Annotated in this window: 54 protein-coding genes (1 of these 54 running past the window's edge); 31 read left to right on the top strand and 23 right to left on the bottom strand. The window is 41.8% G+C overall.

From position 1 onward, the window contains the following. Window positions 1-26 precede the first annotated feature (26 nt). The 4 genes from GNIT_RS15675 to GNIT_RS15660 all read right to left on the bottom strand — a co-directional run bounded on the left by GNIT_RS15675 (window position 27) and on the right by GNIT_RS15660 (window position 3,461). Window positions 27-869 carry a substrate-binding periplasmic protein gene (locus tag GNIT_RS15675; RefSeq protein ID WP_014110271.1) on the bottom strand — a complete coding sequence of 281 codons (843 nt, stop codon included), beginning with the start codon at window positions 867-869 and terminating at the stop codon, window positions 27-29. Window positions 870-1,023: 154 nt separating this feature from the next. Then, on the bottom strand, window positions 1,024-1,446 hold the full coding sequence (locus GNIT_RS15670) for a tetratricopeptide repeat protein (RefSeq protein WP_014110270.1): 423 nt from the start codon (window positions 1,444-1,446) through the stop codon (window positions 1,024-1,026). A gap of 14 nt (window positions 1,447-1,460) precedes the next feature. Further along, window positions 1,461-2,993 carry a dynamin family protein gene (locus tag GNIT_RS15665; protein WP_014110269.1) on the bottom strand — a complete coding sequence of 511 codons (1,533 nt, stop codon included), beginning with the start codon at window positions 2,991-2,993 and terminating at the stop codon, window positions 1,461-1,463. Window positions 2,994-3,128: 135 nt separating this feature from the next. Continuing rightward, entirely contained in the window at window positions 3,129-3,461 is a 333-nt protein-coding gene (locus GNIT_RS15660) for a thioredoxin family protein (RefSeq protein ID WP_014110268.1), read from the bottom strand. A 541-nt stretch (window positions 3,462-4,002) separates the two neighbouring features. Here GNIT_RS15660 and nhaC point away from each other — a divergent pair. Continuing rightward, window positions 4,003-5,550, top strand: coding sequence for a Na+/H+ antiporter NhaC (gene nhaC, locus GNIT_RS15655; protein ID WP_014110267.1), 1,548 nt, complete (start codon window positions 4,003-4,005; stop codon window positions 5,548-5,550). Window positions 5,551-5,757: 207 nt separating this feature from the next. On the opposite strand, the gene GNIT_RS15650 is transcribed toward nhaC, so the two are convergent. Then, entirely contained in the window at window positions 5,758-6,162 is a 405-nt protein-coding gene (locus tag GNIT_RS15650) for a response regulator (protein WP_014110264.1), read from the bottom strand. Next, a complete protein-coding gene (locus tag GNIT_RS15645) occupies window positions 6,159-6,953 on the bottom strand; it encodes a response regulator (protein WP_014110263.1) in 795 nt (264 codons plus the stop codon). Before GNIT_RS15645 ends, GNIT_RS15650 begins: the two co-directional genes overlap by 4 nt. 382 nt (window positions 6,954-7,335) lie before the next feature. Between GNIT_RS15645 and upp the strand changes: the two genes are divergently transcribed. The 7 genes from upp to GNIT_RS15610 all read left to right on the top strand — a co-directional run bounded on the left by upp (window position 7,336) and on the right by GNIT_RS15610 (window position 15,962). Continuing rightward, the gene (gene upp / locus GNIT_RS15640) at window positions 7,336-7,965 is read left to right on the top strand and encodes a uracil phosphoribosyltransferase (RefSeq protein ID WP_014110262.1); all 630 of its coding nucleotides are present in this window, start codon (window positions 7,336-7,338) and stop codon (window positions 7,963-7,965) included. A gap of 185 nt (window positions 7,966-8,150) precedes the next feature. Next, a complete protein-coding gene (locus GNIT_RS15635) occupies window positions 8,151-8,903 on the top strand; it encodes a type 2 periplasmic-binding domain-containing protein (protein ID WP_014110261.1) in 753 nt (250 codons plus the stop codon). A gap of 66 nt (window positions 8,904-8,969) precedes the next feature. Beyond that, window positions 8,970-10,982 (top strand): putative bifunctional diguanylate cyclase/phosphodiesterase, encoded by a 2,013-nt coding sequence (locus GNIT_RS15630; protein WP_014110260.1) that lies wholly within the window; start codon window positions 8,970-8,972, stop codon window positions 10,980-10,982. A gap of 208 nt (window positions 10,983-11,190) precedes the next feature. Beyond that, window positions 11,191-12,321, top strand: a complete 1,131-nt coding sequence (locus GNIT_RS18435; protein ID WP_238526910.1) for a GGDEF domain-containing protein — start codon at window positions 11,191-11,193, stop codon at window positions 12,319-12,321. A 270-nt stretch (window positions 12,322-12,591) separates the two neighbouring features. After that, window positions 12,592-14,205 (top strand): phosphoenolpyruvate carboxykinase (ATP), encoded by a 1,614-nt coding sequence (gene pckA / locus GNIT_RS15620; RefSeq protein WP_014110258.1) that lies wholly within the window; start codon window positions 12,592-12,594, stop codon window positions 14,203-14,205. Window positions 14,206-14,250: 45 nt separating this feature from the next. Continuing rightward, the gene (locus GNIT_RS15615) at window positions 14,251-15,060 is read left to right on the top strand and encodes an ABC transporter permease subunit (protein WP_014110257.1); all 810 of its coding nucleotides are present in this window, start codon (window positions 14,251-14,253) and stop codon (window positions 15,058-15,060) included. After that, entirely contained in the window at window positions 15,057-15,962 is a 906-nt protein-coding gene (locus tag GNIT_RS15610) for an ABC transporter ATP-binding protein (RefSeq protein WP_014110256.1), read from the top strand. Before GNIT_RS15615 ends, GNIT_RS15610 begins: the two co-directional genes overlap by 4 nt. A 1-nt stretch (window position 15,963) precedes the next feature. On the opposite strand, the gene GNIT_RS15605 is transcribed toward GNIT_RS15610, so the two are convergent. The 9 genes from GNIT_RS15605 to GNIT_RS15565 all read right to left on the bottom strand — a co-directional run bounded on the left by GNIT_RS15605 (window position 15,964) and on the right by GNIT_RS15565 (window position 25,479). Beyond that, window positions 15,964-16,416, bottom strand: coding sequence for a hypothetical protein (locus GNIT_RS15605; protein WP_014110255.1), 453 nt, complete (start codon window positions 16,414-16,416; stop codon window positions 15,964-15,966). A gap of 161 nt (window positions 16,417-16,577) precedes the next feature. Beyond that, window positions 16,578-17,186, bottom strand: a complete 609-nt coding sequence (locus GNIT_RS15600) for a class I SAM-dependent DNA methyltransferase (RefSeq protein ID WP_014110254.1) — start codon at window positions 17,184-17,186, stop codon at window positions 16,578-16,580. Window positions 17,187-17,211: 25 nt separating this feature from the next. Next, on the bottom strand, window positions 17,212-18,876 hold the full coding sequence (locus GNIT_RS15595; protein WP_014110252.1) for a vanadium-dependent haloperoxidase: 1,665 nt from the start codon (window positions 18,874-18,876) through the stop codon (window positions 17,212-17,214). A 138-nt stretch (window positions 18,877-19,014) separates the two neighbouring features. Continuing rightward, window positions 19,015-19,566, bottom strand: coding sequence for a DsrE family protein (locus GNIT_RS15590; RefSeq protein ID WP_014110251.1), 552 nt, complete (start codon window positions 19,564-19,566; stop codon window positions 19,015-19,017). A 156-nt stretch (window positions 19,567-19,722) separates the two neighbouring features. After that, the gene (locus GNIT_RS15585; protein ID WP_014110250.1) at window positions 19,723-20,673 is read right to left on the bottom strand and encodes an alpha/beta hydrolase; all 951 of its coding nucleotides are present in this window, start codon (window positions 20,671-20,673) and stop codon (window positions 19,723-19,725) included. Between the two features lie 50 nt (window positions 20,674-20,723). Then, a complete protein-coding gene (locus tag GNIT_RS15580) occupies window positions 20,724-22,565 on the bottom strand; it encodes a glycoside hydrolase family 3 protein (protein WP_014110249.1) in 1,842 nt (613 codons plus the stop codon). 25 nt (window positions 22,566-22,590) lie between these two features. Then, window positions 22,591-23,457: a glycoside hydrolase family 16 protein gene (locus GNIT_RS15575; protein WP_014110248.1), complete on the bottom strand. Its 867-nt coding sequence runs from the start codon at window positions 23,455-23,457 to the stop codon at window positions 22,591-22,593. A gap of 170 nt (window positions 23,458-23,627) precedes the next feature. Continuing rightward, the gene (locus GNIT_RS15570) at window positions 23,628-24,284 is read right to left on the bottom strand and encodes a response regulator transcription factor (RefSeq protein ID WP_014110247.1); all 657 of its coding nucleotides are present in this window, start codon (window positions 24,282-24,284) and stop codon (window positions 23,628-23,630) included. Continuing rightward, on the bottom strand, window positions 24,277-25,479 hold the full coding sequence (locus GNIT_RS15565) for a two-component system sensor histidine kinase NtrB (protein WP_014110246.1): 1,203 nt from the start codon (window positions 25,477-25,479) through the stop codon (window positions 24,277-24,279). Before GNIT_RS15565 ends, GNIT_RS15570 begins: the two co-directional genes overlap by 8 nt. 187 nt (window positions 25,480-25,666) lie before the next feature. Here GNIT_RS15565 and GNIT_RS15560 point away from each other — a divergent pair, with 187 nt between their 5' ends. From GNIT_RS15560 to GNIT_RS15550, 3 genes are all read left to right on the top strand, one after another. Next, complete coding sequence (locus GNIT_RS15560; RefSeq protein ID WP_014110245.1) at window positions 25,667-26,401, top strand: helix-turn-helix domain-containing protein; 735 nt, start codon at window positions 25,667-25,669, stop codon at window positions 26,399-26,401. Between the two features lie 172 nt (window positions 26,402-26,573). Then, window positions 26,574-27,053 carry a universal stress protein gene (locus GNIT_RS15555; RefSeq protein ID WP_014110244.1) on the top strand — a complete coding sequence of 160 codons (480 nt, stop codon included), beginning with the start codon at window positions 26,574-26,576 and terminating at the stop codon, window positions 27,051-27,053. Continuing rightward, a complete protein-coding gene (locus GNIT_RS15550; RefSeq protein ID WP_014110243.1) occupies window positions 27,050-28,405 on the top strand; it encodes a dicarboxylate/amino acid:cation symporter in 1,356 nt (451 codons plus the stop codon). The genes GNIT_RS15555 and GNIT_RS15550 overlap by 4 nt, the downstream gene beginning before the upstream one ends. 19 nt (window positions 28,406-28,424) lie before the next feature. Here GNIT_RS15550 and GNIT_RS15545 read toward each other — a convergent pair whose 3' ends face one another. From GNIT_RS15545 to GNIT_RS15535, 3 genes are all read right to left on the bottom strand, one after another. Continuing rightward, window positions 28,425-29,153 carry a Crp/Fnr family transcriptional regulator gene (locus GNIT_RS15545; protein ID WP_014110242.1) on the bottom strand — a complete coding sequence of 243 codons (729 nt, stop codon included), beginning with the start codon at window positions 29,151-29,153 and terminating at the stop codon, window positions 28,425-28,427. A 180-nt stretch (window positions 29,154-29,333) separates the two neighbouring features. Next, window positions 29,334-29,633 (bottom strand): chaperone modulator CbpM, encoded by a 300-nt coding sequence (locus tag GNIT_RS15540; protein ID WP_014110241.1) that lies wholly within the window; start codon window positions 29,631-29,633, stop codon window positions 29,334-29,336. 5 nt (window positions 29,634-29,638) lie between these two features. After that, on the bottom strand, window positions 29,639-30,583 hold the full coding sequence (locus tag GNIT_RS15535; protein WP_014110240.1) for a DnaJ C-terminal domain-containing protein: 945 nt from the start codon (window positions 30,581-30,583) through the stop codon (window positions 29,639-29,641). Window positions 30,584-30,972: 389 nt separating this feature from the next. Here GNIT_RS15535 and GNIT_RS15530 point away from each other — a divergent pair, with 389 nt between their 5' ends. After that, entirely contained in the window at window positions 30,973-32,376 is a 1,404-nt protein-coding gene (locus GNIT_RS15530; protein WP_014110238.1) for an MBL fold metallo-hydrolase RNA specificity domain-containing protein, read from the top strand. On the opposite strand, the gene GNIT_RS15525 is transcribed toward GNIT_RS15530, so the two are convergent. Continuing rightward, on the bottom strand, window positions 32,363-32,842 hold the full coding sequence (locus GNIT_RS15525) for a c-type cytochrome (protein WP_014110237.1): 480 nt from the start codon (window positions 32,840-32,842) through the stop codon (window positions 32,363-32,365). The two genes, GNIT_RS15530 and GNIT_RS15525, sit on opposite strands and share 14 nt — an antisense overlap. 202 nt (window positions 32,843-33,044) lie before the next feature. Here GNIT_RS15525 and GNIT_RS15520 point away from each other — a divergent pair, with 202 nt between their 5' ends. The 13 genes from GNIT_RS15520 to GNIT_RS15460 all read left to right on the top strand — a co-directional run bounded on the left by GNIT_RS15520 (window position 33,045) and on the right by GNIT_RS15460 (window position 46,888). Beyond that, window positions 33,045-33,485 carry a universal stress protein gene (locus GNIT_RS15520; RefSeq protein ID WP_014110236.1) on the top strand — a complete coding sequence of 147 codons (441 nt, stop codon included), beginning with the start codon at window positions 33,045-33,047 and terminating at the stop codon, window positions 33,483-33,485. Between the two features lie 24 nt (window positions 33,486-33,509). Continuing rightward, entirely contained in the window at window positions 33,510-33,767 is a 258-nt protein-coding gene (locus GNIT_RS15515; protein WP_014110235.1) for a DUF211 domain-containing protein, read from the top strand. Window positions 33,768-33,887: 120 nt separating this feature from the next. Next, window positions 33,888-34,373, top strand: coding sequence for a hypothetical protein (locus GNIT_RS15510; protein ID WP_014110234.1), 486 nt, complete (start codon window positions 33,888-33,890; stop codon window positions 34,371-34,373). After that, window positions 34,374-37,007: a cation-translocating P-type ATPase gene (locus tag GNIT_RS15505; protein WP_014110233.1), complete on the top strand. Its 2,634-nt coding sequence runs from the start codon at window positions 34,374-34,376 to the stop codon at window positions 37,005-37,007. A gap of 24 nt (window positions 37,008-37,031) precedes the next feature. After that, window positions 37,032-38,663 (top strand): Na/Pi cotransporter family protein, encoded by a 1,632-nt coding sequence (locus GNIT_RS15500; RefSeq protein ID WP_014110232.1) that lies wholly within the window; start codon window positions 37,032-37,034, stop codon window positions 38,661-38,663. Window positions 38,664-38,966: 303 nt separating this feature from the next. Next, window positions 38,967-39,728, top strand: a complete 762-nt coding sequence (locus GNIT_RS15495; RefSeq protein WP_014110231.1) for an ABC transporter ATP-binding protein — start codon at window positions 38,967-38,969, stop codon at window positions 39,726-39,728. Window positions 39,729-39,731: 3 nt separating this feature from the next. Further along, window positions 39,732-40,442, top strand: a complete 711-nt coding sequence (locus GNIT_RS15490) for an ABC transporter permease subunit (protein ID WP_014110230.1) — start codon at window positions 39,732-39,734, stop codon at window positions 40,440-40,442. Next, window positions 40,442-42,115, top strand: coding sequence for a GldG family protein (locus GNIT_RS15485; RefSeq protein ID WP_014110229.1), 1,674 nt, complete (start codon window positions 40,442-40,444; stop codon window positions 42,113-42,115). The genes GNIT_RS15490 and GNIT_RS15485 overlap by 1 nt, the downstream gene beginning before the upstream one ends. Before the next feature lie 152 nt (window positions 42,116-42,267). Beyond that, a complete protein-coding gene (locus tag GNIT_RS15480) occupies window positions 42,268-42,756 on the top strand; it encodes a YcxB family protein (RefSeq protein WP_014110228.1) in 489 nt (162 codons plus the stop codon). A gap of 34 nt (window positions 42,757-42,790) precedes the next feature. Continuing rightward, entirely contained in the window at window positions 42,791-43,387 is a 597-nt protein-coding gene (locus GNIT_RS15475; protein ID WP_014110227.1) for a glutathione S-transferase family protein, read from the top strand. Between the two features lie 179 nt (window positions 43,388-43,566). Next, window positions 43,567-44,487 carry a cation diffusion facilitator family transporter gene (locus GNIT_RS15470; protein ID WP_014110226.1) on the top strand — a complete coding sequence of 307 codons (921 nt, stop codon included), beginning with the start codon at window positions 43,567-43,569 and terminating at the stop codon, window positions 44,485-44,487. A gap of 167 nt (window positions 44,488-44,654) precedes the next feature. Then, window positions 44,655-46,214: a sensor histidine kinase gene (locus GNIT_RS15465; protein WP_014110225.1), complete on the top strand. Its 1,560-nt coding sequence runs from the start codon at window positions 44,655-44,657 to the stop codon at window positions 46,212-46,214. Next, window positions 46,211-46,888, top strand: coding sequence for a response regulator transcription factor (locus GNIT_RS15460; RefSeq protein ID WP_014110224.1), 678 nt, complete (start codon window positions 46,211-46,213; stop codon window positions 46,886-46,888). The genes GNIT_RS15465 and GNIT_RS15460 overlap by 4 nt, the downstream gene beginning before the upstream one ends. 33 nt (window positions 46,889-46,921) lie before the next feature. On the opposite strand, the gene GNIT_RS15455 is transcribed toward GNIT_RS15460, so the two are convergent. Together GNIT_RS15455 and GNIT_RS15450 are read right to left on the bottom strand one after the other, a co-directional pair. Beyond that, on the bottom strand, window positions 46,922-47,800 hold the full coding sequence (locus tag GNIT_RS15455) for a delta-class carbonic anhydrase (RefSeq protein ID WP_014110223.1): 879 nt from the start codon (window positions 47,798-47,800) through the stop codon (window positions 46,922-46,924). A gap of 159 nt (window positions 47,801-47,959) precedes the next feature. After that, window positions 47,960-48,631 carry an OmpW family outer membrane protein gene (locus GNIT_RS15450; protein WP_014110222.1) on the bottom strand — a complete coding sequence of 224 codons (672 nt, stop codon included), beginning with the start codon at window positions 48,629-48,631 and terminating at the stop codon, window positions 47,960-47,962. Between the two features lie 353 nt (window positions 48,632-48,984). On the opposite strand from GNIT_RS15450, the gene GNIT_RS15440 reads away from it, so the two are divergent. Next, a complete protein-coding gene (locus GNIT_RS15440; RefSeq protein WP_014110220.1) occupies window positions 48,985-51,108 on the top strand; it encodes a sensor domain-containing protein in 2,124 nt (707 codons plus the stop codon). Window positions 51,109-51,186: 78 nt separating this feature from the next. Here GNIT_RS15440 and GNIT_RS15435 read toward each other — a convergent pair whose 3' ends face one another. Further along, window positions 51,187-52,467, bottom strand: coding sequence for a Xaa-Pro dipeptidase (locus GNIT_RS15435; RefSeq protein ID WP_014110219.1), 1,281 nt, complete (start codon window positions 52,465-52,467; stop codon window positions 51,187-51,189). Window positions 52,468-52,731: 264 nt separating this feature from the next. Here GNIT_RS15435 and GNIT_RS15430 point away from each other — a divergent pair, with 264 nt between their 5' ends. Beyond that, the gene (locus GNIT_RS15430; RefSeq protein WP_014110218.1) at window positions 52,732-53,184 is read left to right on the top strand and encodes an aldolase/citrate lyase/malate synthase family protein; all 453 of its coding nucleotides are present in this window, start codon (window positions 52,732-52,734) and stop codon (window positions 53,182-53,184) included. 8 nt (window positions 53,185-53,192) lie between these two features. Here GNIT_RS15430 and GNIT_RS15425 read toward each other — a convergent pair whose 3' ends face one another. Beyond that, complete coding sequence (locus GNIT_RS15425) at window positions 53,193-54,125, bottom strand: LysR family transcriptional regulator (RefSeq protein WP_014110217.1); 933 nt, start codon at window positions 54,123-54,125, stop codon at window positions 53,193-53,195. Between the two features lie 119 nt (window positions 54,126-54,244). Between GNIT_RS15425 and GNIT_RS15420 the strand changes: the two genes are divergently transcribed. The 4 genes from GNIT_RS15420 to GNIT_RS15405 form a co-directional block, all read left to right on the top strand. Further along, window positions 54,245-54,943 carry a type 1 glutamine amidotransferase domain-containing protein gene (locus GNIT_RS15420; protein WP_041246468.1) on the top strand — a complete coding sequence of 233 codons (699 nt, stop codon included), beginning with the start codon at window positions 54,245-54,247 and terminating at the stop codon, window positions 54,941-54,943. Between the two features lie 48 nt (window positions 54,944-54,991). Further along, a complete protein-coding gene (locus GNIT_RS15415; protein ID WP_014110215.1) occupies window positions 54,992-56,149 on the top strand; it encodes an iron-containing alcohol dehydrogenase in 1,158 nt (385 codons plus the stop codon). 368 nt (window positions 56,150-56,517) lie between these two features. Beyond that, window positions 56,518-57,504, top strand: a complete 987-nt coding sequence (gene acuI, locus GNIT_RS15410) for an acrylyl-CoA reductase (NADPH) (protein ID WP_014110214.1) — start codon at window positions 56,518-56,520, stop codon at window positions 57,502-57,504. Between the two features lie 68 nt (window positions 57,505-57,572). Then, a protein-coding gene (locus tag GNIT_RS15405) for a DNA-J related domain-containing protein (RefSeq protein ID WP_014110213.1) crosses the window boundary here: on the top strand, window positions 57,573-57,671 show its start. Its footprint extends 537 nt past the window's final position; the window shows 99 of its 636 coding nt (coding positions 1-99); its start codon is at window positions 57,573-57,575; the stop codon falls past the right edge of the window.

Here is a 57,671-nt window from a genome sequence, read left to right as displayed (position 1 = left end):
ACCTGGCCCCTTGATTTTTTTGGGGTTCAATATGAATATTTTTTTAGTAGATCTTCATATATTTGGCTTTGTTTGACTTTTTGGAGTTGTGCATTAAATTTTGCTAGTTGGTCTTGCGTTATTCCTTGCTGACTAAACATCACGTATATGTTGCCAGTTTGAATAGTAATACCCTGCGCGACAATAAGGTCTGACAACGCTTTGCGTCTCAACATCGAGGCGCCGACAAAACTATCCTCAAGAAATCCATCAATGTCTTGATCAAGAAGACGAGCAATATTCAATTCTCCCATAATGGCATTTTTAAAAAACTGAGATTTTTCGGGATCATCCAACAAGGCTGCAACTTCTTCACCATACAAATAATCCGAAACTACGCCAATGCGACTGCCGCTTTCAATAAATTCAGATAGCGTTTTATAAGCCGCTCTTTTTTCCTCACCGCTACGAATATACAAAGAGAATTCTTCCATTCGATATGCATCACTGAAAAAGGCGAACTGCTCTCTGGCGTCAGTTTTTGAGGCTCCAAGCAACATATCGATATTACCTTGCTTCAACAAACTAAGCAGATCGACCCATGTGCCTTGTTGGTATGTGATGTTGCAGCCAATGGCTTCGGCGACACCTGTTATAAGCTCAATATCCAAGCCGGCGACTCTTCCGCCCACGTCAGCATATTGATAGGGTTCCCAAGCATCAAAACCCAATACCAAATTACACTCATCGTCGACGATAGCTGGCTGCTCTGCCACTTCGATAGGATCAGTCTGGAAAGTTTCAGTGCTAGCAGTATCGTCAGTTACTTTTTCTGGTTGAGGTGTACAAGCGGAAATAAAAAATATTACTAGCAGATAGCTAATTTTCATAATTTTTGCTCCTTAAACTTTGTTATAAGTATAAGAGACAATTTCAATTTTGCTAATTTATTGACTAGGCGCTAAAACGGAGAGTTTTCAAGCTTACACAAATAAATCTGCTGCCGTTATTTGCGCCTAACTGTTAATACTGATTTCCTCGGGCTTAGCTCCCTAAAAGAGATTCAAGAAGGTCATCTATTTCAACTTTGAGGTCTTTATCTTCAATTTTGTTAGCACTAATTTTTGCATCCTGAAGGTTTTTGATTGCTGCCTCTTTTTGACCCAGTTCTACTTGTAGTGTCGCCATAGAAAATGCGATGGACGACAGGTGGTCCTTAGAATTCACCGCAATGGCTTTTTGCAGGGCTTTTTCATAGGCAACTACAGCTTCCTCTAAATCTTCTGTGAAATCAGCGAGTGTTTCCCATTGTTCAGGATGATCTTTGTTTGTATTTTCGTTATCGATGCAAATAGCTTTTAGCACGGCAAAGTGTAAATCAAATATTTCTTTATTCTCGTCAGTAGCGGCCTGCATTAGTTTTTCAGACAGCTGATATACAGACTTATATATTTTGGTATTAACCATGATTAATCTTCTTTTTAGTTTATTTTTGTTTCTTGCGTAGCATTCTCTGTTGCACTGACATCTTCTGCGGTGTGCACGGGTGCTGCCTCTTTATCAGAAGGTGTTGACGCTTCATTTTGCTTACCAGAAGGGTCGGTGTAAGCGTTATTCAATTCTTGCACATAGCGATCGGCGTTAGTGAATACTTTGCGAAGTGTTTTTTTAGAACGCCAACTCCAACCAACAGGACTGGTGCGAAAGATGCTGTTCCAAAAACCAGTATTGTGTGCAAAAGCATTAATAATACCTTCGCGTCGCTCTGCGCCAAGATCACTGGCGTTGACCGGAATAGTCTTGCTAATTTTCGCGGCAGCGCTTTTTTTGATCAGCGCATAAATCCAAATTAATACGATAATAAATGGTACACCAGCAATCGCCGCCGTTTGCCACGAACCAATTAGCCAATTTAACCAAGGTGCGCTATTTAACTGGCCATATATACCTGCGACAGCGGCACCAACTATTAGTGGAAGTATAAATAAAGCGCTACGCCACGCTACGCCGCTACGCCACTTTTTCTTCAACGCTACTAAGCGCGGTACCAGTTCGTCTTCTATCTGATGCGCAGTGCGCTCTAAGTTAGCTACAATACGGTAAAAGCGCTCAACCTTTACCTGACCCATGCGTGCATAGATTTCAGTCAAATCCGCATTGCTTTTTGCTTCTAATCTTTCGCGAACTCGGTCGTCTTCAATTGGTCGTGCTTGCTCTGGGTTGAATATAGTGTAGAACTTACCCGCGGTGAGCCCCTTTTCAGCAATTGCGCGCTGCCATGCACCCACGACCTCTTCTGGATTGTCTTCAGTGGCAGTAGTATCAATTTGATTGAGGATATACAGGAATTTATTAGCGTCACTGCGGGTTACGGTTTCACCAACTAAATGCTGCAATGTATCTCGCATTGCGCCGGGCTCAGGGCGACGGGCATCGAATAATACCAACACTAAATCGGACATATTCATAATATGGTCCGTGATGCGCAAGGTGGACGTTCGCTGTGCGTCAGCATCAAAACCGGGCGAGTCTATTAGTATTTGGCCTCGTAGAATGTCGCTAGGGCAGGTTTTTAGCTGCAGGTAACTGTCAATGCGCGCGCCTTCGCTAGGAGACACTTTTTCTAACTCCTCACGCATTTGATAAAAAGGAAAACGGGGATCTGCGTCAAGTGCTATGCCGGGCAAACTACGAGACTCTTTATCCTTTGAATAGCACATAACGGTGAACTTATCATCTACCGCTTGGGTGCCACTCTCTTGAAGTTTCACGCCAATATAACGGTTTATAAAACTCGACTTGCCCGCAGAAAAAGTCCCGAGTACCGATATCATAGGCCACCAAGGTACATGAAACGCAAACGACTGGTCAGTTTTTAACAGCCCTAAGCGATAGGCAACGCGGTCAAGCTTACGAAAGCTTTTCACTACCTCAACCAAGAGTTGATTCTCAGTTTTTAAGTGCACCTCTAGTTCGTTTAAACGCTGTTTTACTTGTGAGTTAGGACTAGGCATTGAGCATTCTCTTATCTGTGGGGAAACCATAACGGGCCGACTACATTATGACCCTCTTTTCAAAACATACGTAATTAATTAAATCTGCTTTGTCGGTCGCGGCTCTGTATTAACTAACGTTATCACTTTTTTAATCTACTTATTTAACAATAGACTAATCTCGGTCGCCTGCACAGGCCTAACTAAACGCTCAATTTCTTGGCCATCACGCATCAGCACTAAGGTTGGCCAGAGCTTTACTTTAAAAGCGCGGCCCAAGGATTTCCCTTTACCGTCATAGATTTTAATATGCGGCAGCTCAGTATGAGCTTCCAACGCTTCCTTTATGGCGGGCATCGCTGCTTGGCAGTGTCCGCACCACGGCGTGCCGAATTCAATAAGCACCGTGCCTGTCATCTCTCTTACCTGCTCATATGTTGGCGCATCTTCTGAATACTCGGGGTTAAAGCCTTTGCTGCCAGCTTTCATAAGTTCTCCTAATGTTCACTATTGAAATACCATCTGCGCAGCGATTAGTTTGCTTTATGTTCGACAACTAATTGCTGATAGATTCTTGATTTAATTCAAAGCTAGACTATCTTTTTAATCAATACGGACCTTTTTTATATATCGCGACTTTCATCGTAACAATATTCAATGGAGAAATGTAATGTCATCTAAAGAAGCATATAGAAAGAAAGTGGAAGCTCAGATGGACGAATGGCAGGCTGAAATTAACAAGCTAAATCACTAACAACCCAAGTCGAATTTTTCAGTGCTTCCCAGTGTTTATTTCAATACGCAAAACGCCAAAAAATCCCCCTAGGTTGAATCAAGTCCGCATAGCGTTTATCATTGCATCTGTATATTTTCGTTAAATCACATGTCGGTGTGCTGTAATTCAGCTAATCCATTCTGAAATTCCCCTTCTTATTTTACAGAACGCCGATGGTTAATTAAGAGGCAACCGTATCTACTATCATCACCTTTCGTTGCCGTAATTTATGCATAGCAAACATGAGGTATTTAAATGAAACAGACAGACCATGCAACACCAGGCTTACTACTTGCATTGACGCCTGTCGTATTAACTCTGCTTATTCTCGGGACACAAATTTTCTACTTCGGTGTTTTCGAGCCGCACATTCCACTTGCCATAGGTTTAGCCATTACCAGTATTGTTGGTATCAAGCTTGGGCTGAAGTGGAAATTTATTGAGAAAGGTATTTTTCACGTTATTCATGTCGCATTGCCCTCCGTATCGGTATTAATAACTGTTGGGATGATCATTGGCGTATGGATCGCGAGTGGCACTGTGCCTAGCATTATTTATTTTGGTCTAAAGATACTTTCACCAGAAATCTTCCTAGCTGCTGGCATGGTTATTTGTGCGGTAGTGTCAGTTTCTTTAGGCACGAGCTGGGGGAGTGTGGGTACGGTTGGTTTGGCCTTGATGGGTATTGGCGAAGGGTTTGATATTCCTATGTATTGGACAGCTGGAGCCGTAGTTTCCGGTGCATTTTTCGGCGATAAGATCTCACCGCTTTCTGATACAACTAATTTAGCTCCTGCGGTTACGGGAACAGACGTTTTTTCTCATATCAAAAATATGATGGCAACGACTATCCCAGCGATGCTGATCGCCCTTATTATTTATCTCTTAGTTGGATTTTTTGTTATTGATACGCAAAGCGTTTCATTTGAACAGATTGAGGGGATTACAAGCACTCTGGATGAGAATTTTTATATTTCAGGCTGGGTACTGTTACCTGCATTGGTTGTGATGGGGTTAGCAATTAAGCAATATCCACCGATCCCATCGTTATTTGCTGGTGTTGTCGTTGGTGGTGCAACTGCAATGCTGGTGCAGGGTCAAAGCCTGCAGTCAATTTTTGACTATGCAAACAATGGCTATTCAATAAGCACTGGTATTGGTGAAATCGACAGCTTGTTAAATCGCGGTGGTATTCAATCAATGATGTGGACAATCTCTTTGATACTTATTGCATTGGGCTTTGGTGGCGCACTAGAAAAAACAGGCTGTCTGAAATCAATTATTAATGCCATTAAGAGTAAGGTCAGTAGCTTTGCTGGTACGCAAACTGCCGCTATTGGAACCGCTTTTGCGACCAACCTCGTTGCCGGTGACCCATACCTGTCGGTAGCCTTGCCCGGAAGAATGTATTCACCGGTTTACCGTGGCATGGGTTATTCAACGCTGAACCTGTCGCGTGGAATTGAAGAAGGTGGCACATTAATGTCTCCTCTAATTCCATGGAACGCAGGTGGTGCGTTTGTAATTTCTGCGCTGGGATTGGGCATTGCTGAAGGCAATATTGAGAATCTTTTATACATCCCCCTTGCTTTCGCTTGCTGGACCGCACCACTCATCGGTATCTTCTATGCTTACACCGGCTTATTTTCGCCTAAAGCAACGGACGAGGAGAGAGAGGGCTGGGAATCATCTGGTGAGTCTATTGCAGAATTTAATGACGACGGCACGCCCAAAGTGGAAGATGAAGCCGAAAAAGCTGAGCAAGCTGATTTGGAAGACGAACCAGCTAAAAATCAGACTTAATACCCACTATCTACTTTGACAACGCTAGTGTGTGAGATATTCCTTGCGGTGTAACTCCAGGCGTTTGGTTACTAATGGGATTAAGTTTGGCGGGTTTGCAAATGGCTCGAAAAGCAAAATAAACTCAATCTGAAATACTTATAAGAAGGTTTGTTGTCGAACGGTAACAAACCTTTTTTATTGACCACCAAGTTGCAAATATTTCCTTTACGCTTTTTTCTGTTTTTTTAAGTAATTATTAAGGGAATCGGTAACCCGCTGTGAAGTAAAGGGTTTTACAATAAATCCGTTTGCACCGCTAGCAATTGCGTTTTTAACATTTTCAGATGAGTTCTCACCTGACACCATTATTACCATTAAGTTTGGAAACACTACACGTATATTCTTAAGCACATCAATGCCGCTAATCTCAGGTAAGTTGATGTCCAAGTACACCAGATCGATTTTTTGTAACTCGATTTGTTGGATGATTGATTGACCAGTAGATGAGTGATAAAAAGCCGCTTTTATCGACCGACTTTGGGCATTAATACAGTTCGACAATGCAGCCCTGAGGATCTCTCTGCTGTATTCCACATCATCTATTAATAAAATATTAATGTTTATGCTCATTCTAGTTCTCTCATGTCATTCTCACTTATGAGAGAAGCAATTTCATTATTTAGTTGAATGCAATGTTGCACGCCCTGCTCAAGCTGATCCTGCCGTAATAGTGTTAAACAATGCTCCGCCATTTTAGTTAAATCAGCGTAACCTACGCTACCTGCAGTACCCTTTATCACATGTATAACTTCTATCAGATTATTATAGTTTAAGCTCTCTATACTATCGGCAATCGCAACGTGTTGTTTATATAATTCAGTAAAAAATAGTGTTTTTAATTTTGGCGTTGTCGCTATAAAACGAGACAGTGTTGATTCTTGAGGATCATTTTCCTTAATAGCTTCCCTCAGGTGTTGGGCTATTACCTGATAGAGTTGACTCAGATTAATGGGAGTAGATAAAGTACCGCTGAAGCCAAGAGCAACGTATTCTTCGATATCAGAGCCGGTGTTATTTGCAGTTAGGGCATAAGCTGGTATATCAATGCCCAGTTGTTGCAAGCATGCCATGGTCTCTTTGCCATCCATAACGGGCAATTGAATGTCCATTAGAATCAAATCAAATTGACCAGATATCGCTTTTTGCAGCGCCTTTTGGCCATTTTCTGCTAAATCGACAGTGGCCTTAGTTTTTTCAAGAGCGTTAGTAATCAAATCTTGATTTAGTGTTGAGTTTACAGCCAATAGGATATGCCCTGCTAAGCTTGATACTTGCAAAGACTTTTCCACTAAAAGTGGCTTATCTTCCTTTAGAGCTGAACTTTCCTTTTTGAAACCTTTTGTTAGTTTATCATCAGTCATATTGTTATATGAGGCTCTCAAAGCGCCGAATTATTTACACTGAAAAAATCGTCATCTAGTGATGAGTTGTCAGTAACTTATTCGATATCTATTCAAAGAGAATAAACGAAGTACCTAACCTATACAACATGCGACAGTTTTGCAGAGTAAGCGACGGGTCAAAATTGACGAAATTAGTTAACTTTTTTGATTGCTTGGTCTAAAACAGGGACCATCCTCATTAGTGTTTCATTGTTACTCGGTTTTATTAATGCGTATAGAGCATGCAAAAATGCGCACGCGTGCTTTTTCTACGTTTCGGTCTGTTCATTGTCAGTCAGAATTTTTAGCAGTATGCTATGAGGCCTTATCATCTGTATGTTTTTTGCGAATAGGAAATGTTATGTCAGTTTACGAAATTAAACACCCGCTCATACAACACAAACTTGGCTTAATGCGCGCCTATGGCATAAGTAGTAAAGATTTTCGTGAGTTGGCGAGTGAAGTGGCTAATTTATTAACTTATGAAGCAACTAGAGATCTTGCAGTAGAAGGTATTACGATTAAAGGATGGGCGGGAGATGTCATCCCTGTCAGTCAGATCAAGGGTAAAAAGATAACGGTGGTGCCTATATTACGGGCAGGTTTAGGCATGTTGGACGGCGTGCTGCGCTTAGTGCCTAATGCAAAAATTAGCGTGGTAGGGCTCTATCGAAATGAAGAAACGCTGCAGCCTGTAGCTTATTTCGACAAGGTGGTGAGCGACATTGACTCACGTATTGGTCTTATTGTTGACCCCATGCTCGCTACTGGTGGTACCCTGATCGCCACTATTGACTTACTCAAAGCGAAAGGCTGTGAGCATATTCTTGGTTTGTTTTTAGTTGCCGCACCCGAAGGCATCCAAGCAGTACAAGCGGCTCATCCCGACGTGGATATTTATGTTGCGGCTATAGATGAACGCTTAAATGAGCAGGGCTATATTCTTCCTGGCCTTGGTGATGCGGGTGATAAAATTTTTGGAACGCGTTAGTTTCTTTAATTAACCAGAGTAGCTATGTCATGGTGTTAACAAACGAAAGCCGAAATCATGACGCAACTACTGTTTATTTAGCTAAAAACTGAAGTGTTTACAAGCCAGAGTATTTGTCTCTGTGAGCAATTAACTATATAGTAAAATCCGAACAAAATTTCCACGAATAAAAGTGGTGAGAAAAAATGATGAGCAAATCAGCTTTACTCGTAGCTATATCACTAATGGCATTCAACCCTGCCTTTAGCCAGTCTAAAGAAATAGTCGCATCTTTTGGAAGTACGTTGCCCCCTTATGTTATGGAAGATGGCCCTAGCGGAATATTGATCGATTTATTAAAAGACTGCTTAGAACCTTCAGGCTATAAAGTGAAGCCTAAGTTGCATCCTTATGCGAGACGTCTTGTTGAATTTGAAACTGATTCAGTTGATGTGGTCACCGACGTTAATGAAAAGGTTATCAACGACAAGAAGCTTGAGGGCTACTACACCGGGTATGTGTACGCCTATGAAAACTTTCTTTTCTCACTTGCTGATAGGAAGTTTGAAGTAAAGACGATTGAAGAGCTATCTGAATATTCTTTGCTTTCATGGCAGGGAGCAATTGCGCACATTGGCGGCGAGTATGCCGACATGGCAAAGCAGAATAAAAATTACAGCGAAACATATAATCAAAAAAATCAGTTGAGAATGCTATTCAGCAGACGAGTAGATTTTGTTCAAATGGACGGTAATATTTACGAGTATTATCGACAACAGATGCTAAAAGAAAGTGGACTTGATGTAACGGTTCCGGTGAATATATTACCTCTATTTGGAAAAAGTCCTAACGGTTTTATGTTCAAAACCGAGGCAGTAAGAGATGCTTGTGTTGCCAATTTAGAGAGTGTGAAAAAGAATAAAAAGTATAAAAATGTGTTGTATTTCGATGCCGAATGATAGCGAAAGAAAAAGCACAAGTTATTAACATTTTGAGAGTTGCAGCATCTTAGGGCATTAAGTTTAATGAGAATCATTGATTACGTAGGCAAGTCGTTAGCGCTAACTCAAGCCATCGTGGCTTTAGTGCTTAGCATTGTAATTGGGCTCTCAGTAAGTGGGGTTTCACTCAGTATTCAAATTTCTGAACAGCGTGAGGAAGCACTCAGTTTGGCGCAAGAAATTCTTACCGCAGCGGAAGGTGGAGCTGCTAACGCAGCTTGGACTCTCGATCCTGTTTTAGCCCAACAAGTTGTCGGCAGCATGACTGCGTTAGGCATGGTTCAAGATGCTGTGCTCTATGGTGAAGCTGAAAATATTCTCGCTGAATCACATAAGTCTATTGCAGAAAGCACACCTACTATGGACTGGGTTATTGCTAATTTCATTGGTGAGGATATTGGAGGTGAAAGAGACTTATTTGTCGAAGTGAATAGCACGAAGCGCAAGATCGGCGTGCTTTCAATAAGGCTAAATTTGCTCCCTATTGCTCATGAGTTTTTGACGTTTGCGGCTAGTGTTATTATAGCTAGCTTATTGCAGGCACTGATGATTGCTTTAATACTGTTATGGCTATCTTCTAATTTGTTAACCTCACCTTTGCGTCGTATTACTGAATCGATATCGAAAATTGATCCAGAAGATCCCGACGAACTTGCTCTATCGAACTTAACGATTAATCGAAAAAATGAAATGGGCCAGTTGCTAACTCACATCAAACAAATGCTAAAGGGGCTCATTGCTGCACAACTCCAACTCCGCCACTTGGCTACTAGAGATCCTCTAACAGACAGGCTTAACAGAACGTTAATAGCAGATAGACTATCGCAAGCAATTGTTACTGCGAAACGCACGAACACAAAAGTTGCTGTGCTGTTTGTTGACATGGATCGCTTTAAGAATATTAATGATTCTTTAGGGCACGATGTTGGGGATATTCTGCTTATTGAAGTGGCCAACAGGCTAACTAATGTGCTCCGAGGTAATGATTCAATAGGGCGCTTAGGTGGTGACGAGTTTCTTGTTGTCATTGAAGGAATGACTGAAATTAATGAATTAGTGCATACCGTGCAACGAGTTGATAATGCATTAACGCAGCCCTATTTCTTACAGGGGCGTGAAATTCGTACTTCGGGAAGTATTGGTATTTCGATTTATCCTGATAATGGCCAAGATACAAGTAGATTAATGCGTTGTGCAGATTTGGCGATGTATGAAGCAAAAAGTAGTGGAACACATTGGCACTTTTATGCCAAAGAAATGGGCGAGAAAGTCGAAACGCGCTTAAAAATAGAGCAAGCTTTAAATTATGCTGTTGAGCGCAACGAATTTCACCTAAATTTTCAACCAAAACTGAGCTCTCAAAACGGGCAGTTGGTCGGTTGCGAAGCGCTAATACGCTGGAATAATAATCCAGAGCCTATTTCTGTAGAAGGCTTTATTAAAATCGCCGAAGAAAGCGGCTCAATTATTGCCATTGGTGATTGGGTTCTTGAGACAGCGTGCCGGCAAATCAAAAGCTGGGAACCTGAGTACGGCGGCATACCTATTGCTGTGAACGTTTCTGCTCGACAGCTGCAAGAAGAGACTTACGTGGATAGAGTGTTATCTATTATCAAAAAGTACGATGTTAACCCAAAATTACTTGAACTAGAGATTACCGAGACGGTATTGATGAAGGAGTTTGACGAAAGCTTTTTTGCCTTAAAACAACTGCGAAAGCATGGGATAACTGTCTCGATTGATGATTTTGGAACCGGCTATTGTTCGCTTTCCTATCTTTCTCGCCTGCCGGTTGATACGCTGAAAATTGATCGTTCTTTCATCTCTGGCGATCAGCCTTCTATCGCTGTTCTTGAAATGATCGTTGCTATGGCAAAAGCTCTCGGGCTTAAAACAGTTGCTGAAGGGGTTGAAACACAGGAGCAAAAAGATTGGTTGATTAGGGAAGGCTGTGATTTTTTGCAAGGTTATTTAATTAGCAAGCCGATTACTAGCGAAGAACTCGAGAGCCGATTTTTGTATGAATTTAAAAAATAGAGCAATATTACTTCAAAGCACATTTGTTTAATCGTTGTTTAGCGCCTGCTAACATTGGTTTAAAAAGGGGACCTTAAAAACACAGATTATCGAGAGTTGTAATTGTTTCTGGTACCTAAACGTTTAAAGTAGCTACGTGTTGAATAGTTACATAACAATTTATTAAAGCTGCTGAATATTGTATTACTTGCAGCAAGACAAGGCCAAAATGCTATCAAGAATAAAAACCGCTTTTGCTGCAGATGCAGAGATGAAACAAGATCCGTCTTTGCACAGACGCCTAATTATGACGGCTGCCATACTTATCGTTACTACCTTAACGTTTGCCTCATTTGCCTTCATTAACTTTGAACCTAATAGCTATCTTCTATCAATAGTAAATTTGATTATCTCAATTTCTACAGCGCTGGCTCTTTATTCACTTATTGTTAAGAAAAGTTTTTATTTTGCTTCTTATTTTGTCACTGCTCTATTATTCACTTTTTTAGTCATTTTTTCGTACTTTGCTGGAAATGAAAGTTTTGGACTTATTTGGACTGTTTGTTATCCATTATTTGTTATTCCTATACTAGGCTTACGTAAAGGGATGATAATGGTTGTCCTTTTTTATTCCGTCATTATACCGATGGCTTACCTAGGAATAGGTGAATGGGACTATGGCTTTTGGGATATAAAAGGATTTGTTAGATTTACTATCGCCACTTTAGCTGTCGTGTACACTACCTGCTTTTTTGAAGTATCAGCAAACTCTGCTTACAAAACTATTCAAGAAATAAGAGAAAAAGAAAAGGTTCATCTCATCGCATTAGAAAAACTCTCAGTTACTGATCAACTTACTGGTTTGAGTAATCGACGATATTTTGATGATCACTTAGCAATCGAACGAAAAAGGGCTAAACGACACAACAAGACATTGAGCTTAATCATGATTGATATCGATCATTTTAAAAACGTTAACGATGCGCATGGCCACCAAGTAGGTGATTCTGTCCTTAGAGAGTTTGCACGTTTATTACAAGACAATGTCAGGGACACAGACATTATTTCTCGCTGGGGAGGAGAAGAGTTTATTGTTTTACTACCCTCCACATCTTCAGAAAGCGCTATTTCGGTGGCCAAAAAAATACAGTCGGCTGTTAATTCACATTGTTTTTCTGGTGCAGGTAAGCTTACTGCCAGCTTTGGTGTGTCTAATGTCGATCCTAATTCAAACTCGAATAGGGAATCGGTAAATAAGGCTGATCAAGCACTTTACCAAGCAAAAAATCAAGGCCGAAATAGTGTTGTCGTGTATGAAAATATGCAGATGACTGATGCAGATTTGCAAAAAGCTGACTAGCCCAAGTGCCCCTAAATATAATGATGAAGGATGCTGCTGTTACACTTAGCAATAGTTGAGTGTGTTGTCGACTGTGGAATAGTTATTTTGATCTGGTGTGTGAAATAGTACGGAGTCGGTTTCACTTTTTAGCGTGCTAAATCTCCCAATATTCTATAAATTCAAGATATTCGCTATTTTTATACTGAGTATGCGGCGAAAAGGTGGAGCATAGGGTTCAAAACCAGTAAGATAAGCGACAAAATCCGACCTAAACAAAGAGACCTTGTAGTGAGCTTGATCGATTCATTGAAAGATTACAATATTAATACCGATTCTGAAATTCTTCACAATCCCGACTACGATACTTTATTCAAAGAAACGACAAAATCAGATTTGTCTGGTTTTGAAAAAGGGTATATCACGGAGTCAGGCGCGGTATGTGTTAAGACTGGGAAATTCACAGGGCGCTCTCCTAAAGATAAATATATCGTCAAAGACAGCGTAACCGAGGATACTTTATGGTGGTCGGATCAAGGCAAAAACGACAATAAGGCGATTGATCAAGGAACTTGGGAACAGCTTAAAGCGTTAGTTACAACCCAGCTTAGCGGCAAACGACTGTTTGTAGTTGATGCCTTTTGTGGTGCAAATGCTGATACAAGAATGTCGGTTCGCTTTATTACCGAGGTTGCTTGGCAAGCACATTTCGTGACCAACATGTTTATCACACCGAGCGCTGAAGAATTAGCCGCGTTCAAACCAGACTTCATCGTGATGAACGGTGCGAAAACTACCAACCCAAATTGGCAAGAGCAAGGGCTTAATTCTGAAAATTTCGTTGCGTTTAACTTGACCGAGCGTATCCAGCTAATTGGTGGAACTTGGTATGGTGGCGAAATGAAAAAAGGCATGTTTGCCATCATGAACTACTATTTGCCACTACAAGGCATTGCGTCAATGCACTGCAGTGCTAACGTAGGTAAAGACGGCGACGTAGCTATCTTCTTTGGTCTGTCTGGAACCGGTAAAACTACGCTTTCAACGGATCCTAAAAGACAGCTTATTGGCGACGACGAACACGGTTGGGATGATAATGGGGTGTTCAATTTAGAAGGCGGGTGTTATGCCAAGACCATTAGTCTTAGCCAAGAAAATGAACCTGATATCCATGCTGCCATTAGGCGCGATGCACTGCTTGAAAACGTAACACATGACGCTGATGGAATAATTGACTATCATGATAATTCGATCACTGAAAACACCCGTGTTTCGTATCCAATCAATCATATCGCAAATATTGTAAAGCCTATTTCTAAAGCAGGTCATGCATCAAAAGTGATATTTTTAACCGCAGATGCTTTTGGTGTGCTACCAGCGGTAGCAAAACTTACGCCTGAACAAGCACAGTATTACCTACTGTCGGGTTTCACTGCTAAGTTAGCGGGCACAGAACGAGGTATAACAGAGCCAACACCTACGTTTTCTAGCTGTTTTGGAGCTGCGTTTTTAACCTTGCATCCAACTCAATATGCGAACGTGTTAGAAAGACGTATGCAGGCTGCCAACGCTCAAGCCTACCTGGTCAATACAGGGTGGAATGGAAGCGGTAAACGAATCTCTATAAAAGCGACTCGTGCAATTATCGATGCTATTTTAGATGGAAGTTTAGATGACGAAGAATCGCATCTACTGCCTATTTTTAATCTGAGTATTCCAAAACAATTGGCGGATATTGATGCTAGTATCCTAGATCCAAGAGGTACTTATGCCGAAGCACAACATTGGTATGAGAAAGCGGAAGATCTAGCCGGTCTATTTGTTGATAATTTCGAGAAATTTACAGATACTGCGCACGGCAGAAGCTTAGTTGAAGCAGGTCCTAAATTGAGCGTGCCGCAATAAAAAGCAAATATAGTCATACAAACTAAGCAGCACGGAGAAAGCAGATTGCACCCTAAAAGACTAGTAGGCATCGCAGGATTTGAATTGGTGAGACTGTTTTTAACCAAGCGCGGCTTACTTTCAGTGGGTGCTTTTCTGATTTGCTGGCTGTTGATTTTGCGCTATCCAATAGCGGAATCGGGAACCCTGCTTAGTTCGACTGAATTTGCAGGGTTTTTTGATAGTGTGTTTGGCGCTATTGGTTTAAGCAAATTATTGACTTGGGCTGAATCGGAACTCGCCGTCTACTGGTTAATTGCGCTCTATAGCTTTCCCAGTTTTTGTTTGTTTCTAAGCAGCGATCAAACTGTGGGTGATAAGCAACGTGGCACACTTCGATTTTTAACTCTGCGCGCAACCAGAAGCGAAATTTTGTTTGGTCGCTTTCTAGGACAGGTATTGATAACAGCGACATTAATATCGGTCACGTTGGCTGCAACGTTGGCGGTATTGAGCTTTCGCGAACCAACCTTGTTTGTAGCTGCGTTTTCTCGCAGCGTTTTACTCTTCGCTTATCTGCTAATTTCTGTAATGCCTTTTATCGCTTTAATGAGCTTTTTTAACACATTCGCCAGCACTGCACGTTCAGCGATCGTTTTTGCAGTGCTATTTTTTACTGGTGGCGGCATTCTTGTGGGCTTACTCACTTGGCAACTACCTGCATTAGAGTTATTGAACCTTGTTTTCCCTGGCTATCAACTTGATCAAATGGCGGGGCAAAATGCAGACACTTTGCTGAGTATTGGCTTACCTCTAGGTCAGACTTTTGTACTGCTGCTATTGGCTCAGCGAGTATTTGCTAGGAGTTCTATATGAGCGCATTGATAAGTGCTTCTGGCTTAAGTAAAAAATTTGGCGATAAATTAGCGCTTAGTAACGTCAGCTTTGCAATAGATAAAGGTGCGCCAGTTGCTTTGGTGGGCCCAAATGGCGCAGGCAAAACAACGTTGTTTAGCCTAATGTGTGGCTATATTTTCCCAAGTGCGGGAGAACTGCAAATTTTAGGAAATAAGCCGGGAAGTCGTCAACTATTCGGTCAACTTTCGGCACTGCCGCAAGATGCGCAATTGGATCCTCGCTTTAACATCATCCATCAGTTGACTTTTTACGGCCAATTACAAGGTTTGAGTAAATCAAGAGCCACGAAAGAAAGTGAAAGGGTGCTAGAGCTAGTGGGTTTAAGTGATGTGTTGAGGCAAAAGCCAATGAACTTATCACACGGTATGCGTAAACGGGCTACTATCGCACAAGCTCTCTTAGGCGACCCCAAAATTGTGATGCTCGACGAGGCAACAGCTGGACTCGACCCAATACATGCTCGAGAAGTGAGGGAGCTGGTTAGCGCATTGAGTAGCGAAACTACGTTTATACTTAGTTCACACGATTTGAGTGAGCTAGAAAGGCTATGTGGTCAAGTGCTGCATTTAGATCAGGGGATACTAACTGAGCATAGTGCACAATCTCGTCTATCCGATAGTAGTCACTTTTTCACCCTGCAGCTTAGTCAAAGCTACCCCGGCGTTGAGCAAGTACTTCAACAGTTGCAACACGTCCATCGGGTATACAAGAGCCAATCGAAAGAATACGTGGTTGAATACCAAAAGTCAGACTCAGCCGTTGATATTGCTTTATTAGAGTGTTGTCACCAACAAGGTTGGCAATATAGAAAGCTTATTAATGGCCACACTCTAGAGAATCAAATATTCCATAAAAATTAGTTCAATAATAACGACCATACGGTGTGTATTCGTAAGGTTTTACTTTGTAAAGAGGTTGCAAGTAAGTCACTAAATCTACCAGCTCAGTAACGGTCATCACGTCGTTATAATTACGCATTTTGGATACACCATCTTCGCTAACTGAATCAAGCATGTAGCCTTTTGCAATCTTATGCGATGGGTTTATGATACTTGTTACCAGTGCGGCATAAGTCGTTACTTTAGTGGCTTCGCCGCCTAGTTGCACTCTCAGTTCCAGCTCCGGTTCTATTGATTCATCAATCACCCCCTCCACTGAATGGCATGCTAAGCACTGGTGTTTTAGTAAAACCAGTTGCCCTTTGTCTGCATTGCCCTCAGGTAAACTAAAACCCCGAGGTGAATCTGGCCCTGTATCACAAGCCGTGAGAGATAAAGCACCAACTGCCATCAGTAAAACAGAATATTTTTTCATTGTTCTTCCTTAGTCATCAAATTGTGCATCAACTAAAAAGATTGATAGTCGTCACTTTGCCTAAGATAGCGCTTCGGTGTTTTTGCTTATTGATACAGATCAATTAGGGGACGGACGAGTTTAACATGGCCGTAGCGCTTAGCTGTTTCACGTCGTTACATTTACTTAGCTCGAAATCCGGTTAAGAGGAATACTGAATAGTCACCTTGAGGTTTGCTCATTTCGCTAGCCGTTTCAATTTTTAAATTTTCGAAGCCTGCAATTTCTGCCTGCTGCATGATCCAATCTCGGTCGAATCCATGATGATGAACACCCGTATCTTCATCATGAAAGCTACCATCTTCGGTGTCTATATCGGCAATAGCGATAAAGCCTCTTGGTGACAATAGAGCAAAAAACTTTATGAACATGGCGGCTACGTCTTTAATATGGTGCATTGTCATAGAAGAGATAATACCGTTAAACTTCTGGTCGATATCATTGCTTTCAAGGTCTAATTTAAGTGTTTGAAGCTTACACGCTAGCGTATCTTGTTTAGCGATAAGCTGTTTCATCATGGATTCTGATATATCGATCGCCGTGATTTCCTTGACCATCGGTGCAATACGCTCTAATAAAAGGCCTGTCCCTGAGCCAAAATCCATCACTCGCATATCGGATGAAAAATCTATTGCATGCTTTATTGTATTGGCAATATTCGTGACATTTTGCACTCGCTTAGGGCTGTCGTCATATTGCTTTGCTTTGATGGAAAAGTGGTCTTTTGACATCGGATTTCCCTACAATCTTTAATTATTAATGAATGACCATTGACGTTCCGTCAAAGCGATTAAAGCTGAAGCCAGGAAAGTCTTCACTATAGGTTTTGACCAACTCGCGCAGCACGCTTATGGCATATTCTTCACCCAATGCTATACCTAAATCACCATCTGACCGATAGTGTACACCGGCGACATCTCGACCCAGTGCGATATTACTGGCTAGCTTATTCAGCTCTCCTTCAATTGTTAACGGTATGCCTTTATATGGCACCAAGGTTTTACCATCAGCGCTTGTTGTAACAGGATTTGGTATCTCGAAGTCGCCATTAAAAAATGCTTTTAACATAGTCACTGCTGCACCAGCCATAACAGCATGACCCGCTGGGTATGTTGGGTGTAACGGACTGCCAGCGGGCGCTGAGGTTGGCAGTAAATATGTGCCATTAGCGGCAAAAACTTTACCCAGTGCAGGCGACGACAATGCTTCCTTGTTTATCGGGTAGCTAACGCCGTTATCTAAAAGGTGATTGTGTACTCGACCATAAAATACTTCAGGTCTGGCGCGGCGGTGTACGAGCCATTTTTGATACCAAGCGACATTCTGCGAAGCCATAGAAACGCGTGATAACAAATCGACTACATGATTATTTCCAAAAAGCGGGGCGCGAGCCTGCACAGAAACAGTGCTATATGGATTATTTGTAGCATATGCCGTAGAACCGAAATTACGCATAATTTGTGCTGCATTGAGGTAAGCCATATTAACAAAGTCTTTAAGCACATACTGTGACAAAGCGCGACCATTATAAAGATAACGTGGCTCAACTTCGAACTTGACCGTTGTGGTGCCCTTGGGCTTGCCACCATTCTGAATATGCAGCCATTCATCATAGTTTGTTAGGTGATCATTACCTGCCATGGGAACATTGTAAAGTTGTTCAACTTTTGTTGCGCCGTAAGGCACTGGCATCAGCAAAAACTGCGAAATGTAGGGACCGACTGTTTCACCTGGTGCAATACCTCTAAATAGAGTCTCGCTGGTAACATGCTCCGCTGACTTTGGGCCGCGAAAATCTGACATACGGTCAAGATCAACAACAGCCTCTGCAATTAAGTTATTGTCAGCATAATCAGAAAAAGGAATGTCTCGTGTAATTGCTTGCCACAAGACTTCAGTTGCTTCCGATGCTTGCCATGCACTGCTGAACTCTGGGGCCGCAGATATAGTAAACGAATGCGGATCTTTTCCTTCCATTAGAAAACTATAAGCGGCAAGTGGATTTCTAAGGCCGTAGCCATCGGGAAGACCTTTGGGAATTTTTTCGAAATCAGCGCTTACGCCCGATTTAAGTGCAGCAAGTAACTTTTTATATGCATCAGCATCAACTATACCTAATGCATTGTGCGGTAAGCCCTTAGTATAACTATTAAGGTAATCTGGCAGCTCGCTTTCATCGTTATTATTTGGATGATTTGGAAGTGGTTCGAGTAAGTTTCTTAGTGCGGCATCTGTTCTTAACTTGAAAGCCTGAAAAGCACGCAGATCACCGTTGAATGTATTCTGGTTCTCATCCGAAAATGCCATAGTTGGCAATAATGCAAATATGAGCATTGCCGCGCTGATTGTGCCGCCTATCCCGAGCTTTTTTTGGAGGTTTTTGTTGGTTTGCGGATAATTAAAACTGCTTAATTGTTGCATGCTGTATTCTCGTTTATTGCCAAACACGCTCTCTCGCAATCAAGCGTTCTATATGAAGTGTAAAACAGGAAATAAGAGCCAACTGAGTTCAGTTGGCTCTTTTTGTAAGCGAGCTCTGTCTAACCTGTTTTTAGAAAATTAAAACGGATTAACTGTGTAACCACCTTGTTGCAGTAGCGCATGTGCAGTCATTGCTGAAAGCTCTACTTCAACGCCTTCAATTAGCTGACTAGCATCAATTTCATTAGCGGCCGCACTTTGACCACATAATATTACGCGCACATTATTTTCCATTAATGCATTCAGCAAGGGTTTGTTTGGATTATCTAGTGCATATTTTTTTTGATAGCTAGTGTTGTCGAGTAAATCGAAGGTGGCTTTGCCATGAACCACAAGTGCAAGTTGAATATTTTCCTTTTTGACGCCTGCTGCAACATGCATATTGATGAAGCGAGCTAAACTATCGAATTTTCTGTTGAGTTCACCTTTATCACTAGAGCTTGCAACATCAAATGCAACATTGAACTTCGCATCTCTAGGTATTGTATGAGTCGATACTGCAACACTCTTACCAAAACCTACTATTGCAGTGCCTTCTTTAAAGGAGGACATTTGCGCACTTGCTGTAGCGGACAATATCAATGTAGATAAAATGAGAAGTGTCGTTTTTAGGTGTGTAAACTTTTGCACGATGTAATCCTTAAATTAGATTTGGAGTATTTTCTAAATAGTTGTCTTATAATGTAATTTAGCGCTTTAGTAAGGGTAAATGTCAAGTTTATGCTTACACATTATTGATCTACCACACTATTTCTGCACTAATCCCACACTGTTTCCAAACTATAGCTACTTATTTTCGAAGCTTCTTTCGAGGATCCACTCTTGAATATCGCTCATAACCTGAAGCTTAAGGCTTGGCTCTTGTAAAAGGTTATGTAAACCATTGGCATAAACTTTGAGCTGTTTATCGTTGTGTCGACTTTTCTTGAGCATTAGTTCATGTCCCGACAATGTCACGACCCGATCAGCATCGCCGCACATCATGAGCATGGGCACGTCAATCTGTTGGACAATACCTTGAGTCAGGTTTTTTAAGCAATCAAAAAAAATCACGATGTAGCCGAGTCGAAGTTTGTCTTTGCTGCACAGAGGATCGTCTCTCCATATTTGCAGTGCATCTTCGTCTGCTACTATTATATGTTCATCGAATAAGGGTTTTAACGGTAGTTTCGGAGCAAGCGGCGCGAGCCCCTTGAGCAAGGCCATGACGATAGGCGAGGGAGTAAGTTTAGCGTCCACCTCGTAGGCACCGGACAAACCTATTATGCCAGTCCATAGCGTTGGATGTTTGGCGACGCAGAATGCCGTCACTGATCCACCCAAGGATTTACCCATTAAAAAACGCGATTTAATGTTCTTGTAACGAGACTGGGAATGGACGGTTTGGTAAAAACCTTGCACATCTGCAACGAAGGTATCCATGCTGTCAATATACATGCTTTCGCCGTCACTGAGGCCCCAACCGCGCATATCCATAGCAAAAACAGCAATGCCTTGTTGTGCCAATTTATGGCCTAATTCAGCGTAAGCCCCGCTGTGGTCTACCGTTCCATGCACAATCATGAGTGTAGCATGTACTTTTGCACCTGCAGGCGGTTCCCACGAGCGATGAAACATCCAGAGGCGCTGATCAAAAGATGCCGAAAACGCTCCTTCATCAATGTTTGCAATGGGCGCAGATGGAGATGACTTTGGATCGAATCCGTACTTATGGGGAGAGTGTGGTGGTAGCTTCATCTTTTGCTGCTCAAGTCATCTTCTTTTTATATCAATCACTTTTTAAGATATTAAAACTTACTCAAGCCAAAGCCAAATGGAAACAGCGCATTCTCTGCGTCTTGCGCCAGGGGTAAGTCAGCATATTCTTTAGGCCATGATGTAGGTAACTTACCAACAGGCTCAAATCCATTGGCTGCGAACAAAAAATCTGCTATTCCCATGCCTTCAGAACCAGGTAACCACGCAGCGATAAATGCATCACTTTGATTAATAGTATCGGTAACCGTCATGGCTCTACCAGAAATTAATACGACAATTACTTTTTTCCCCAGTGCTTTGCAGTGTTTTATCATTTCTTGTTGAGCAACGGTTAACGCTAGGTTTGTTGAATCACCTTTAAATTCTGCATACGGTAACTCGCCTACAACGGCGACTACTTTCTCAGCTTGCGTGTCTGACGTACATCCCATTGGTTGATACTGCACCTCAGGCGCAAAGGCCTGAATACCATCAAGTATTGTTGTTGAATTGGCATAACTGTGTGTTTGACCTTGCCAATGCATGGTCCATCCGCCGCTTTGCAGACCGCTATTATTAGCATGCTCGCCGACCACGGCTATGCTTTCATTTGCCTTTAGGGGTAATGCGTTTGCTTCAGACTTTAACAAAACGAGTGATTCTCTTACGGCCTGGCGCGCAACCTCTCGATGCTGAGTAGAGCCTACTAAGGCCGAAAGTTCTTTTTTTGCGAAAGGGTCGTTGAATAAACCAAGATCAAATTTTAATCCCAGTATACGGCGCACCGCATCGTCTATTCGTTCCATGCTAACGGTGCCATCTAACACGGTCTCTTTCAATTTAGCCATGAACTCATCATGATTAGCCGGTTGCATCGCAATATCGATACCTGCGTTAATGACGGTGTGAGGTTCCCCCCAGCGAGTTCCGCCTAACCAATCCGTTATCACAACACCATCAAAACCAAGCTGCCCTTTTAATACATCTTGAACCAAATATGTATTTTGATGCATGTTGGTGCCATTGACAGAGTTAAACCCAACCATGATTGCACTAATGCCGTGGTTAACAGCGGCTTGATAGGGGGGTAAAAATCGCTCTCTTAAGGCCTTCTCACTAATAATTGCATTTCCGCCTTCACGCCCACCCACAGTTGCGCCATCACCAAGGTAATGTTTGGCGGTTGCTGCGATGGTATAGGCTTGTGCTAAATCAGTGCCTTGGTGGCCCTGTATTGAGGCAATTAGCGCTTTAGTCGTGACATTAGCATCTTCTGAAAAGCCTTCATAAACTCGGCCCCAATGCTCGTGCTCAGGCATCGCAATTACCGGCGAAAACGTCCAGTTGAAACCTGTTCCTGCTGTTTCGATTGCCGTAATTTCAGCAGCACGACGAATTAAATCGTAATTGCGCGTGGCGCCCATGCCGATATTGTGAGGAAATATAACAGCACCTTCAAAGGTATTTTGACCATGAATTGCGTCAACGCCTATTAATAATGGAATACCTAGGCGTGTCTTTAACGCGTGTGCTTGAAACGTGTTAAATTTTGCTACCCAATCACTTACCTTAGGTCCTGGGGTTGGTCCCTCAGTATGTATAATTGAGCCTATTTTTCTGTCTTGAATAATTTCGGGTGAAACACTGTTGTGCCAAACTGACTGTGTCATTTGCCCAATTTTTTCATCGACGGTCATTTCTGCTATCAATGCATTTATGATGGCTTCTTTACTGTCGTATCTACAAATATCGAATTTATCGCTTCCCCAAATGCACTGTACCTTGGGTTTTTCTGTCAATGCAGGCGATGCTGTTTTTTGCAGCGTACAGGCTTGCATCAGCACCAAGCAGGCGCCGAATGCAATCGGGTATTTGAATGTAAATTTTGTCATAAGATTAGCTGCCTACAATATGTTTTTATTCCCAAACTTCGTGCTTTACCCAGTCCACTTCCATGGTCCAGTTTTGTGTCATCGGTGAGTCGTTAATTTTGGCAAAGTTGAGGATCGCGAATAAAGGCTCAGGAAACTGATCTTCATCATTACTTACCCGGTAAACTTCGACTTCGTCTAAACGAAAAATAAGGTCATTGCCAAGCCATTCTACAGAATAATCATGATATTCACCTAAGGTTGCTGATTGGACCAACATTTCGGCTTGCCAATCGCCACCGTCACAATAACCAAGGCTTTTAATTGTGCGTGCTGCATAATGATCCGGACCGCCATCGCTATGGTGTTCAAAAATATCAATTTCGCCTGAACCTGTCATCGGCCAGCAAACAGTTTCATCCGCCTCTTGCACGGGAGGTTCATTATTGAGAGCACCTAGTAACCACCAGGCCGGAAACATACCTGGTTGGCCGCTGTTCTCTACTTTCAATCGGGCTGTCCACTTACCCTTCACAAATTCTTTAAGATTCTTAGATGCAATGCGACCTGCGACATATTGGGTGTCGTGATGTTTTTTGCCGTCTTTGCTCATATTATCGCAAGGACGTTTCTCACCTAAATCAACCACTCGAAGCTTAAGAGTGCCGTTACTCACTTCGCGAGTATTGTGTTGATTGTTTGGTACATAACACTGGTCTTCGTTGTTGACCCATATCATCTGATCTTGCCAATTTTCATCGTTAAAAGTATCAAATTCGTCTAAGAAGTTGACTCGCCATCCGCCAACGGCCGCCTGATTGTCTTGTTTTACTTGCTCTTTTACATTGGAACGGTCGCAACCTGAGGCTAAAGCCAAAGCGCTTAATGCGATAATAAACGTAAAATATTTCATGTTGTCTCCGCAAATTGAGTAAATGAAAACGCCTTTAAATTAAAATTTTGAAGTGATATTTAACAGCAGCAATAATTAACATATATATCACATATCGTTTTTTTACCCTACGGATTAAGTTGGTTTGGTCTATATTTGCGACAGATAGGAAAAGCTTATAAATGAAAACCTTATGAATCAATTAATTCAATCGCATCCAGTGTTATTTTAATCAATTCAGCAAGCGATTTGACGTCCATTTTTTCCATTACATGTGCTCTATGTAATTCGATTGTTCTTTGACTGAGTCCAAGCTCTAGTGCTATTACTTTATTGGCTTTGCCATTTAGAATTTTTTGGAGTACTTGGGTTTCGCGAGCGCTTAACGTTGCTAATTTGCGCTTGGTATCAGATATTTTTTTAGCCTTTAACTGTCTATTTATACTCGTTAATAAGGCTTTTTGGATAGCATCTATGAGCACTTGCTCTCGGTAGGGTTTTTCAATAAAGTCCACGGCACCATTTTTCATTGTCTCTACCGCTGTGGGAACATCGCCATAAGCCGTTATAAATATCACAGGAAGTTCGCAATTTATTTCTTTTAGTTTGTCTTGGCATTCTATACCGCTCATAAGAGGCATTCGAACATCCATTAAAATACAGCCCTTGTAGTGATCGAACTCAGCTTTAGCGTAGGCATCAAGAAAGGCCTGCGCAGAGCTGTAAGTGTGATGATAGATGCCAATACTCGTTAGTAGTAAACTAATAGAATCCAACACCGCCTTATCATCGTCCACAACGTGAACAATAGCTTCGGACAGCAACTTTTCTGATTCACGTTTATCCATGAGTTTTCTCAATTTGCCGTTGGTTTTTGTTAAACAGGGGTAAGCTAAATGAAAAAATACAGCCCTTTGGAACGTTCTCAGCAAAATATATGCAGCCACCGTGAGCGTTAATAATTGTTTTGCAAACTGCTAGCCCAATGCCCATACCGCTCGTTTTGGTCGTAAAAAAGGGTGTGAAAATCCGCTCTGCCGTTTGCTTTTCGATGCCCGTACCACAATCAGCAACCGATATCTCAATATCACTGTTAGGTAATCGTGTGGTTCTAATGAGTAATGGGCTGCCTTTGACTTGTTCAATTGCGTCCAAGGCATTTCGAATTAAATTGAGAAGGACTTGCTGTATTTGGATGGGATCGGCGAAAACCTCAATGCCCTGACCTTCTTCTAAATCCAGGATAATTTCATGATTTAGCACACGCGCATCTAGCTGCGCTAGCTTCACGCTTTCTTGCATTAGCGGCAAAAGAGCCACTCTTTCTCGGTGCGACGCATGTTTGTTAGCCAGAGCCTTTAGTCCCGCAATAAACTCATTTGCACGTTGAGCTTGGCTTTCGATTCCATCAAGTGCTTGATGTATCATTTTTGTTTTGTCAGTGTCGTTTGAGCTTAGCAAACGCTTAGCGGCCTGAGCGTAGTTTGATATAGCGGTTAATGGTTGGTTTATTTCGTGAGCAATACTCGCGGCTAACTCTCCCATCGAACTTAACCTTGCTGCTTGCGTCAACTTCTGTTGATTGTCTATCAAAGTCGTTTGGTACTGCTCTTCTGAAGAAATATCTCGAATTATTCCAACAAATTGAGCATGACTTGCGTGTTTTATCTCACCGACGCTAAGGTAAATGGGGAATTCTTTACCATCTGATTTTTTCGCTCGAAGCTTTCGACCCGTGCCGATTATATTCGAATTACCAGATTCCTTATAAGATGATAGATAAGTGTTATGCGCATGTTTGACTGAATCGGGTATGAGCATATTCACATTATGGCCTAATAATTCTTCTTTACTATATAGAAACATGCTTTCAACCGTTGCATTCACCAGCTCAATTTTGCCATCTTGATCGATGATGATGAACGCGTCTGGGCTTGCGTCAAGAATGGCAAGTAAACGTGCGCTTGCATCCTTTATATTCTGCGCGCTGCTATCTTCACTTGAGAGAACCTGCGCTAAGGTAAGCTGATCGGCTTGGCTCATTTTCAACATCCTTATTTTTGATTTAACTAGGTATTTTCCGCAATCATTTAGGTAGTCATTCGGATAGCGACCCTTCCCATTTGCCGCTACTCTTTATTCCGTACCAATATTTTTGACTGCTCGAGCTTTAAACTCTTACCTGCCGTCAACTTAATACAATTAACCTGGAGGCCAAAAGCAGATGAAAATGACATCATTAGATTTTAACCCGGCAAGTAACGCCAGCCCTTGGTCTAAAGTATGCTTAGAAAGTGCTGCTAAATCAAACAATTTCATGCTTGGCAATTCGCACAGAGTGTTTCATACAAGACAAGCTTTATTGTCAGCGGGGGAGTCATTTCAAGGCATATATATTATGCGCTCGGGTTCAGCGAAGGCATTTATTACTTCTGCCTGTGGAGATGAATGTATTACGAGATTTTTCTTTCCGGGTGATCTGCTTGGCGTCGATGGATTTGACGAGCACGTACATAACCAAAATATCGTTTTTCTAGAAACCAGTAGCGTCTGCTTTATAAAAGAGTCTGAGGTTTATAACTTGGTTAAAAGTAGCGATGATTTTCGAACCTGTTTATTTAAATCAATGAGTCACACTTTATTATGTGACTCAATGATGATGATGTGTTTGAGTTCTTGCTCTAGCGAACAGAAGGTGGCTCATTTTATTTTGGAACTTGCAAACAATTTTACCAGTCAAGGCTTATCCGGGAAAGAATTTAGATTGAGTATGACTCGCACCGATATCGCTAATTACTTGGGAATGGCGTTAGAAACTGTTTGTCGGGTGCTTGCTAGCTTTCAGCTTAAGCGAGTAATTTCGGTGAGCAATCGTCATCTAATAATCCTAGACACTCGAGTTTTAAATCAAATTCTTTCAAAAGACTCATCTTATTCATCTTCGACAACTAGCTTAGATTCTTAATAATGAGTGGTGCTGTGCTCGCTTGCTTAAATTTAAATTAAGCGTTGGTCAATTTTCATTTTTCATGAATAGTTGAAAAAATTTGACGTTAGTCAAAATGCTCTTGGCATGGTTTCGTTATCATGGGCGTAGTTAACATAACAGGCTAAATTTGATAGCCCCGAGGCCAAGCATGAAAGCATATAAATGCATCATTGCCGCAGTCGATGTTTATGCTGAGTTCGATGAAGTACTGCAGAGTGCGCTATGTGTTGCCGATGAACCGAGTAAACTACATCTGATTTTTGTGACACTACCAACTTCTTATTTTCAACCCTATATAAGTTCGTTTGGCGTTGACTATATAAACGATATTGCCCTGCAAGCTAGACGTCGTTTGACCCAAATAGCAGACAAATTCCGCATACCACAAAACAACATTCATACACCTATTGGCGATATAGCAGGTGAAATATGCCAAACCGCAAACAATATTAAGGCTAATCTTATCGTGATCGGCACGCATGCAAGCAGTGAATATAAGGTGTTGCTATCTTCAGCAACAAACACCTTGCTGCATTGCGCAAAGCAAGATGTTTTAGCCGTGAGAAGTGACCACGCCTCAGGTTCAACGCTGTCAAAAGCGCTGTGTAAAAAGGATGATATAGAATGAGTAGATTGTTTCGAGATCATCTTAAAAGTCTTGCCGATCAGTTTGATCGCCTTATTAGCACTCGTCTTTGGTTAAAAGTATTAATTGCATTAATGCTTGGGGTGATTGCGGGTGTGCTGTTAGGTCCGGATTTAGGACTTATATCAGCAGACACGGTTAAGACAATAACCGCTTGGCTCGCGTTACCAGGGCAGGTTTTTTTGGCTATCATTCAAATGATTGTTGTTCCGCTTGTGGTTGCGTCGATTGTAAGAGGATTGGCGGCTAACAATAACCCAGATGCAATCAAAAAGAATGGCTTAATTGCACTTGCATTTATTGTTGTATCCACCGCTGTAGCAGCAACAATTGGTATTGGTTTGGCACTCAATATTCAACCGGGTCAATTTGTAGATGCCAGTGCCTTGATTGATGCAAACTCAATCACGGTTGCTGGCGCGGGCGCACAGGGTTTTCCAGCCATGTCAGAATTACCAAACAAGGTGTCAGAGCTCATCCCCAAAAACCCGTTGGCATCGATGGCATCAGGTGAAATGCTGCAGGTCATTTTGTTTGCTGCTGTTTTAGGCGTGGCAATGTTGGCTATTCCTGCACAGCAATCTAAACCCTTATTTGATTTGATGGGCGCTTTACAAGAAGTTAGCCTGCGCATTGTATCTTGGGCTATGTTGCTCGCTCCTATTGCTGTTTTTGGGCTGATTACTCGATTGGTTGCCAATCTTGGTATTGATGTTCTGGCAGGAATGGCGGTTTATGTTTCAACGGTTGTGCTTGGCTTACTGCTTGTCGGATTACTTTATTTTGTGGTTGCTAAAGTGACGCTAGCACAGCCCTTGGGGCAGTTTTTTAAGAATGTTAGAGAGCTTCTTTTGCTGTCTTTTTCTACGAGTAGTTCTGCTGCGGTTATGCCGATTACTTTGCAGGTGGTGGAAGACAAGTTGATGGTCAATCCTGAAATTGCGCGCTTTCTGGTTCCTTTAGGAGCAACTATCAATATGACAGGAACAGGCTTGTATCAAGGCGTTGCGACCGTGTTTTTAGCGCAAGTTTTTAATGTGGATTTAAGCCTTTCAAGCTATTTCTTTATCGTTACCATGTCGGTCGCCGCCTCAATTGGCTCTCCTGCAACACCTGGCGCTGGGATCATCATTCTGAGTATGGTGCTGGAAGGTGTGGGTATTCCGGCTGCAGGTATTGCATTGATTCTTGGCGTAGATCGCATTTTAGATATGTTGCGAACATCCGTGAACGTATTAGGGGATGTTGTCGCTTGCACCACCGTACACTACTTTACACATCTTCACAGCACGCCAGAAAAATCAACCACATTGTTGGAGAAAAAGCTCGAGTAATATGCTGTTGATAGTTTAGCTAGCAAACGCTAGCGCGCCGCTGCTGAGTTGACGTTTTATTGTCTATCCGAGCCGATTCGTTTTTCACCACTTGATAACACTCACAGGAAAGGAACTCTAATTTAGCTCTGTCCAAAACCTTAATGTGGCCGCGTGCGTAACTTATTGCTCCTTGCTTTTGTAATTTACCCGCGGCTTCAGTTACACCCTCACGCCTTACACCCAACATGCTGGCAATGAGTTCATGTGTCATAGTCAGATTATTGCTTGATATGCGGTCTAATGACAGCAGTAACCATCTACATAGTCGCTGCTGAATGCTGTGATGACGATTACAAACCGCAGTTTGTGATATTTGTACAATTAAAGATTGGGTATAATTAAGAAGTTGACCGCGAATGTCGGAGTGATTATTAAACCGTTTGCGCAATTCAGCTGCCGATAGTCGATAAGCAAATCCTTCACTTTGTACCACAGCTAAGTTCAGTGTACTTTCGCCCCCCATAAAGCAGGCAATATCTGAAATACCTTCATTACCCACTATAGATATTTCGACTGAAGCGCCGTCAGCTGTCACATAAAACGTAGAAATAATGCAATCAATAGGAAAGTAAACGTATTCACGTTTCTGATAGGGTTCATAAATGATAGTGCCTAAGGGCAGATTCACCAGTTTGAGGTAAGGAAACAATTGAACTCGATCGTCAATAGAAAAAGAATTTAATAAATTATTTCGTAAATGTATCATGATAGTTTACTTCCATATAATGTCTGCGCCTTCGCGCAGAAACAAAAAGACGAACACTCGTTATTCGTTTCTACATTACAATGTTTAGTCTATTTAACTTTGTCCCACGTCAAGTTTCATGATTATGTTTGAATTGCGTTTTTGAGAACGGCGTTCTTGAGAGCAGTGAAGAAAGCAGTGTTAGAGTAGCCTGTTTAACCTGCTTCTTAATTGGTCATTTTCTTGCAATAGCGTTTCTTTCTCCTTCATTAAATCGATAACCATACTGATAGCAACCCAATCGAGTAACAACTGCTGGTTCAATTTAACGGCTTTTTTAATCCAGTACGCATTCTCTAAATCAAAAATCCATTCTGAAAAAGTCTCACCGCGCAGGGGCGCTGCAATACCGTATTCAACAACTTCAACGATAACTTCTTGGTCAATGTTTTCATTTTCGCACAATTCTTCAATGTCGATATATAGGGTAACGTCTGCCATATCTATTAACTCCAGTCCGATCGAGGATTAAACTTTTCAGTCTCAGCCAATTCAGCCCACAAACGTTTTGTTTCGCTGGTGGTTGAGGGGGGAATATCAATTTTTATAACGACAAGTAAATCGCCCTGACCCGTTTTATTCTTCAGTCCTTTGCCTTTAACCCTCAACTTTTGCCCTGCTCGACTATTTGCTGGAATGTTCAGTTTAACTTTGCTGTTTAAAGTTGGGATCTCAAGTTTAGTGCCAAGTGCCGCCTCCCATGGTGTTAGTGGTAACGTAAGTATTAAGTTGATGCCCTCTACATCAAACAAAGGATGAGGAACTAGACGAATGATCAGATACAAATCACCATTTAACTTATTTTCACTGCCAGGAGCACCTTGGCCTTTGAGCCTGATACGCTCGCCATCTGTCACACCTAAAGGCACTTTAACGTTAAGAGATTTTTTGACTTGCTTCACCTGATTATTGACATAAACGGGAACGTGGTAATCAATCGATTTGCTTTTGCCTGCAACGGCTTCTTCTAAAAAAACAGGTAACTCCATTTCTAGATCTTGGCCTTTAAATAAATCTGGTCCATAGTCCGGGGAGCGTTCAGAGCTCCGTGCTCTGTCGCCAAAAACCGAATTAAAAAAATCTGAAAAATCACCGTGTCCCTGTTGCCGATATTGATTGCTTCCTGTTGAGGACTGCCAACCTGGCGGTGCATTAAATCCGTCGCCTGAGCTGGCGCCATAACGTCTTAAATCATCATATTCAGCTCGTTTTGTTGCATCTTTTAATACTTCGTATGCTTCAGCCACTTCCTTAAATTTTGCTTCTGCGTCTGAAGCGGTGCTCGTATCGGGATGAAATTTAAGTGCGAGTTTACGATACGCCTTTTTAACTTCCTTCAAATCTGCAGTTTCATCTACATCCAAAATTTTGTAGTAGTCTTTGAATTTCATCAATTAATCCTTAGGTTTAAAAGCTCAGCAATATATTTAAAGAGTTTGTTGCTTATTCGTAAGCGTAGACTATTACAGAAAGAGTGCGGCAACAAATAGCGCAAAGTCTGCGGCAAAAACAATACAAAGAATGTCATTCAATGTCCTCCCTGCAGCGGGATAAAACAACAAGGCTTTTTACCCATCAAACTTTGCTACATGCTAAACAGCCAAGTTTCAATTTACTTTAAATGTTAGCTAAGCGTATTGATGGGGATCAAAAACTATTATTTCCAATGCTATATTATTTGAGCGACTTACCAATGCTTTTAGCTACCGTTGGCAGACTGTTCCTTGAAGTTGAAAGCTTCATAGCGCCTTACGTTATGCACAATGAATAAGGGAAACTCATGGCTACAATTACGTTCTATGGCGCAGCGCAAGAGGTGACAGGGTCGTGCCACATGGTCGAGTCATCTAGTTTCGGACGTGTCTTACTTGATTGTGGGATGCATCAAGGTGGGCATAACGTTGAACGAATGCAAAAAGAGGAATTTGAATTCAATCCTAACAAAATTGAGGCTGTAATATTATCGCATGCTCATCTTGACCATTGTGGCATGTTACCAAAATTGGTGAATCAAGGGTTTTGTGGCCATATTTGTTGCTCAAGCGCTACGCAAGGGTTGTTGGGTGTGATGCTAAGAGACTCGGTAGGTATTTATCTCAGTGATTTGGAGAGAGAAAATGTGCGCAGAGCAAGAAAAGGCAAAAAACCGCTGTTGCCTGAATACGATGATGAAGATGTAGTTGATACACTAGCGCTTTGTAAAGGGGTTGAATACGGCAAACAAGTAGAAGTATTGAATGGTTTGCGCGTTGAATTTCAGGATGCTGGGCACATCCTTGGCTCCGCCATTGTCTCACTTTTCATTGATGAAAATAATACATCTAAAAAGTTGGTTTTCTCTGGTGACTTAGGTAATAAAAACGCAGTGTTAATGAAAGATCCCAGCATAATCGAAGAGGCAGATGTGGTGCTCATGGAAGGCACTTACGGGGATCGCAATCATAGAGACATTGAGGACACGGTAGAGCAGCTCAAAACAATTCTAATAGACACCGAAGCGCGCGGTGGGAATATCCTGATCCCTGCTTTTGCGGTTGGTCGTACTCAGGAAATTTTGTTTTATCTGGGTACTTTACACAATGAAGGCCTGCTCAAAAATTGGCATGTTGCTCTTGATAGCCCGATGGCGATTGAGGTAACGCGCGTTTACGACAAATGGTTCCGTTCTTTAGACCAAGACGAAATTCAATTAGCGACGCCATTGGCGACCTCGATTTTAGAAGACTTTATTCCTAATCTATATTTATCAGTTTCGGTTGAAGAATCCATTGCTATTAATCGTTTAAAAAAAGGAGTAATTATCATTGCTGGTAGTGGAATGTGCACCGGTGGCAGAATTCGGCATCATTTTAAACAACGCATTTGGGATAGTCGAAATACGATTATTTTTTGTGGTTACCAAGCTAATGGAACGTTAGGGCGCTTGATAGTAGACGGTAAAAAACACATTAAAATGTTTAACGACGATTTTGCAGTAAAAGCGCAAATTGAAACCTTAGGTGGATTTTCAGCTCATGCCGGACAAGATCAACTATTGGATTGGTTGAAAGGCTTTAAAAATAAACCATCAGTGGTATTAGTCCATGGAGAGCCAATGGCACTAGATGCACTTTCTACTCGCATATGGCAAGACTTAAATATACGAGTGAAAGTACCTGCGCGCGGAGAGTCTATGGTGTTTTAGGCGCTGGTGAGTGTATTTCATAGACCGGATAAACAGTATAAGGCCAAGGCGTGACTTGATAATGAGGTTGAATGTAAGCAACTAAATCTATCAATTCAGTTACCGTGAGCACATCATTGTAGTTCAGCATAACAGAATCTTTATTTTCATCAGAGGTTGCCCACTGCGCTCCTCTCGATATTCTGTGAGAAGGATTAATAATGCTTGTCACCAATTCTGCGTAGGTTTTTACTATCGCTGAATTCGAACTCAGTGAAATTGGAGGTGAATGTTCGCGCTCTACGGCGTTATCCTCTAGTCCGGGGATGCTATGACAGGCAACACATTGATGCTTTAAAAATACTAGTTTACCTGCGTCAGGCTTACCCTCAGGTAAGCTAAAGCCCCTTGGGGAATTTACACCTTGGTCACACGCAAACAAGCTAAAAATACACGATAGACCCGTCAATATAGCGCGCTTACTCATTATTGTTTCCTTTTTCATCGAGTGCATCGTCTGAACAATTGCTGTTTTTAACGCTGCATTAACCACCCTAGAATAAAATAAACGATAAAAAGGTTTTTGACTTGATGTGGGTCAACTTTCTCTAATTTTACTTTGTTAATATGAAGTGACTTTTAAAAACGACAAGCCTGTTTGCGAACGCGTGGCTTCAAAGGAAGATATTATGAGCACTTACAAAAAGATTTTAGTGGCAATTGATATTAACGCAGATTATGAGACGGTTATAAAAAAGGCACTGATAGTTTGTCAATCTCCAGATGATCTTAGTTTGGCTTACATTCCGCTATCGTCTATGTATATTCAACCTTATCTTTATGGTGCTGACTATAGCGCTATCGACGACTCTGAGCGTTTGGCTAGAGCGCAAGCGAAACTAGATGAGATTGCTCAAAAATTTGGCATTAAAAAACAGAACACTCACCTAAAGGCTGGTGATGCGGCTGATGAAATAAAACAAATTGCAAATGATATCGATGCAGACTTGATCGTAATCGGAACACATGGCAGAAGCGGTATCAAATTGCTCCTTGGCTCGACTGCTAACGCAGTTTTGCACGGTGTTAAACAGGATGTATTGGCGGTTCGAGTGCATGATAATAATTAACTAGCATCGTTAAGGGGCCATTTTATGGCTAATGTTTGTCGATTGCGGCTTGACGTATTAAAGCCTCATAAACCCAATGCTTATGATTTTGCACTGGCGCTTTCACAATTAGACGCGACGTGGAAGGTTGTATTAGAAGTCTTAGAAATTGATCAAAGTACGGAGTCTATCTGCTTGGATGTGGTTGGTAAACACATCGATTTTGAAAAAATACAGGCAAAAATAAATGAGTTAGGAGCAAGCGTACATAGCATAGACGCTGTTGAAACCAACGGCGGTTAATCAATCTAATAATTTGGCGAAAATATGTTAAAGAGATTGATAAATCTCATAAGCTTAAGTCAATCTCAATCCATTATACGACGTTATTTTGTCGTTAATGGATTCGACGGAGCACTTACCATGTTCGGTTTAATTCTTGGGTTTATGTTGAGTGCAGACGTGCACGTTCCCAGTGTAATAAATGTCTGTTTAGGGGCTGCTATTGCTCTAGCCGTTTCGGGTGTCAGCAGCGCTTATGTGAGCGAAAGAGCGGAACGAAAGTTAATTCTTCGTCAATTAGAAGATGCAATGCTATCCGACTTGAGCGACTCTTCGCATGCACATGCCGCTACCTTTGTTCCCGTTGTAGTAGCCTTAGTCAATGGCTTAGCTCCTCTTGTGATCTCAGTATTGATCATGATCCCTCTTTGGCTAAATGAAGCAGGCTTTTTATGGGTGACAGCGCCGCTTTGGTCGAGCCTATGCATTGCCGGCTTGCTGCTATTTACACTCGGTGTCTTACTCAGTGGTATTTCCGGTATTCCTTGGTACTTCAGTGGTCTAAAAACGTTAGCGATAGGCTTCTCTACCGCACTGTTAATTTATCTATTTGTTGGGCCCAGCTAAATGGAAGGCTACGACAATCCAATAAACTGGCACACGCTAACAAGCGAGGAGGCACTCAAGCGTCTGAATTCAAAACCGGAGGGTTTAACACCATTGCAAGTTAAGCAGGCGTTGGCAAGCTATGGTAAAAACCAGCTGCCGGTGACTAAATTTAACGGTATCGTTAGGTTGTTTTTACGCCAGTTTACCGAAATCATGACGGTTATTTTATTAGCTGCCGTTGCGATTTCAGCAGCCTTAGGTGAATTTACAGACGCCTTAATCATCTTCACTATATTGATACTCAATGCAGTATTAAGTACCTATCAAGAACGCAAAGCGCAGCAGGCCCTTTTAGCTTTAAGACAATTAGCGACACCGCAAGTTAAGGTGAAACGCGATAATTCTGTTGTTGTTATTTCAACTCAAGCCTTAGTTCCTGGTGACATTGTTTTGTTAGAGCAGGGCAATATAGTGCCTGCAGATGTTCGTCTTCTAACGGTGCAAGGGTTACAAATTGATGAGTCTGCACTCACCGGCGAATCAATGGCTGCGACAAAACAAGCTGACGCATTGGATTCACCAACGTTAGCCCTTGGAGATAAAGGTAATCTTGCTTTTAAAAGCAGCGTAGTAACCTTGGGCAAAGCAAGTGGCGTGGTTTTTGCCACCGGTATTAATACAGAAATTGGCCGCATAGCGAATTTGTTAGACCAAGAAAAGCAGGCTAAAACGCCGCTCCAAGTTCGTCTCAGTTCTTTCAGTAAATATTTAGTATTGGCTATCTTATGCGTGTGCATGATTGTTTTACTTGCGGGTCTGCTGCAAGGACATCCTTTAATGACTATGATACTTACTGCGCTGAGCTTGGCGGTAGCGGCAGTACCAGAAGCTTTACCCGCCGTCATCACTATTTCTCTTGCGCTGGGTGCGAGTAAAATGCTCAAACAGCAGGCCTTAATAAAAAACCTGCCCGCTGTTGAAACATTGGGTGCAGTCACTTTTATCTGCACAGATAAAACCGGCACGCTGACTGAAAATAAAATGCTTGCGAAACATATTTTCGATGGAAGTGACGATATTACGAAGTTAAGCGATACGCATTATCTCCTTGCTGTGGGCATGGCGGTAAGTAATGACGTGGAGCTGCGCAATAAAAAGGCCACGGGTGAACCGACGGAAGTTGCTTTGTTTAACATGGCCGCATTATATGGCTTTGATAAAAAGCAGTTACTGGATAAATTTCCGCTAGTAAGTACGATCCCTTTTGACGGTACTCGTAAAAAAATGACGACTATTCATCGTTGTGACACAGGCTTTATTGCATTTATCAAAGGCGCACCTGAAGAAGTAGTGACTAGTTGCTCGACGGGTGAATATGGTTCAGAAAAAACGGATTTTTGTGCAAAAAGCATTCTTGATAAGGTCGAAGATCTTTCATCCAAAGGGGATAGAGTTTTAGCACTTGCGATGCGTAAGTTTGATTCTTTACCTGATAGTAATGAGCCAAATAGCGCTGAATCTGAGCTCACATTTCTGGGGCTTGTCGCGATTTCAGACCCGATAAGGAGCGAAGTGCCTAAAGCGGTTCAACAGTGCATTGGCGCGGGTATAACACCAGTCATGATCACCGGCGACCACCAAGGAACCGCAATAGCTATCGCCAGAGAGTTGCAGCTTGGAAAGGGAGAGATTATTGCGTTGAATGGCGACGAATTAGATGCGTTATCCGATGAGGATTTCCTTAATCAAGTGGTTAAAATTAACGTATATACACGTGTTACACCAGAACAAAAACTCAGAATTGTTAACGCCCTACAGCAGCAGGGTCATTTTGTTGCGATGACCGGTGACGGCGTAAACGATGCGCCGGCCCTGCAACACGCCAATATTGGAATTGCCATGGGTCAAAAAGGAACAGATGTAGCGAGAGGCGCAGCGGATATGATTTTGCTTAATGACGACTTTTCGAGCATTGTAAAAGCCGTAGCTGCTGGCAGACGTATTTACGATAATATTCGAAAGTTTATAAAATATACCATGACATCTAACTCAGGCGAAATTTGGACGTTATTAATGGCCCCCACTCTGGGCATGCCAATACCGCTCTTACCTATTCATATATTATGGATAAACTTGGTGACAGACGGACTGCCAGGACTGGCTTTTAGCGCCGAGCCAGCAGAGAAAGGCGCGATGAAAAAAGCGCCACGAAAGCAACAAGAAAGTATTTTTGCCAACGGCATGTGGCAACATATTCTTTGGGTCGGGGTGTTAATTGGCGCCTTGTGCTTAGGCACCTTAAAGTGGGCCCTTTTACAAGACTTGGTCTATTGGCAAACCATGGTATTTACTGTCCTCGTTTTTGCTCAGCTATTTCATAGTTTAGCGGTCAGATCTGACATTGAGTCTTTGTTCACGCAGGGCATATTCACGAATCCATTTTTAATCATTGCCATTGCTATAGGCGCTTTTTTGCAACTAGTCTTGATATATACCCCTATATTTAATGAATTATTTCGCACTCAGCCATTGCCATTTTCAGATCTAGGGCTTTGTGTGGCAATTGCGTCCATCGTTTTCATTGCTGTCGAAACTGAAAAGTACCTAATTAGGAAAAAGTTTATCTATTCGTTGAGCAAAAACGACACATAACATCAATATAGTTGAGGTAAACAATTGGAAATTCTACAACTTGTTATGACGGGCATAACGGCCATTATTTTATTTGTGTTTGGTCTTGATAATTTCTCTCGTGAAATCGAACAAATTTCTGGTGACCGGTTCCGAAAATTTTTGGGATCCGCAACAAACATTCCTATTTTTGGTGTGCTTATTGGTGCGCTAGTGACAATGATCATTCAATCAAGCTCTGCAACATCTGTGATTTCTATCGGTCTAGTAAATGCGGGGGTTCTTTCATTTAAAAATAGCGTGGGCATTATTTTTGGAAGTAACATAGGAACCACGATTACTGCTCAGCTTGTGGCCTTCAAATTAACTAATTTTGCACCCATTTTTATTATCATTGGTTTCATATTAACTTTCACTAATAGCAGGGCTTCAATTTTTGGTAAGGCTGTATTTTATTTTGGTTTCGTATTTTTTAGTCTTAACTTGATATCTAGCACACTTGAACCTCTGCAAAACAATGAAGCATTAGTTTCAATGCTAACCGAAGCACAAAATCCACTATATGCTCTTCTGGTTGGATGTCTTTTTACTGCGTTAGTGCAGTCTAGTTCTGTCACAACGGGATTAGCTATTATTTTCACGCAACAGGGAGTATTGGGGCTAGAGAATGCCGTTCCTCTAATATTAGGTGCGAATATTGGCACTACTGCAACTGCATTTTTAGCGGTCATTAGTTTAGATGTCTCTGCTAAAAAAGTGGCCTTTAGCCACTTTCTTTTTAATGTGGGCGGGGTGCTATTATTTTTTCCTGTACTGCTCATATTCGGCTATAAGTTGGCAGAATTTGATCAGAATCCTGCTATTGCCTTAGCAAATATTCACTTGATTTTTAATGTCACAGCGAGTTTGATTTTTACCATATTTATTACTCCTTTCACACGTTTTGTCGACCACTTGTTTGGAGAGGGTAAAATGGATTTTGAGCGAATTGAATTGCTTACTTTAACTTCTGACGATAATTTCGACTCTGTAAAACAGAAGCTAGATGCTTCATCGGAACACTTATTTCGATTTTTGCAAGAAAACTATAATCAGGTCACCTTAAGCATAGAGACTAACTATAGCGGCGTGTTCAACTCGGCTGAGAAAAGAATTGAATACGTGAATTATCTTAAGAATCAATATATGCATTATTTTTCTAGCGCGGTTATTCTGATTAATCAAAAGAATGAATCCAAGGCTCTCATTAAACTCATTAACCAGTTTGATTATTTGTTTCAGATACATGATTCAATTAACGACTTATTTAAAGTGAAACGGGTGATAAATGAGAAATACATCGAACTAAAAAGTGATTTACTCCTCTTGATCCGCGGGCTATCAATTAAAACACTTGATGTGTTTGACGAGATTGCGAGTGAAATGTTGGATGCGAAGCTTCAGCCCGAAAAGCGACTATTAAGCTCAAAAGAAAAAGAACTGCAGCATGAAATTAATGACGTCAGCAGGAGTTTGCTATTGCTCATGGCCGATACGTCGCGCGAAGATGCCGGTGCACTCATCAATTTTGTGACCTATTCACAGCGGCTTAAAGACAAGCTCAATAATTTTGCCAATTTACACGTTAAAATTGACCCTCCCGAAGATGTAAAAAATGAGCTCGACCTGAAAACTTAATTTAGGCATCAAAAAATCATAAGTTAAGGTTAACAGTCGCAGTGCATTGGTGTGTAAGGCCTGTGATTTTTTGACGAGCTTATCTTTTTTCTGTTATTGCGATAAGGTGAATGACGCTTGGTTCTGAATTGAGAGAAACATGTTGTGTCTTTGTACACACAAGTGTAAAAGAGACGCAGCCATGGTCCAGTGAGCATTATCGAACGGGTTCTGAACTATTGTGAATATCTACTAAATCATTACTGTGCCATCAGCACACTATTACAGAACTATTGCAGCAGTATTACGAGAGGCCCAGTATAGATGTTGATTGCTAAACATATTAGTAAAAAATTTGGTGCTCACCAAGCCTTGGAAAACGTTTCTTTTGAAATTAATAAAGGCGACATTGTTGGCTTCTTAGGTAAAAATGGTGCTGGCAAAACAACCTTGATGCGTATTCTAACGACTTTTCTTACCGCATCTTCTGGCACTGTGATTATCGATGGTGAAGATATTGCAAAGCATTCTCTTTCAGTGCGGGAAAAAATTGGCTACCTTCCTGAAAAACCGCCTTTATACAGCGAGATGACGGTAGCTAGCTATTTAAAATTTGCGGCACAAATAAAAGGCGTTGCGGCAAAGAGGGAGTCATTTCAGGTTGCTAAAGTGTTGGATGACTGCGATTTACAGCGCGTAAAAAATCAAAAGATTGCAACCTTGTCCAAGGGCTATAAACAGCGCGTTGGTATAGCACAGGCAATTATTCATGAGCCGAAATTGTTGATTTTAGATGAGCCGACAAGCGGTCTCGACCCAATTCAAATTTTGCAGGTGTTAGCGTTAATTAAAAATCAAAGGAATCAGCGAACGGTCTTATTAAGCACTCACACGCTAAATGAAATTGAGCAAGTAGCCCAGCGCATATTAATGATGAAGGCGGGACACATTGTGCTGGATGAATCCCTAGAAGAATTGCTTAAAAAGCAGCAATTAGCTCAATCACATCCGGTTACTTTGGAGCAAATATTCATCGACTATCATCAAGAGCAAGCCCCGCTGAATTTTCTAGGACAGGGGCTGTAAAATATGAATAAAACCTTCGCAATAGTAAAAAAAGAACTACACAGCTATTTTAGTTCTCCCATCGCATACATTATTTTAATAGCGACGCTGTCGCTGTTTAACGCCTTCTTTTTTCTCATTATTGACCAGAATCACGAAGCGTCGCTGCGGGATATGTTCATACTGATGGAATTTATGTTCGTATTCTTAATTCCGCTGCTAACAATGAGAATGTTTTCAGAGGAAAAAGCCAACGGTACGATGGAGTTTTTACTGACATCACCTCTGAGCCTTAGCATGATTGTTTTAGGTAAGTATCTGAGCATGTTAATTTTCTACTCATTGTTAATCGGCATGACCCTTATTTACTATTTTATTTTAGAGTATTTTGGCAACCCGGACGCCGCGAGTATTTTTTATGGCTATGTTGGGATATGGCTGGAAGGCGCTTTTTTTATTGCCGTTGGTTTACTAGTTTCGTCGTGGACTCGTAATCAAATAATTGCCGCACTGGTGTCCTACGCCGTGATATTTTCATTGTACTTTTCAACTAGCTTTACGAAGTATTTCACTGGGTCGACTGAGTCCTTTTTCATACAATTGAGCACTCGCACGCACTTAGAGAATTTTGCAGTGGGCATTATTACGCCTAGCAACATTACCTATTATCTAACGGGGATAATTCTCTGCTTAGTGTTAACCCGGTTAAGCATCGACAACAGGCTGTGGCAATAATGATTAAATCAATCCTTAGTTCGCGCTCAGTTTCGCGAGCTTCACCACCAATCCTTTTCGGACTATCGCTTATTGGTCTGGCGCTAGGTGCCTCGCTTTTTTATATCGAACAACAGCTGTCCTTTTTAGCGCTAGCTTTGCTTATCAGCAGTGGGCTTTTACTTATTGTTATCATCGTCGTGACCCTTGCATATCGGTTTCGAGCAACAACGTCAGAACTAGAACTACCGCGTAGCGACAAGGTGCAGTTGCTACCAAAACAGTGGAAGAAGTTGGGCGTTATCATTGCAATTGCTGTTACTAGCGTCACGTTTATTGGCCTCAGTAATTATCTGGCTGCCAATTCTGAATTAAGGTGGGATGTTACAAAAGGCAAGCAGCATACCCTGTCGGCAAACACGATCGAGTTTCTTGGTGCATTAGAACGAGAGGTTCAGCTCACGGCTTTTTTCGTGGGAACACCGCCAAAATATTTACAGGATTTATTTAAAGAATACGAAAGAACGTCAAATGGTTTTGTGACTACTGAGATTATTGACCCTATTGAGCAAGTAGCTTACGCCGCGAAGTTTGGTAATGTGATCAATAGCCAAGAACAGAAAGTCATTGTGCAGTCTGGGATCAACCGAAAAGATGTCGATTTTAGCCAAAACCCGTTATCTGAAGAGCTTTTGACCAATGCGATAGCGAGTGCGAGTCGAGTAGAAAAGACCGTTTACTTCCTTACGGGGCACGGCGAATATTCAACGGGGAATGAGGACAATACGGGTTTATCTAAATTCGCTCAGTTACTTACCGACAACAATATTATTAGTAAACCATTGATGCTGGGCATTAGTCAGTCTATTCCTGAAGACTGCGATGTATTAATTATCGCTGGCCCGAAAAGTGAATTAAGCAAAAACGAAGAAGCATTAATTGAAGCTTATTTGTTAGCAGGTGGAGATGCCTTATTTTTAATTGAACACACGTTTGTTACCACACCGGATAAAACTCTAAGCGCTGAGCAATTAACCAAGAACCCTGATTTGAATTCAATCTTGAATCAGTGGGGACTGAATGTTGAAGCGGATATCGTTGTTGATATAACTAACTATGTGGGTGAAGATGTTGGTAGCCCGGCAACCAAAAACTATCAACGCCACAAAGCCATTACTGAGGGTTTGGATTACACCTTTTATATTCGTCCTCGTTCAATCACCCTGCTGGAAAAGCGCAGCCCAAACATAAAGCATGCAGTGATTGCGTCAACGGCATCGACAACAAACAGTTGGGCAGAAACCAATCGCAATTTAGAGATACGCTTTGATAAAGGAGCAGATACCGCAGGTCCTGTTCCGTTCTCGTATGTTGTTATTGATGAAAAAAACGCTGCCAACATCAAAAGCGGAAAAACCTCAGACACGCGATTAATCGTATTCACGGACGCAGATTTTTTAACCAACGTTTACATCGACCAATACAGCAACGCACAAATGGGGCTGAATGTAGTGAACTGGCTGTTAGAGCTCGATTACAAAGCATTTATTGGTGATAAGAAAATGACGGTTGAGCGCTTAGATTTAACCAGCAAGCAAAAGCGACAGGTTATCGTTATTCTCTTTTTCATGCCTTTCAGCTTTCTGATTTTAGGACTCGTGATGTGGTTGCGAAATAGGGAGCTGCAGGGGTGAATTTTGCCGCGCACTGTTGAAGCTTTGACTCTGAAAGTTAGATTATAATTTCTGTCAGCATCGTTTAATTCTGCGTGATTGCTCAGGAAAAACAATTGTCTAACTAGGTAAATTGTCGTTACACTAGGGTTTTAACATTATCGTAAAGTGTAATGCCCACGCCATTTCATTATTCAACTTCATATACATTAGACAAAAGTCATTTTTCTGAAACTTTTGATGAATCTATCGTCGAAGTTAACTCTATTAAAGCGTACGCAAAATCTATTGGATTAATGCTAGTAGGCTTCGCAATTGTCTATTTTACCGATTTAGCCCCTTATTTCGCCTGGTTTATCGTTGTTTTAGGCATTGTTGAAGCATTAAGCATTTATTTTAAAAGGTCCTGGTGGTTGGCTAGACAAATGATCAGTCAGGCAGCGAATACTAAGCTAACCCTGACCATTGACGAGGATGCTATTCGCAGCACTTCGCAATCAGTTGAAAGCCAAATTTCATGGGAGGAAATCACCAAAATAGAAAAAACAAAACAAGGATGGTTGCTTTACCACCCCTCGGGAAGAAATTATTTATCAGGACGATGCCTGTCTGATGAAGCGAATGAATTTATTAGTTCACAGGCTTTATCGAAAGCTCAATAGCAGTTATCAGGAACATTAGCCATTAGGAATAGCCATGAAAATTTACGGCGATATACAATCTGGAAATTGCTACAAAGTTAAATTGCTATGTGCTTTATTGGATATAGAACACGAATGGGTTCATGTGGATATCCTTGCAGGTGAAAATTGCACTCCCGCATTTCTAGCAAAAAACCTAAATGGTAAAATCCCATTGCTCGAGTTAGTTGATGGTCGCTGTATTTCTGAATCAAATGCCATTTTGAATTTTTTGGCATCTGAGAGTGATTTACTTCCCAAGGACAATTATCAACTTGCCAAGGTTCAACAATGGCAGTTCTTCGAGCAATACAGCCATGAGCCTTTTATCGCAGTGGCACGTTTCATTGCAAAATATCTTGGCTTGCCAGAAACTCGTCGTACTGATTACGAATCAAAACAAGTGGGCGGCAATAAGGCTCTTGCAGTTATGGAGGCTCAACTAATAGAAACGCCTTATTTGACGGGTGAGAAATTAACCACTGCTGACATCGCACTTTATGGCTACACCCATGTAGCCCATGAAGGCGGTTTTGAGCTGTCTAAATATCCCGCCATTCAATCGTGGCTTCGCAGAATCGCATCTCATCCTAAGTATCTTGGTATGAACTAAATGCCATATAACATGCCTGTCAGTTGACGAAACCTCAGCTGTTTATTAACGCGAAAACCGTGAAAATATAGGCTTCAACGGGCTGCCAAAAACAGCTAAAAATTTATTTTTAAAATCACTATCTAATTCTAAAAAGTGGAGTACACTCCGCGAATTATCACCTATATTTTTTCTTTACAATGGCTATTGGTTTTCACGAAATACAAGAAAAACGTTTATTAAAAGTGTCATTTTATATGGCAGGTTTGTTCGTTTTTGTCGCATTAGGATTTGCACTTGTAACGCATTCCGGCGCTATCTTGTTTGACGGTATTTATTCTCTTATTGCTTTCTTTATGGCTTTGCTCACGCTCAAGGTTGCTAACCTTGTTCAGTTGCCCGACGACGACCGTTTTCATTTTGGCTACACGGCTATTGAACCGACCCTTAATTTATTCAAGTCGCTGATTATTATTGCAACCTGTTTGTACGCAGTCGTTGGTTCAATCAATAGTTTAATGACAGGGGGCAATTCCGCGGAGTATGGCTTAGCTATGATTTATGGTGCATTTGCAACGGTAGGTTGCTTTGCGGTATCTGGCTATATGACGCATCAAGGTAAAAATTTACGATCAGATTTGGTTGGTGTTGACGCGCATACTTGGTTTGTAGACGGTGTGCTCAGTGCTTCAATCCTATTAGGTTTTGCATTAGCATACTTTATTGAGCAAACAAGCTTTGCCTCCTACGCCCCCTTTGTTGACCCAATACTGTTAGTTTTGTTAGGAAGCGCAATTTTACCTATACCCGTTAAAATCATGCTCGATAGTTTGAAAGAAGTGATACACAAGGCCCCGCCCGAGGCTGTCACCGCTGTTATTGAGAAAAAGCTGAAGCAAACGCTTACATCGGTGCCGTATGAACACATCGAGGTGCGCATCAGTAAAAGTGGAAGAGATCTATACTTGTTAGTGCATATTATTGTTGATGAATCGTTTTCGGTAGCCACTATCAGCGAGCTTGATGACATTCGTAAAAATTGCGAAGCCGCAATGCGTGAATGGGATCCTTCAATTATTATGGATATTCTGTTTATTAAGGATCCGGCCTTAGCAGGTTAGATTCGAACTACTGAAGTAGCAACGCTGCAAAAAGTATGAGAGTAGCAAATACCTACAGATCAAATGGGTGCGCTCACGGCGAATTAGATTGAGCGCTTATTTGGTCTATTGCTAAGACCAACGCGTATGTGTAATCTAATTAACAATTTCAGCAAAATTAGATAAGCATGTATAAGCGCAAACTTTTTTACTTCGGGCTCACCACCGCTTTTATTCTATTTCTAGCACTCATCAGCACCGCTATATCCGCACATTTAACTCGTGAAAACTTGCAGCAAAGTAACATTGCGCAATCCTTGTTGATTGAGCATGAAAAACTGTCGAGTATTTCCTATAGATTATTCAAGCAACTGACCGATGAGATTATATTTGGACGCAATGCTAACCAAGCTTATGTGCGAAAAAAGCAAAAGTTGATTCAAGAATCAGTAGCGCAAATTAGGTTACTGGAACTGGAGCAGCGCAATGCGCTTGGTATATCGTTTACGCAGGGAAGTGTCGAAGACACGGATGAACTAGTGCGATTGTTAGACGAGATCATTGCTGAGTTTGAAGAGGTTGTTATCAGCAATAATCAGGCTCCTTTGAATCAACAAGAGCAGCTTCGTCGTTTACTTGAAGTTACGATTGATGACCAGTTCAGGGAAGCTATAAACTCAGCGGTCGCGCGCCAAAGTCGCGTGGTGGCGTCAATAAATGCGCGCATCGATACTCTAAATACGACAATTGTTTGGTTCACTATGAGCTTAGGTTCGTTGTCGCTCCCGTTAATACTTTATGGATGCTATTGGCTATTCAATCAGTTATATCAGCCACTTATTTTAATTACTAATGCAACTAATGCGATTGCTTCTGGACACTTTCAGCAGCCTATATCAGTAACTTTGGATGATGAATTTAAGGAGCTTGCAACGTCTATTAATCAACTCGCCCAGCGTCTACAAGAGCATGAAAATAATGAGGACGCGTTAAGAAAGCATTTAGAGCTAGAGGTTAAACAGCGCACCAGTGAGTTAACCGAAGCTAACCTCCAACTGACAAAAGTTGATTCCCGACGTCGTCAGTTTATCGCGGATGTATCGCATGAGTTACGTACACCCTTAACGATCATTAGAGGCGAAGCGCAAGTAACACTGAGAATGCATTCGGCGTCGGCGGAGGATTTTAATCAAACCTTAGTGTCGATACTTGAACAAGCGGTAAATCTGAGTAGGTTGGTGGATGATCTTTTATTGCTTACCAGAGCTGAAATGAATCAGCTGAATTTAGAGATGACTTCCGTGCAAATAGCACCCATGCTAGCGTCAGAAGTAACGAAGTGGGAAAAGCACGAGCCAAATCGCACTATTGCATTGCATGTACCCAATGCACCAGATGAAATTATCGCCATGATAGATAAGCAACGCATTCAGCAAGTGCTTTCTATTTTGCTAGATAATGCGACAAAATACTCAAAACTCAACCAGCCAATAGAAATTGCACTAGAAAAGTCAGATACGTGCATTACCATCGCTATTAAAGACTCCGGTGAGGGAATTTCAGCAGCCGAAGTAGATAATATTTTTGAGCGCTTCGTTCGTTTCAGTAAACATAACGAAGGCTTAGGTTTAGGTTTGCCTATTGCTAAGGTTATTGTTGAGGCTCATGGTGGCCGTATTTCGGTAGAATCATCTCAAGGGCAAGGTTCTATATTCTCAATTATGTTACCTATTGGAAGCATCTCATGAACATCTTATTAGCCGATGATGAAAAGCCATTATTAAATTTTTTATTACGCGGTTTACGTGCAGAAGGCTTCGAGTGCACTAGCTTAAATGAGTTGCATGAAGTACTGCCTTTCATCAAGAAAAACACCCCGCAACTAGTGGTATTAGATAGGTTGTTTGGGTCACAAGATAGTTTATCCATTCTTGAATCTATTAAAGCTCTGCCCAATCCTCCCATGGTGCTTATGTTGACCGCGCTGGATGAGGTATCTGAGCGTGTTAAAGGTTTAGAAATGGGCGCCGACGATTACCTTTGTAAACCTTTTGATTTTGATGAACTACTCGCTCGCATTACCGCCTTGAGACGTCGAATGAGTGCGCCTCAGCAAGCTAGTCAAAATACAATAAAGCTGGGCAACTTAGAACTGGCTCTGCAAGAGCGTATTGTTTCAGTCAATGGCGAAGAATTAGCATTAACGAAAATTGAGTTTGAATTATTGTTATATTTTGCGGAAAATCAAAATAAAGTGTTATCGCGGGAGCGTATTCTGAGCCGCGTTTGGCAAACCTATAGCGACCCAAACACGAATATTATTGACGTTTATGTTAGCAGGCTTAGAAAGAAAATAGAAAGAGAGCCGAGGCTCTCTATTCAAACATTACGCGGCAATGGATACCGCTTAGCATTAAAATAATGCGACCCACTCAAAATGGGTCGCATTGATTTTTTACTTAATAAGTGGTGATAATAACTTTGGATTTTTCACTAAGTTACGAACGCCATGAGCATGGTCTTCGTTGAACACGTTATCGTTACACCATTCACCCACGCTGTTGATGTCAACAACCGCAACTTCAGGTCTAACACTCCAAGTCACCTGTAATGGAGATGCTTTTTCGTTATATGACGGTCCAGTTGTTGAACCTAAATACTGAACCGGCACACCCATGTTAGTCGGTACATTTGGTGCTTGATAATAACCATTCACTTGCTCGATTTCTGCTAGATCATCGAACTCCATCGCATTCTCATCGTTGGCAAGAACAATGACCTGTCCTTCAACGCGTAAACCCGGGTTCATAGTGCTATCTGCTAAGCATGCACCCAGCGTTGGGCCTGGCTTTACATCTGCTGATGAGTATACAAAGTGTACTTCTAAGGTATCACCAGACTGTAAAGGGTCACCTTTCGCAGCACATATTTGGCTGCTCACTGGCTTCATTTGTGCTGCTGATAACTTGCCGTTGTATTTGTAACCCGTATTTTTTCCTTTGCCGTCGCCGTTACCAGCAAAAGTAGTAAATTCTCCGCCTTTATGTTCTGCGTTTTTATGAAAATGGATGTTACACAGGTTAAGATCGCTGCGATTTGGCGCGATACCAAAATTACGTAAATTAGTGCCGTAGTCTTGGTCGATATCACGCGGTGACTGAGGGCCATAACCCTTACCATTTGTGTTCTTTTCGAGAGCGTCATCCTGCGCCGCAACAAAACTATCAGCTACTGACTGCGCATTGGCAGCAACGGTAGATAACATCAATGTTGAAACGGCAATAGCGACAGCAGTTGTTCTCACAGTCATTCTTTTAATATTATTAGTCTTCATATTTTATTCCTCTTTGCAAAGCCGTGAACAGCAGTTATTGATCATGTATGCAAACTGTGTTCAATTTTAGTTTGTTGTTTTTGTATGAGTTTGCCAGCTGATTTATCAATCTTGGCAAAATAGTCAGTATTACTTGAGCTCGTTTAGTAGGTGCATGGTTTAAAACCGATACCCAAGCGAGATCGTGTAAACCCATGGATCAATTTCTATAGAATCTATTCGACCTTCTGCACCATTGAGCTTGAAGCTAGCTTCAGTGTCGATGTCGATGTAGCGAACGGAGCCATTTACGAACCAGTTTTCGTCTACCAAGTAGTCTACTCCCAGCTGCGCGGCCAAACCGAAGGAGTTATCTAGTGACAAGTCTTGTAAGCCAATTGCACTGTTTTGCGAGGTAAATTCCTCATCAAAAAACAATGTGTAGTTTACACCGACCCCTGCGTAAGGCTTGAAGCTGCTGTCGCCGGTCTTGAAGTAATAATTAACACTGACCGTTGGTGGTAAATGAGTTACCTCGGCAAGTTGATTGCCCGTACCTAAAGGATCTGGAACCCCGAAGTTGACGTCATGCTTAAACGGTGTTGCGGCGAGCACTTCAATATTCATATTGTTTGTAAAAAAGTAAGCGAAATTTAAACCAAGTTGGGTATTATTATCCACGCCTACGTTGACCCCGAGGTCACTGCCTACAATAATATTAGAGGACGATTCATTTGGACTTACAGTCGCCAGTCCAGCTCTTACGAGTATGTCTCCTTTTTCAAAAGCTACTGTTGTTTGTGACGCAAATAAAGTAGTCAGCGCTACCGACACAACACCTAATTTTTTCATCATACACCTGTCGTAGTAAGTTAGTGGGTGTAGTCTATCGATCGTATCTAAAAAAGACTTTGCGGGAATGTTAAAATTAGATTAAAAAATTTAGAGATATCGCACGATTGACTCGAAACGTTAATGTTGTAGAAGCAACTAAGAAAACGAATTGGATTTGAAGCTTTTGTGTTTTTAAACGAAACTTCAAATTGCAAAAAATCAAGATTAGTTGTAAGGTTTTAAAGGCAATGTTGACGGTGTAGCTGTTATCTTCTGGCAGCGCGAACTCAACTTCAGTATTAAAATAGTTTTTGCTTACGGCAATATTCTTTTGTATGTCTTGCATGAATTATTTCAAAAGGAGTTTGGTAATGGAGTTTGAGCAGAACAATAGTAAAGCTTCGTTAAGCCAATCAAAAGAGCATCCTCAAGATATGGAGATGTATCTCCACGCTATTTTCAATAACACGGGTGACCCAATATTTGTAAAAGATGAAGACTTTAAGTTTATCTTGGTCAACGACGCCTGCTGTCGCTTCTTTGGTTTGTCTCGAGATGAAATAATAGGCTCAACTCTGGCCGAAAGCTTTCCATCAGAAGAAATGGAAGGTTTTTTTTCTATTGATAGAAAGGTGTTAGAGGAAGGAAAAGAGATTTTATCTGAAGAAACGCTCTCCTCTGCTAAAATTGGCAGTAAAAGAGTGCTGACAAGGAAGAATCGATTTGTGGACCACAACGGTAAGTTTTTTATAGTTGGTGTCGTTCATGATATTACGCAACGCCAGAAGACAGAAGAAAAGCTAAAACGCGCCGCTAGTGTTTTTATCCACGCACATGAGGGAATCATGATCACGGATGCCTCTGCCGCTATTACCGAAGTGAATGATTCATTCAGTCGTATTACCGGTTATAGTTCCGAGGAAGTTCTGGGGCATAACCCAAGAATTTTTCAATCCGGACGCCACTTACCTGAATTCTATACTGAAATGTGGGGAAAGCTAATAGCACAAGGCTATTGGGAAGGAGAAATATGGAATCGCCGCAAAAATGGTGAAATTTATCCATCCATGTTGACTATCAGCGCTGTGAAAAACCAAGCCGACGAAATTCAACACTACGTGTCATTATATTCCGACATTACATCAATCAAGGAGTATCAAAATCAGCTTGAGCATATTGCTCATTTCGACCTACTCACAAATTTGCCAAATCGGGTGCTTCTAGCAGATCGTTTGTCGCAAGCAATGTTGCAGTGTCAGCGTCACCAACAATCACTGGCGGTTGTATTTGTAGACTTAGATGGCTTTAAGCAGGTAAATGATACTAATGGCCATGATGTAGGTGATGAACTGTTAATTGCGATTTCTGTTCGCATGAAAGAAGCCTTGCGTGAAGGTGATAGCTTAGCCCGCATTGGCGGCGATGAATTTGTTGCTGTACTGGCAGATTTATCTTCTATTGACAATGCTGAGCCCATATTAAAGCGATTGTTGTTAGCGGCATCAAAACCCGTCACTGTCGATGGTTTGATATTAAAGGTATCCGCAAGCATTGGCGTGACTTTTTACCCACAAGATGATGTTGATGCTGACCAGCTGATGCGCCATGCTGATCAAGCTATGTATGCAGCTAAAGAGGCAGGCAAGAATCGCTATTGTTTTTTTGATACAGACCGAGATAATGCTTTTAGGGTTCAGCAAGAAAGCTTAGAAGCCATTCATAGCGGCATTGATAATCATCAATTCGTGCTGCATTACCAACCTAAAGTGAATATGCGGGAAGGGAAAGTAATAGGTGTCGAGGCGCTCATTCGTTGGCAACATCCAAAGCGAGGCCTATTGGACCCAATTGAGTTCATGCATGCCTTTGAAAATAACAGTACCAGCGTGAAGATGGGCGAGTGGGTTATTGATAAAGCGCTAGCTCAAATTAGCCAATGGCAAAAAATAGGACTAAACCTTCCTGTAAGCACAAGCGTCAACATTGCAGCAGCACAATTGCAACAGCCTGATTTTGTAAATAGTTTAGTGACACTGCTAGCTACACATCCAGATGTTGATCCGAGCTTCTTGCAGCTAGAGGTAATGGAAACGAATGCTTTATATGATGTAAACCGTGTATCAGCCATTATGAACGGTTGCATGGCATTGGGCGTTAACTTTGCATTGGATGATTTTGGCACGGGATATTCGCCCCTCATCTATCTTAGAAAACTGCCGGCGAGTACGATTAAGATAGATAAGAGTTTTGTACAAAATATGCTGTCGGATAAAGACGATTTGGCCATAGTTGAAGGCGTGATAGCGCTAGCCAAGTCTTTTAAGCGAGATGTTATAGCGGAGGGCGTTGAAACTATCCAACATGGCACAGTGTTGATGCAACTAGGCTGCAACTTGGCACAAGGCTTTGGTATAGCTCGGCCTATGCCTGCTGCGGACATTCCTGCTTGGGTATCTAATTGGAAAGCCGATGAATCTTGGCTAGGGGTAAAATAAACTAGCGAGCTTGTATTGGCCTTTTTAAGCGTCGGAGGCCTTCATCTCAAATGAAGACCTCTATGTGAAATTATCTATTTATTGCTTATAAATAACGCCATTTTTCATGACAAACGAAACGCTTTCTAACACTGAAATATCTTCCAAAGGGTTACTTTTTACTGCAACAATGTCTGCTAAAAACCCCTCTTTTATTTGGCCAAGTTCAGCCTCTTGCTTAAGTAGCGTTGCACTATTAATAGTAGCTGCTTGTATAGCTTGCAGAGGAGTCATACCGAAGCGGACCATGCGCGAAAACTGTTTGCCGTTATCGCCATGAGGATAAATAGCTGCGTCGGAACCAAACACCATCTTAACGCCAGCCTTAACGGCTTTCGTGAAACTGTCGCGTTGCGCCTTTGACACTAACTTTTCCTTATTGATGTTTTCTTCAGGAACGCCGTTAGCCTCACCAAACGCGAGTGTGTATTCCGTGTTATAAATGTCGCATGAAAAGTAAGTGCCCATTTTCAGGGCTAATTCAATTGCTTCATCGTCTAAAAAGCTGCAGTGCTCAATTGAGTCAATTCCTGCGCGAATGGCTGCTTTAATACCGCTGGTGCCATGGGCATGAGCAGCGGCAACTAAACCACGCATATGTGCTTCTTCTACGGCAGCGGCAATTTCTTGTTCGGTCAGTTGTTGAATACCTACTTTTGTGCCTTTTGAAAATACGCCGCCGGTAGCACAAACTTTAATGGTATTGGCTCCGTACTTGATATTTTCACGTACTTTAGCTCTCACAGCCCAAGGACCATCAGCTACCCCTGTCGATTTACTCTGCGCTTCAGGTGGAGAGAAGTTATCGTCGCAGTGACCACCCGTAACGCCTACCGAATATCCGGCGGCCCAAATTCTTGGCCCAGGAATTTCTCCTGCATTAATACCGTCTCGAACGCCAATAACGGAGTAACCTTTAGCGCCTAAGTTTCTTACTGTCGTGAAACCGGCCAGTAGCGTTATTTCTGCGTTTTTCACCGCTTTTACTGTTACTCGTGGGACTGAGTTGCCTTTAGCGGCTAGAAAGTTATCTTCTGCGTCGCTGCTTAGGTGCACGTGCATATCCATTAAGCCGGGAACTAAGGTCATCCCAGTCAAGTCGACTACTTTGGCGTTTTTCGCGTTGATATCGCCTTGTTGACTTACCTTAATGATTCTATTTTCTTCAACAAGAACAGATACATTTTTCACTAACTTACCTGTTTCTACGTTGAGTAATGCGTCAGCGTTAATAAGTGTTTGTTGAGCGATTGCTTGATTGTTCAAAGCCATTAAAAAGGTAAGAGCCGTAAACCAGCAACAAATCTTTGTTGTTTTCATTTGAATTCCTGATTGAAAGAGTCGAGGTGCGTCGAAGTGTTATGTTTTGGTGTTAGGTTTCAACATTATGTCTTAAGATTAAACCTATTGTCGAGTGCAATTGCGAAGGCCAAAGGAATGAATATTAATGCACGTCTTTAATTGACTACTTTTTGTAAAATTTACTGTGTGTAATTTCCTTTGTGAAATTAATCATAAAATTACGCTATGCTCAACGAACTGAAGTAAAAAAGCTATATATCGAGACACAACGGAGACTATATTATGAATATGCCAATCGCTAACGCCAATCGCTTAGAAATTCAAAAGCAATCATTTGCACCAGAGCTAGTGACTCCTTTTAACGAAATGGCTCAGCATGCAACTTCAGATGTGCTTAACAACACCCTTAAGCCAAGTGAGATGTTAGACCAACACTTTGCACTGCAAAACGGCTCACATAAAGACGTGAAACAATACGTTGTGTATTTCCGCCACATAATGGCATTTTTTGCAGATGGCAGTCACTGTGGCTTGGATAAGCCAAAACAGTTTGTTGCGTTTTTAGGGTGTAAAGAAAGCCCAGAATCAATAGTGCTAAAAGAAAACAACGTGCATATCGAACTAGTGCTTAATACCCGCAATGGCATTAGCCAAGATGGAGCGGCTACTCGCATTGAAATTCCGACGCAAAGTACCTTCACGTCAACTATTGATGATGACTATTTTGTTGCCTAGTAAGAAATTTAGCGCCTACCATTTGGCATCACATTTGGTGTTTGGCGCTCAATTTTGATGAAGTATGCTTTTAAATAATCGAGCAGCAGGCGCAGCTTCTTTGAAGTAGCACTGCCTGGGGGGAATACGCCATAAATATCGATATCTTTAAGCTTATAGTCCTCCAAAACAAGCTCTAAACTACCGGCTTGAATTTTAGGTCTGGCGTCGTACACTGGGATCCTACCTAAGCCATGACCACCCTCAATAAACGCAGTGCGTGCGGCTGCATTATTGGTGCTGATACCGCCTTTTACTGCAACGCTATATGAAAGACTACCCTTTGTTAGTTCAACTGCTCCCGACGTCATTTTATACACGACCCAATCGTGCTGCTGCAGGTCGGCGGGAACCATCGGGCGACCTCGTTTCTTAAAATAATCAGGCGAGCCGCACAAGCAGGTTTCTAGGGTCGAAAGCTTAAGCGCCTGTAAACCCGAGTCGGGCAGTGGCGCACCACGAATCGCGAGATCAATACCTTCTTGCAAGATATTCACAACTTCGTCGCTCAACATGACATCAAGCTCTATTTTAGGATATAGGCGGCGAAAGTTATTGAGTGCCGGTACTACCATTTGTAAACCGACATTCACTGGACATGTGACTTTCAGCAGGCCTTCAGGTTCGTTTTTCAGGTTTTCAATTTGCTGATTTGCCGTGGTAGCTCGCTCAGCAATAATTCGACAAGATTGGTAATACTCCGCACCTGCTTCAGTTAATGAAATCGATCGAGTTGAGCGATTGAGCAGTTTCACTCCAAGCTGTGATTCTAGCTTTTTAATGTGATAACTCACTACTGCGCGCGACAAGCCGACATGTTTCGCAGCCGCCGTGAAGTTGCCTTGCTCCACAACTTGGGCAAAGACCACCATACTTTTGAGTTGTTCAAAATGTAAATTCATAAGGCATCATAGCAAATATTGTATCAATAATTAAAACAATGTTGTTCATTTAGTGTGTATTGTTAGAAAACATCTTAAGGTTTAGACTTGTTGTACTTAAAATAAATGAGAGAAAGATAATGAATTCACAAACTACAACCAAGCACATCTTAATGGTATTAACGTCACATGCAGAACTCGGCAATACTGGTGAAAAGACAGGTTTCTGGGTAGAAGAATTTGCAGCACCATACTATGCCTTCATTGATGCGGGTATGAAAGTGAGCTTAGTTTCTCCAGCAGGCGGTCAGCCCCCAGTCGACCCAAAGAGTGAACAAGAAGATTTTCAAACGCCATCAACCAAGCGTTTCGATGAAGATAACAAAGCAAAAGATTTAGTGGCTAATACACTTAAGCTTGCAGAGGTCGACGCCGCGGATTACGATGCCGTTTTCTATCCTGGTGGTCATGGACCAATGTGGGATCTTACTGAAAACGCCGTGTCAATTTCACTAATTGAAAGCTTTATTACTGCCAATAAGCCTATCGCTGCGGTATGTCACGCACCGTCGGCATTTTTGAATGTTAAGGACGCTTCCGGCGAGTATTTTGTTAAAGACAAAGCGGTAACAGGCTTTACGAATGGTGAAGAAGAAGCCGTTCAGTTAACCGATATTGTACCTTTCTTACTAGAAGATGAATTGATTAAGCGAGGCGGTAAATATCAAAAAGTTGACGATTGGAACGCTTTTGCAATTCAAGACGGCCTATTAATTACCGGACAAAACCCTGCAAGTTCAGAACTAGCTGCAAAAAAATTATTGGCAGCCTTGGCATAATATTGTCTTCTCAGTTAAACAATCGACATATTTTCAGGAAAAATATTAATGTTAAAGTTTAGTTTTCAAAACACGACTCAAATCCTTTTTGGTGAAGGTCAAATAGCATCAGTGAGTAAGCAGATCCCAAGTGATGCGAAAGTGTTAGTTACTTACGGTGGTGGTTCAATCAAAAGTAACGGCGTTTACGACCAAGTTGCCGCAGCATTATCTAAGCACACTTGGTTTGAATTTTCGGGCATAGAGCCAAATCCAAGCTATGAAACGTTGATGAAGGCACAAGATATTATCAAACAAAATGATATCGACTTCATTCTAGCGGTTGGCGGTGGCTCGGTGGTCGACGGCTCTAAGTTTATCGCTGCAGCAGCCTTGTTCGAAGGTGATGATCCTTGGGATATCGTGAGCAAACAAGCACGCATTCGCAAAGCCTTACCACTAGCATGCGTATTGACACTACCAGCAACAGGATCTGAGTCGAATACGGGTGCAGTAGTTACCCGTGATGGAAATAAACTGCCTTTCCATAGCCCGCTTGTTCGTCCTATATTTGCTGTTCTTGATCCAGCAGTGACATTGTCATTGTCAGAGCGTCAAATTGGCAACGGTGTTGTAGATGCTTTTGTTCATACCATGGAGCAATACCTTACTTATAGCGTGAATGCGAAAGTACAAGACCGTTTCGCTGAAGGGCTATTGCTTACCTTAATTGAAGAAGGACCAAAAGCACTCTCGCCAGAAACCTCGAAAGACTTAGAAGTTCGCGGCAATATTATGTGGGCAGCTACGATGGCACTGAATGGTTTAATTGGTGCGGGCGTACCGCAAGATTGGGCAACTCATATGATTGGCCATGAATTAACGGGCACCCACGGTATTGACCATGCACGTACTCTATCTATAGTGTTACCTGGCGTGATGAAAGTATGCAAAGAAGCCAAGCGTGGAAAATTGTTGCAGTATGCTGAGCGTATTTGGAACGTAAGCGATGGGGATGAAGATTCACGCATCAATCGTGCTATTGAATTAACAGAACAATTTTTCGATACCATGCAGGTGCCAACGCGTCTGTCTCAAGTTGATTTAGGTGCGGCTGATATTGATTTACTAATCGAAAAGTTAACGCAGCACGGAATGTTGAAATTGGGCGAACATGGAGATGTGACTCCCGATGTTAGCCGTGAAATATTAACGGCGGCGCTGTGATCCAAGGTTTGTAACAGAAGGCTTTAAGTAATTTAGCCTGAAGTATTCGCAATGAAAGACTAATTGCCAGCGGAAGTTCAAGAAGCGTCCGCTGGCTTTCTAAGACAATAGTAGTAAATAGCACACTTCGAGAATATAAAGCGTTTAGCTGTAGCCCCTGCTGTGACTCAACTTGCTAGATAAACAGAATTACTCCTAGCGTTAATATTAATAACATCCCATCTTCTGCGTATTGCGATAACCAAGCGCAGGCTCTACTATTTTATCCTATACTCATTATTTGCGGCTGCATAAGCGGGTTCAACTGCCGAGCGGCGATGCATATCAAATTTTACATTCATTCCTCAATATAAAGGTGAATAACGATTATGTTTAAAGGTATTTTAATAGACAAAGTTGACGATAAATACACGGTCCAACTGCAAGATATTGACGACGCAGTTTTACCTGAAGGCGATGTCGATATTGACGTAATGTACAGCACATTGAACTATAAAGACGGCTTGGCGATCACAGGTAAAAGCCCCGTTGTGCGTCGCTTTCCTATGATACCAGGAATAGATTTGGTGGGTACTGTTACTAAATCTACTGCAAATAATTTTAGCGCAGGTGATACGGTTCTGCTTAATGGCTTTGGTGTAGGAGAAACACACTGCGGCGGTTTGGCTCAGAAAGCCCGCTTGAAAAGCGAGTGGCTTATTTCTCTGCCAAGCGGCATGACCCCAGAGCATGCAATGGCAATTGGTACTGCAGGTTATACCGCAATGCTGTGTGTTATTGCACTAGAGAAAAATGGTGTCACCCCTGAGTCTGGCGAAATATTAGTGACCGGTGCAAATGGCGGAGTTGGAAGTTTTGCTATTACTATACTTTCAAAACTTGGCTACAAAGTTGTTGCATCGACTGGCCGAATGAATGAAACCGATTATTTAACCAAGTTAGGTGCAAGTGAAGTCATTGATCGTAATACACTGTCTGAGCCTGGCAAGCCTATGGTCAGAGAACGTTGGGCTGGGGCCGTCGACTCCGTTGGAAGTCATACCTTAGCCAATGTATGTGCTAGTACTAAATATGGCGGCACAGTCGCTGCGTGTGGCCTTGCCCAAGGCATGGACTTTCCTGCTAGTGTTGCGCCTTTCATTTTGCGAGGAATTACGCTTAATGGCATAGATAGCGTTATGCGTCCTATTGCGGATAGAGTTGAAGCTTGGGAGCGATTAGCTAACATCCTAACGCCAGAAGATTTTGCAGATATCTCTACCTTTATCGGTCTTGGTAAAGTGATCGAGACGGCAGAGCAACTGCTTGAAGGCAAGGTAAGAGGGCGAGTCGTAGTTGATGTCAACAAAAGCTAGATTGTCCGACAGTTTATTTGTGTGTTAGCCTTTAGGCTGGATTTTAGGATTGATCAGTCGAGTCAACTTTGCCCAATAAACATGACGAACTTCAGGTTCTGTTGCAAGACATTTTAAGCACTTTCAAAGCTCAATTTATTGAGGGAGTAAGTGAGTTTGAGATAATA

It is taken from the genome of Glaciecola nitratireducens FR1064 (assembly GCF_000226565.1).
In the GTDB taxonomy this organism is placed as follows: Bacteria; Pseudomonadota; Gammaproteobacteria; order Enterobacterales; family Alteromonadaceae; genus Glaciecola; species Glaciecola nitratireducens.
Note: the sequence above shows the minus strand (reverse complement) of the source record. Positions and strands in the feature narration are given on the sequence as shown.

Bases quoted from the DNA above. Each gene is read 5' to 3' on its own strand.
- GNIT_RS15550 (WP_014110243.1), top strand. From the start codon at position 27,050: ATGAGTAGATTGTTTCGAGATCATCTTAAAAGTCTTGCCGATCAGTTT.
- GNIT_RS15595 (WP_014110252.1), bottom strand. From the start codon at position 18,876: ATGCAACAATTAAGCAGTTTTAATTATCCGCAAACCAACAAAAACCTC.
- nhaC (WP_014110267.1), top strand. From the start codon at position 4,003: ATGAAACAGACAGACCATGCAACACCAGGCTTACTACTTGCATTGACG.
- GNIT_RS15565 (WP_014110246.1), bottom strand. From the start codon at position 25,479: ATGAGCCAAGCCGATCAGCTTACCTTAGCGCAGGTTCTCTCAAGTGAA.
- GNIT_RS15435 (WP_014110219.1), bottom strand. From the start codon at position 52,467: ATGAAAACAACAAAGATTTGTTGCTGGTTTACGGCTCTTACCTTTTTA.
- GNIT_RS15580 (WP_014110249.1), bottom strand. From the start codon at position 22,565: ATGACAAAATTTACATTCAAATACCCGATTGCATTCGGCGCCTGCTTG.
- GNIT_RS15450 (WP_014110222.1), bottom strand. From the start codon at position 48,631: ATGAAAAAATTAGGTGTTGTGTCGGTAGCGCTGACTACTTTATTTGCG.
- GNIT_RS15540 (WP_014110241.1), bottom strand. From the start codon at position 29,633: ATGGCAGACGTTACCCTATATATCGACATTGAAGAATTGTGCGAAAAT.
- GNIT_RS15570 (WP_014110247.1), bottom strand. From the start codon at position 24,284: ATGGATAAACGTGAATCAGAAAAGTTGCTGTCCGAAGCTATTGTTCAC.
- GNIT_RS15530 (WP_014110238.1), top strand. From the start codon at position 30,973: ATGGCTACAATTACGTTCTATGGCGCAGCGCAAGAGGTGACAGGGTCG.
- GNIT_RS15645 (WP_014110263.1), bottom strand. From the start codon at position 6,953: ATGACTGATGATAAACTAACAAAAGGTTTCAAAAAGGAAAGTTCAGCT.
- GNIT_RS15665 (WP_014110269.1), bottom strand. From the start codon at position 2,993: ATGCCTAGTCCTAACTCACAAGTAAAACAGCGTTTAAACGAACTAGAG.
- GNIT_RS15555 (WP_014110244.1), top strand. From the start codon at position 26,574: ATGAAAGCATATAAATGCATCATTGCCGCAGTCGATGTTTATGCTGAG.
- GNIT_RS15635 (WP_014110261.1), top strand. From the start codon at position 8,151: ATGATGAGCAAATCAGCTTTACTCGTAGCTATATCACTAATGGCATTC.
- GNIT_RS15505 (WP_014110233.1), top strand. From the start codon at position 34,374: ATGGAAGGCTACGACAATCCAATAAACTGGCACACGCTAACAAGCGAG.
- GNIT_RS15675 (WP_014110271.1), bottom strand. From the start codon at position 869: ATGAAAATTAGCTATCTGCTAGTAATATTTTTTATTTCCGCTTGTACA.
- GNIT_RS15480 (WP_014110228.1), top strand. From the start codon at position 42,268: ATGCCCACGCCATTTCATTATTCAACTTCATATACATTAGACAAAAGT.
- GNIT_RS15490 (WP_014110230.1), top strand. From the start codon at position 39,732: ATGAATAAAACCTTCGCAATAGTAAAAAAAGAACTACACAGCTATTTT.
- GNIT_RS15455 (WP_014110223.1), bottom strand. From the start codon at position 47,800: ATGAAGACTAATAATATTAAAAGAATGACTGTGAGAACAACTGCTGTC.
- GNIT_RS15630 (WP_014110260.1), top strand. From the start codon at position 8,970: ATGAGAATCATTGATTACGTAGGCAAGTCGTTAGCGCTAACTCAAGCC.
- GNIT_RS15535 (WP_014110240.1), bottom strand. From the start codon at position 30,583: ATGAAATTCAAAGACTACTACAAAATTTTGGATGTAGATGAAACTGCA.
- GNIT_RS15605 (WP_014110255.1), bottom strand. From the start codon at position 16,416: ATGAAAAAATATTCTGTTTTACTGATGGCAGTTGGTGCTTTATCTCTC.
- upp (WP_014110262.1), top strand. From the start codon at position 7,336: ATGTCAGTTTACGAAATTAAACACCCGCTCATACAACACAAACTTGGC.
- GNIT_RS15420 (WP_041246468.1), top strand. From the start codon at position 54,245: ATGAATTCACAAACTACAACCAAGCACATCTTAATGGTATTAACGTCA.
- acuI (WP_014110214.1), top strand. From the start codon at position 56,518: ATGTTTAAAGGTATTTTAATAGACAAAGTTGACGATAAATACACGGTC.
- GNIT_RS15460 (WP_014110224.1), top strand. From the start codon at position 46,211: ATGAACATCTTATTAGCCGATGATGAAAAGCCATTATTAAATTTTTTA.
- GNIT_RS15660 (WP_014110268.1), bottom strand. From the start codon at position 3,461: ATGAAAGCTGGCAGCAAAGGCTTTAACCCCGAGTATTCAGAAGATGCG.
- GNIT_RS15440 (WP_014110220.1), top strand. From the start codon at position 48,985: ATGGAGTTTGAGCAGAACAATAGTAAAGCTTCGTTAAGCCAATCAAAA.
- GNIT_RS15465 (WP_014110225.1), top strand. From the start codon at position 44,655: ATGTATAAGCGCAAACTTTTTTACTTCGGGCTCACCACCGCTTTTATT.
- GNIT_RS15425 (WP_014110217.1), bottom strand. From the start codon at position 54,125: ATGAATTTACATTTTGAACAACTCAAAAGTATGGTGGTCTTTGCCCAA.
- GNIT_RS15560 (WP_014110245.1), top strand. From the start codon at position 25,667: ATGACATCATTAGATTTTAACCCGGCAAGTAACGCCAGCCCTTGGTCT.
- GNIT_RS15430 (WP_014110218.1), top strand. From the start codon at position 52,732: ATGAATATGCCAATCGCTAACGCCAATCGCTTAGAAATTCAAAAGCAA.
- GNIT_RS15475 (WP_014110227.1), top strand. From the start codon at position 42,791: ATGAAAATTTACGGCGATATACAATCTGGAAATTGCTACAAAGTTAAA.
- GNIT_RS15610 (WP_014110256.1), top strand. From the start codon at position 15,057: ATGAGCGCATTGATAAGTGCTTCTGGCTTAAGTAAAAAATTTGGCGAT.
- GNIT_RS15585 (WP_014110250.1), bottom strand. From the start codon at position 20,673: ATGAAGCTACCACCACACTCTCCCCATAAGTACGGATTCGATCCAAAG.
- GNIT_RS15470 (WP_014110226.1), top strand. From the start codon at position 43,567: ATGGCTATTGGTTTTCACGAAATACAAGAAAAACGTTTATTAAAAGTG.
- GNIT_RS15485 (WP_014110229.1), top strand. From the start codon at position 40,442: ATGATTAAATCAATCCTTAGTTCGCGCTCAGTTTCGCGAGCTTCACCA.
- GNIT_RS15670 (WP_014110270.1), bottom strand. From the start codon at position 1,446: ATGGTTAATACCAAAATATATAAGTCTGTATATCAGCTGTCTGAAAAA.
- GNIT_RS18435 (WP_238526910.1), top strand. From the start codon at position 11,191: ATGCTATCAAGAATAAAAACCGCTTTTGCTGCAGATGCAGAGATGAAA.
- GNIT_RS15510 (WP_014110234.1), top strand. From the start codon at position 33,888: ATGTTCGGTTTAATTCTTGGGTTTATGTTGAGTGCAGACGTGCACGTT.
- GNIT_RS15650 (WP_014110264.1), bottom strand. From the start codon at position 6,162: ATGAGCATAAACATTAATATTTTATTAATAGATGATGTGGAATACAGC.
- GNIT_RS15575 (WP_014110248.1), bottom strand. From the start codon at position 23,457: ATGAAATATTTTACGTTTATTATCGCATTAAGCGCTTTGGCTTTAGCC.
- GNIT_RS15515 (WP_014110235.1), top strand. From the start codon at position 33,510: ATGGCTAATGTTTGTCGATTGCGGCTTGACGTATTAAAGCCTCATAAA.
- GNIT_RS15545 (WP_014110242.1), bottom strand. From the start codon at position 29,153: ATGATACATTTACGAAATAATTTATTAAATTCTTTTTCTATTGACGAT.
- GNIT_RS15520 (WP_014110236.1), top strand. From the start codon at position 33,045: ATGAGCACTTACAAAAAGATTTTAGTGGCAATTGATATTAACGCAGAT.
- GNIT_RS15415 (WP_014110215.1), top strand. From the start codon at position 54,992: ATGTTAAAGTTTAGTTTTCAAAACACGACTCAAATCCTTTTTGGTGAA.
- GNIT_RS15600 (WP_014110254.1), bottom strand. From the start codon at position 17,186: ATGTCAAAAGACCACTTTTCCATCAAAGCAAAGCAATATGACGACAGC.
- GNIT_RS15525 (WP_014110237.1), bottom strand. From the start codon at position 32,842: ATGAGTAAGCGCGCTATATTGACGGGTCTATCGTGTATTTTTAGCTTG.
- GNIT_RS15495 (WP_014110231.1), top strand. From the start codon at position 38,967: ATGTTGATTGCTAAACATATTAGTAAAAAATTTGGTGCTCACCAAGCC.